We start from the raw sequence: 56,268 nt of genomic DNA, 5'->3' as shown, positions 1-56,268 counted from the left end.
TGATGGCCGAATTGCTTACCTGCAAAAACTGCGCGATAACCTAGCGGGATGTATAGGCTGTGGTTGCCTGAGCATGACTAGTTGCCCGCTCTATAACCCTGACGACAAGCTGGCAGAATCAGGTAGCGGCCCCGTACTCCTGGATCAGGCAGAGAAGAAAGCCAGAACCCGACAAGAACCAAACGTGTAATGAACCGGAGGCCTCTCGCTACCCTCGAACTGCCGAGCATGCACGTCAAAGCCATTAAGATTATAATCACTGGCTAGGCCAGACCCACCCTATTATCGAACTCTAAGCCTCGGGCGTATTACTGTGAGCATCCCCCATCGAAGTAAAAAAAGCCAAGCTAGGCCTGTTCGCAAAGGCCTGCACCCGAGGAATCGACACAACCAAGGCTATGACTTCCCGGCTCTCGTAACAAGCCACCCAGCGCTAGCCTCCCATGTAAAACCGAATGCGCATGGCGACCTTTCCATCGATTTCGCAGACCCATTGGCAGTAAAAACGCTCAACGCTGCGTTATTAAACCGGCACTACAATATTGTCGACTGGGATATTCCAGAGGGCGCGCTTTGCCCGCCAATCCCAGGCAGAGCTGACTATATCCATTACATGGCTGACTTGCTGGAGATTGGGTCTGGGCTAGAACAGCGCAGTATCAAGCTGCTCGATATCGGCACGGGAGCAAATGGAATCTACCCAATACTGGCCTGCCAAATTTATGGCTGGCAGTGTGTTGGTAGCGACATTAACCCGCAGTCGCTTGAGAACGTAGCCACGATTATCGCCAACAACCCCACACTCAAAGAACGCTTCACGCTGCGCACGCAGCACGATAAAAACCACATTTTTGAAGGGATCATTCAAGCTGGGGAGTTCTTTGATGTCAGCGTATGCAACCCACCTTTCCATGCCTCGCTTGATGAAGCACTTAAAGGTAGCCGGCTTAAACTCAATAACCTCGCTCGTAGTCGCGGTGAACAAAAGGCAAAAAATCAATCTCCCACTTTGAATTTTGGCGGGTTAGGAGCTGAGCTTTGGTGTAAGGGGGGCGAACAGCTGTTTCTTAAAAAGCTAATAAAAGAAAGCAAGGTGTATTCAACTCAATGCCGCTGGTTTACTAGCCTGGTTTCAAAAACTGACAATGTTAAGCCTGCCAAGAGGTTGATTAGTAAGCTCGGTGCAGTTGATATACGGGAAATAGAGATGAAGCAGGGAAACAAGATTACGAGAGTATTGGCCTGGACATTTATCTGAGCCGCGCAGGCGATTTATGCTTGCAGGCAGCCTGCGGTAGTCGGCACTAAACACCAAACCAATACGAATTTGATGGTTTGGTGTCGTATGGGCGATTCAAGTTAGGATGCGTTAGCGACACCTGGAAACAATGTGGCTTAGCGCCTCGAACTCATCCTGGCAAATCTCCTTGAAGGTGCACGACAATAAAGTAACCATCGCCGTGCCTCTTCAGGCTTATGCTACTAATCAACGACAAACAATTTAGCTCCTTGCTTTGTCGAAGAGCGATGAAGTTCGGCATTATCGGCAACTTGATAGCTCGAACCAGGCGTGAGAACGAAGCAGCGTCCATCGTCTAGCTCAGTATGAAGTTCACCTTCAAGGCAGAGCAATATGTGGCCTTTAGCACACCAATGATCCGCCAAATAGCCAGGACTATATTCAACCATACGCACCCGGATATCCCCAAAATTTCGGGTCTTCCAATAAGCAACGCCACTTTCTCCAGAATGCTCAGTCTGCTTAACTTCAGACCAATCTGTCACCCCAAAAGGTAAATCTGTAATGTTCAAACTACGTCTCCACAAGTATATAACACCAGGCACTCCAGTGCGGGCTTTGTTTGGTATCGAACAAAAGCAAAGCACTTCTCTGCGATTAACTCAAGGTCTCCGCTCTATTAGCCAGAGAATTCGTCGCAAATTTCTACTCTAGGTTGAACAACGCGTCATTTCGCTTCCCAAGTCAGACCTTATCGACCACTATCAATACAGTTTATAGTAAAAGTTACACACTTTTCTGGAGTATCTAGTTTTTTAACTCTATTGCCTATCTATACCCTCGATATTGATTGGCTCATAACACTGCAATAACCCGCAAATCCTAAATTAGCGAAGCGACTGGAGAATTTATTGGGCTCATTACTGCGTTAGAAAATATGACTCCAACTTCAGCCGCAACCACATGATCTGCCACAGCTACTAGCAATCATCGGCTTGTTATCGGGCCTAGCCAGAGAACAGGGCAAGGGCTCCCTACTGTTGCCTTTAACTAAGCTAACCCCTTCATAGCACGAATTCTCTCAAACGCTAATAAAGTTGCTTAAATTTTATCATGCTGTTCGATACTCAAAACTGAGGCGAATTGATGCACTTATGAACGATAAGAGTGAAGCAAAGGCACAAAACCCTAAACTGATAAGTGCCACTGAGAGTCGACGTCGCGGTTGATCCGAACAATTATCAGTAAAATAATAATTACGCCTCAGTATTATTAGATATGGGAATTAAAAAGTTACATTACGCAAAGAAAAAAAACACTAAAATCTAAGGTTATTGCTATGTTAAATAAAGTGAACCTTCAGGTGTCTATGCGTAGGGAGTAGATAAATGTCACAACAATTTGATGAGCTTGCCGCCTTATATGAAAAAATGGCCGAATGGCCATTTCGAAAGTACTGCGAGATACCCTCCACTATTGAAGCTCTAGGAGATATTAGCGGGCTCTCTATTCTTGATTTCGGCTGTGGTAGTGGCTTCTATACTCGGTTGTTAAAAAAGCATGGCGCCAAGGAAGTCGTCGGCTACGATATATCTTCGGGGATGATAAGTTACGCGCGTCGTCGCGAAGAGAAAGAGCAACATGGCATCTCATATCTTGATAATAAAGACAGTATCCCAGAGAATCATTTTGATATTGTTCTTTCTGTATATACTTTACCCTACGCGAAAAACCTAGCGGGCCTTATGGAATTGTGCGGTGATATGGTGCGCCCCATAATACCAGGCGGTCGTCTCGTAACACTTCCTCTTCACCCTGACTACGCGCTACAAACATCTTACTATCGCCCCTACGGTTTCGACCTCATCAGCAGCACTACTACTCCTAGAACTAACGAAACATCGCTGAAACTTCACTTGTGCCAGCCCCCCTATGATGACTTTGTAACGGCTTACTACTGGTCGAGTGAGGCATTAACTAACGCCTTGGAACACGCCGGGGTGAAAAATATTGAATGGCAAAACTTTCATGTAACCGATGAGGGCAACGAGGTTCACAAGAGTAGTTTCTGGGAGGCTTATCAAACATGCCCACACTCAATCATTCTCTCAGGACGCAAAGGAGTGTGAACGTGTTGACACCTCCCGTGTCCACCACCACCTCCCTGCCTCCCTTCGGAGCCGTCTGGGCTCGCTGGTTCAATTCGATCAGTTCTCTTGACCATCACGAGTGGGACTCACTGGTCGAAGACAGCAATTTTTTTAATAGCTACAGATGGTTACAGTCTCTTGAATACTTCAGTCGACCACGCTCTGTACTGGCAGCTTTCGGCCCTGGAGGGCTTTTGGCAGGCTGCCCAATATGGGAAGGACAGCCTGATGACCCTCTGTTTGCCCCCTCACACTGGTTTACAGAGTTGTCAGGGCCATGGAAGGAAAAATTTCTGTGGGTGGGAGCATACCGCTCTACGCATAATGAGCTGATTTGCGGGCATGGGGCTCGTCATCAAGAAGCGCTGGCACTGCTGCTTCATGAGCTCCAAAACAAAGCCAATCATGATGGGCTGGCTGGCGTTCTACTGCCCTATATGCCGTTGAAAAGAGCTTTGTATGTCGCCTCACACCACCCTGATGCACAAGTGCTGCTTCATGATGCCGAAGCTTCTCAGCACATCTCACCAGGAGGCTTAGACGACACTATCTCGTCCTGGAAGAAACACTATCGAACACGCACACGAGCCGAAATAAATGCCTTCCACAATCAAGGAAACCAAATAGAGTGGTCACCTATTACGCCAGTACTAGAGGAAATACTGGTCAACCTTGTTGCCATGAACCGATCCAAACACGGCGCGACCACTGGAGCATCATGGATGCGCAAGGTTTTCATGAGTCAGCACCAGTCCAACGTCATTGATCACTCAATCGTCGCCCTTTCCCGAAACAAGGGGAAGATAAATGCTGCCACCATCTTTTATCGTTTCGGAAATTCGCTTCACGCCCGATATTTCGGTTCCGACTACACAGCAGAGGAGAAGGACGACTTCCGTTACTTCGTGCTCAGCTACTACGCACCTTTAAGGTATGCACCCAAGCATGGCTTAAAGACATCCCACCTTTCAGTTTCAGCCTTGGATGCGAAAGCAAAACGTGGCGGATGCATCGAGCCACTCGCCACCGTCGCAATTTTTAGAAAAGAAAAATTAGCGGATGACCTTGTGAAGAAGCACAACTTCGCAGTCGTTAACAGTCACCAGAACAGGTTCCGCAAACATCTGGCCTCGGAATGGTTCAACGATGGAATCATCTGATAATAGGAGAGATTCATGCTTCATCTAGTCTATATTCTTCAGCCTACCGAGCATGCACGAACCCACACAAAAGAGTTCTGGGAGTGGATACGCTCACGCCAGTCATGGTTCTACGATGGCTTGGACATGGTTCATGAGCCCCGTTGGTTCAACTACGTTATCGGTAATAACGTGCACTACCTGGAGCACTCGGTAGCTTTCGAAGACGAAGCGGCCTGGGGCGCCTACCGTAAAGCAGTTTCACAGCGCTCCAAGGATCCAGAGTGGGAAGCAAGGCGGATCGAACAGGAAAAATGGTGGGAAATCATTGACTCCCGACTCATGAACGATATTCAACTGGAGAGTTAAGAATGACGGAGCATACAACAACAGCACTACACACACGTGCGAACCGCCTTCTGGATACCGCTTCTTTCATCACATTGGCCACCAGCAACGATACTGGAACGCCTTGGGCATCCACCGTCAATTATGTAGTGCTTCGCTCTCCACTGCGCCTTATCTGGTACTCCATGACCCAGGCTCAACATTCGATTAACATCGAGCGACACCCCATGCTATCGGGTTCAATCTTTCGCACCGATCTCGGTGAGTTATCACCTCCCGCAGGCTTAGATGGTTTGCAGCTCCTTGGAGATGGACGCGCCGTGCCCGATGAAGAAACAGAGGCTATCCATACCTTGTACTACCGCTTGAACTTTCCCGATCCAGAGTTAAGAAAATCCTGGCAACTGCCACTCACAGAATTTCTCGAAGGCGGACGAAGACGATTCTATGAAATGCGTCCACATAGTCTATGGTTGCTCGATCTGGAGCAGTGGCGAGAAGACAAGGTGGACCAACGAATTGCGGTCGATATTTCGCAGTTGGTTTGAAACGGCACGAGCTACTGTAATCTTCACAATACGCTTCGTGGCGGCTAAGAGCGTTGCTCAACAAGATAGCCAAGCCACTCAGCGTATCCATGAAGAACCGTATTTATGAAGAGCTAGCCAGCGGACGGCAAAAGCTTCTCAAACCTGTAGCCTACGGCAAACGCCCATATTAGCTGCCAGCACGAGCCAAATACGCTTTTGCGCATTCACCTACAAAGCGTCGACCGGGATTATCACCCGCTATCCAGTTCTCAACAGGAAAAAGATCAAACAGGCCAACCTTCACAAGCGTTGGAACGGCAAGTTCAAGCTCTTTTTCTACTTGGCCTCGCTCGCCAGCGTTATAAAGATTAATGTTATATAGCATCGTTGCAACCGTTCCCGTCTGAACCTTACTGCCATCTTTGAGATGAACGGAAGGAAGCACTTCCCCACCGCTAACGACTTTCTGATTTACAGCGGCCAACTGTTCCGTATTTTCGACACTGTTTTTCATTAGCACTCTCCTTCTTTCAAACAGATCTTCTTTTAAGCAGCTCTACTTTCAAACAGCTCTTCTCTCAAGTAGCTAAGGCCACGTTAAGATGTGAACAACCTACCATTTTAGCTAGATCATTGTGCCGTAACCACTTAAGCCAATTCAAAACTAAAACGCCAAGCATTGATAATGAACTTCTAAACGCCTTATTAGAGCAAGGAGATTAGGAATCTCTATAATCTGAATCGAGCATAGAATAGAAATATTCATCCCACCATACTCCCTCACCTTTCGGAATGCATTGCCTAAAATAACCTTCCCTAACCATGCCCAGTTTTTCCATCAAAAGATATGAAGCCGGATTTTCTGGCTGGGCAGTCGCCACCACACGGTGAAGGCCAAGTTTAGTGAAACCATGGTTTAGCACACAACAAGCCGCTTCATAAGCAATGCCTTGCTTTTGGTACTTGGGATTAACGATCCAGCCGACTTCATAGGTATGATCTCCAAACCAAGCATAAAACTCAATATGACCAACCAACCTTTTTTCCTGTTTATGGTATATCGCGAAGGCCTTTTCAGTTTCATTAACAAATGATTTAACCGCCTCTTTTGACATTACACCTTCAGCCAAATAATGAGTAGCTTCGGCGTCAGACATATATTCAAAAACATCTTCCACGTCACTAAACAAGAATGGCCGTATGATAAGGTTCTGAGTTTCAATATTCATACAATCCTCAAGTTATAAGTGCGCCCTAATGCCGCTTCAAGCAGTGAGCAACACGACCACCATTATACAGCTGACTGAAACCAAAAAACCGCCAAGCGTTGCGAATCTACCTCGAACACGCTGTTCTGAGGTTTTCTTACCCCATACGGAAACGCCCAAAGTTATTAGCCTCGGGCGTTTCTTCTAGCAAGCTTGGTTACCACAAATCGAGCCTTAAAGTGTCATATGCAGAATTGGAAAGGGTTTTCCCATATCATCAAGGGGTGAGCGTGAAACTACCTTGAACCCCATATGCTCGTAAAAACCAACAGCCTGTGGATTTTGTTCATTGACGTCCACGTTGGTTGCACCTAACTGATCAATTGCATATTTCAGTAGTGCCTTACCAATGCCTTTCCCTCGCGCTTCATTCAAGATGAATAGCATTTCAACCTTTGAATTTTGGGCACCCAAAAAACCTAGAATTGAACCACTTTCACCTTTAACGCACTTCAATGTAACAGCGGGAAAAGCCTGCTCAATGATAATTGGTTTAAAAAACTCAATATCTTCTTCTGATATGAAGTCATGCGTTGCTCGGACTGACTCTTCCCAAACATTAAGCATTTCTGCATAATTTTCAGGAAGCACACTTTCTACAATCATCGTATTTCTCTACTATTGACTTAAATTCATGTGCAGACGCATTTCTCTAGTGACTATTTTTATCCCTCTCTCCCCTCGAACACCCTCACCCGTCACTCGGTGAATTGCCTGGCTCCTCGTTCTCCCGGATGGCGCAGATATCTTCGATATCCACCGGCCGTGCGAGTGTAGATTTATACCGCACCAGATCGTCCTTAAGCATAAGAGGAAGCTCAAGACCCAATAAATGTACGGTCAGATAGCGAGAAAAATCTATGTTGAGCGGCACCCAGATTCCGTGACTTGCATCGAAAATTTGCGAGCCGTCAGCGTTACCTACCTCCACTTTAATACCTTCATACTTGAACTGAACGTAGGTTAGATCCCAGCCTTCCTCCTGGCGGTGAGCGGCAGCTTTGGATATAAACTGCTGACCGGCCTGAACCACTGACGCAAAGTGCTCGCCGGGGACAAATAGGTCGATGTCATTAAGGTCACGCTCAGAGCCATACCCCTTTGCTGCGAGCCCCCCCGCAGATCAGAAAAGGAATACTCCTTTCTCTCAGTAACCCCACAATCCATTGAGCTGCTAAATGATGCACGTCTCCTCCTTTTTCACATACCCTCCTTCAACCTTAACTGAATAGACCACACGATCAGATATTAATTGAATGCGCAGCGCTGCCATCGCGGGTGCCTTATGGCTCGCTTCTCGCCAAGCGTTACGCCGCGCACAAACGTGCCATCGTTTGATTTTGTAGTGCGTGGTAAGCGCAGCGCACCCGCAATTGTGGCTCGAAAATATGCGTGGCTTAAAGCGACTCCGCTGCTATGGTCGGCTGCTTAGTAAAAGCTAATCTACTTAATAAACACTAATAATAATTCAAACGCACCGTGTTCGGAATTTTAAAAGATCATAAAAAACAAAACATACTGCAAAAAATCACCTACTATTCATTCAGTTAATCTCTGCCCTTTGGTCATAAACTGCGCCATTCCGAACAATTACGCTAATTGTTCTATTCGAGTAATGAACGGCTGCTTTTACGCTATACTGCATCATCTTTTATTTTCGACACACCTGACGACCATCTGTCTGAGCACCTCATGCCATTTTCAAAACTAGGCTTATCCCGTCCTCTTGTTCAAGCGATTACCGAACTAGGTTACAAAACGCCAACGCCCATTCAGGAACAAGCGATTCCTACCATTCTTTCGGGCAAAGACTTAATCGCCACCGCACAAACAGGCACAGGCAAAACCGCGGCCTTTGTTCTGCCTCTGTTAGAGCGATTCAGCAAAGCGGAAGCATTACGCGGCAAACGCATACGTGCGCTGATTCTGGTGCCGACCCGTGAGTTAGCGGTTCAGGTCGAAGCCAATGTGGCTCAATACGCTAAACACACGCAATTAACCTCTATGGCGGTGTATGGCGGTGTGGATACCGCGCCTCAAAAAGAGCGGCTAATCGAAGGAGTGGATATTCTGGTCGCCACGCCGGGTAGATTGCTGGATCTGGCGCATCAGCGTGCGCTGCACTTTGATGAACTTCAAGTCATGGTGTTGGACGAAGCGGACAGAATGGTCGATATGGGTTTTGTCGATGATATCCACAAAATCTTAGTACGCCTGCCTGAAAACCGTCAGAACCTACTGTTTTCAGCCACCATGACCGGCGACGTTCGCGCCCTCGCCTACGGTTTTTCAGATAGTAAGATGACCGACCTAGCGGCGGACATCTCCATCTCTCCCAACATTCGCGCCGCCGCCAATATCAAACAGTGGCTAATCACGGTAGACAAGGACACCAAGTCCGCCCTGTTGAGCCACTTGATCAACGAGCAAGCGTGGGATCAGGCGCTTATTTTTGTCGAGAAAAAACACAGTGCAGCCAAACTGGTGGCTCAGCTGGAAAAGCGCGGCATTCAAGCAGACTCCATCCATGGCGGCAGAAGCCAGGCCATGCGCGAGAAGGTGTTAGATCAGTTCAAAACTGGCGAACTGAAGTACCTAGTTGCCACGGGTGTAGCCGCTCGGGGGTTGGATATCGGTGAACTGAGCCGTGTGGTGAATTACGATTTACCTTTTCAGCCAGAAGAGTACATCCACCGTATTGGCCGAACCGGCCGTGCAGGCGCCTCAGGTGAAGCCATCTCTCTTGTCGACATCAGTGACTTTAAAAATCTTTGTGCGATTGAAAAGCGTTTGAAAAATACGATTGAGCGCAAAGAAGTTGAGGGCTTCCCGGTTAAAAAAGCAGTACCCGATTCCAACTTGAACCATGTTAAAAAAAGCAGTCGTTAAGCTTTAACAAAGAAGCTCACCTCTTACAAAAGTGAGCTTCTTGATCACATGCATTCACCAGGCGGGTGAAAACGCATCTAACAGCTCGGCATTGGTTGGATATTTATCCAATAACTCAAGCAACTTCTGCGCGCCTTCTACTGGCTTAAGATGTGTCAACGCTCGACGCAATGCGCGTACTTTTTCAATATCTTTCGCATCAATCAATAGCTCTTCTCGGCGAGTGCTGCTTTTGGCAATATCTATCGCTGGGAAAATCCGTTGACTTGCCACTTCCCGTGACAGCACGATTTCCATATTGCCCGTGCCCTTGAACTCCTCGAAAATCACCTGATCCATACGGCTTCCGGTATCCACCAGCACAGTGGCCAGAATGGTGAGCGATCCGCCGTTTTCGATCTTCCTCGCAGCGCCAAACAGTTTGCGTGGTATTTCCATCGCACGGCTATCCAACCCACCCGACATGGTACGACCATTGCCGCGCTGCTCGGCATTATGCACGCGCGAGAGTCTGGTAAGAGAATCGATCACAATCATCACATCATGACCCTCGCCTGCTTGCTTACGCGCCGTCTCAAGGAGCTTATTGGCCAAATGCACATGGTGTGAGTAGCTTTCGTCTGAAGACGATGCATGCACGTCTGCCGACACACTGCGCTTAAAATCGGTCACTTCTTCAGGACGCTCATCAATCAGCAAGGCATACAGCTTTATGTCAGGATGAGCTGCTGCCACAGCCTGACAGATATGTTTTAACAGCGTCGTTTTGCCAGAGCCCGGCGGTGCAACAATCAACCCGCGTTGCCCCATCCCAATAGGCGTAATCAAATCCATCGCCCGCACACTACGCTGCGAAGAGCCAAGCTCTAAAACAATGCGTGGAGAAGGATGAATAGCGACGCCATTTAAAAAACGTTTTTCGGGATCATCAGAAAATTGATCTTCAACTTCGTCGGCGGGCTTGGCATCTGTCTGCCTTTTCGTTTTCAAACTGAGTGTTTTTCTCGCCATAATATTGATGGATCGCCTTGAATAGTCTGGATGAATAACATAGCCAGCCGAGCAGTCGCAGCGTTGCGGTACTTGGGATGGCAAAAGGATAAGTTTAACAAACGTACAGGGTTGGAGCTGATCTTGGTAGTTTATAGAGCTTGAAACGCGGCATGATAGTCGCTCATCGCCTGTTTTCTTGATCCTACCAAAACATAGGCGTCAGCGGAGTTTTTCTACAGGCTCAACGCCTGCATAACACGTTTGCAACTATACGACCTAGCTGAATTTTAACGCCTTAATTACTGAAACTAAAGGCAGACTGACAACGACGAATGTAGAAAATCGTGTTGATGAATTTGTTATATTTTTTTACCTGAGAACAACGCAACACATCCTATAACTTCAACCTTAACATCAGTAAAGTGCTTGTTTAACGATAACAGCAATGAGTCTAGATCATCGTTGCTATTACTAAATATCCCTTTTTTATTGTAAACACCCATCAATTTATTAGCGAAAAAATTTAGTTTTGCACCCTTACCCAAAATTGTACTGCCAAACAACACCCCACCATCGTTCAGATGGTCTTTTAGATGTTCAAACATAATTCCTTAATCAATCAAATTTCCAGGCAGGCAATGAAGCAAATAATTAACACTAATCGAGTCGAATCTATCGACATTTAATTCAAGAGGCTCAAGCACATCCCCGCAGTAAACTTCCGGTTGAAAATGATTGATTGCCTTTGAAGTTGCATCAAGACTATTTTGATTCAAATCTAGCAAAGCGATACGTTTTGTTGATTGAGATAGATAATACTTGAGGTAATAACCTGAGCCAATACCAACATCTAAATGGTTAGATGTAACCAACATTAAAAACTGCTCACTAATATTTCTAGTTGGACATTTCCAAAAAAAGTTATTTGAGACTCCTAAAACCCAGAAATCGTATATTGAGAGCACTTTCTTCGAGTAGACAGCTTGTCCAGCAACTGTGGGTCCTTTATTCACTTCTAATTCCGTATAGTATGAATTATCAGACTTCAATTTATACTAAAAATCAAAGATAGAAGACCTTACCAGAGATAAAAAATATAACGCCGCTAGCACGCGCGGCTTTGTAGTGAAGGCGAAGCCGTAACGGAAAAGCCGTCGCCGTGGCTAGCCTTGTTATAAAACTTATTGCCAATCAAGCTCGACGACCCCAGCATTATTTCCACCTGTGAGAAAACGAATAAACAATGAGTTCTGATAACCTAGCTGACCCCTGAATGCTGAGAGCTTTTCCAGATCTTTAAAGCTTTGCTCTTGGTTAGTCGATTTCTTAATTTCCACTGCTAGTAAATTCTCGGTTGTCATGCGTCTATGAATAATAATATCCGGAACCACGTTACGTTCAATGGATTCTCCGGTAGGCGAGACCGCATAAATCAGTTTTTTCACTACTTCCATTTTACGATTGTATTCGCAATCAACATCCCAATCAGGGAAATGCGGACAAAGCTTCATCGCTAACTGATGCGATATTGCTTGCTCGCTTGCATCATTTTCAAGTAGTTGTGCCTGCTCGCCCACAAATTCATCAAGCAAAGTCTGAATATTCACGTCGCCGATTAACACATGCTCTCCAGAGTTTTATAACGCCTAGCTCACCGGAAAAATGCGAGCTCAGCGAGTATTTTTCCGGTGCAGCTACTTGTTATAATTATTTGATCCAAATTGAAAGATCCATAGTTTCATCTGTTCTTCTTCTATAATTTGCGTGTGCTATTGCTATACCTACGCTAGTTAATTCAAACTGTTTAAAAGAAGACTTATTCCATGTATCAAAGATTTTATCCATCTCTGGAATGGCATCTATTAACATGGTTTTTATGTCATTTTGATTTTTTGTTGTTTTAGTAAAATACTGCTTGAGCTTAGTGACTAGTCCTTGGTCAAGCCCATTTTCGCGTGAAATGTGCTCAAGAACGCTTTCATCTAAGACGCCAATCTGCAGTTTACTAGAATCATGAAAGCATGGAATTATTAGCCCTGCTAGGTTATGACCTTCACCTATTTCAGCAATTAGCTCTTCATGGGTAAATCCACTTGAGAAAAAAGCTTTATACGTATCTCTCAGCCGTTGCTCCAACTGCCCGTAATTTCCAGCTCTTACATGACCACACCCCAAATACTCTAGGTGCGTATAGTCTGAGTGAGAATCGGATAAATTCTCTACAAATGGGACAATTCTTTTCTTGAAATGAGCAATGAGCTCGTCATAGTTTTTAACATCCATTCTTCGGGTGCTTACCAACAAAAAATTGAGTGTTAAAGTATCAAATTGTTCCGTTGTCAATTTTGGTGCAATACTAAGAGATTCATCAAGAACGATTTGAACCATGTTCCTCTTGGGTTCAGAAGCCCTATCCACCAAGATATCTACCAGGAGGTCGCCCAAGTCTTGATCACCACTGATTGCATATTGTTTTTGCACATTAAACAATGCATCTTGCATGGCCGGTTGTTCGAACTCACTTAAGGACTCCGGGTGTCTTTCATTAAGCTCTGAAATAACCTTCTCGGTCACCTCTTCAGCTCTTTCTTGGGCTATAATAGCCGCTTCTTGCTTTAGCTCAATAAAATTGGCTTTAAAAACATCATTAGCAATTTCCTTGGCGTCTGTATAGGAAATGCCTTGATTAACTATTACTTGTTGGCCTTGCAGGTTTGTGGAATTGTCACCCGCGTCTTGCTTTTGGCTAGATTTATTTGTCATTTTTCTGAGTAAATTCAACATTCCCACCTGCCTGAATATTCGTGGAGTTATTTCCTGAACGCTGTTTCTGACTAATTCCGTTAGCCCCCTTTCTTTTGAAAATAGCGATTACCCCACCAATGATAAATATCCCTACCCCACTGAACACCCAAGTGTGATTATTACTAAACCATTCGATAATAGTGTCCAAAATTTACTCCGATTGAATTCTAACGCCGCATTAAGGTGTGAGCAACGCTACCACGAAACCCAACCATACCACCGTAAACACAAAAAACAACGATGGAATGAAAAATGCCATGCGTTGGGCATCACTCTTAAATGCTTTGTTATACAACTAAGTCGACTGCCTCTAACTTACCGAAAATATTGTGTTTAGCTACTCGAAGCTTTAAGTGAGACAAATTTTCGTTTTTACCAACTAATTCAATTATTTTCAATTTATCTGCTTCACTCATGTTATAACCAAAAACAATGGATTCGAACGCGTCAAAAGGAATTTGTTTTAGGTTAATCTCTGCATAGGTAGGGAAAAGATTTGAAAGTTCATCAGGAAGCTGAACACCGAAGTCTGGCTGTATTTGTGGCCCAATTTTCTTATCGCTTAGAATCAAAGGGCACACAATTCTAACTTCGTCCTCTGGAGACCATTGTTCAGCTTTTGAGCATAGCAGTCGCTCTGAAAATTCAGCGACATCAATCCCGTTATTCAAAAGTGATTGCAGCACACCAAACGAGTTCTGGAAACTGCTAACCTGAAAGTTTCTTATTGGCGCACCATTTATTCGAATAGACCCTTTATAATATGTAAGCGAGGCTCGCTTATCCGCTGTATAGCTGACTTCTTTTGGTGGGAATTGGCCAAAAAATGGATGTTCCTCGTCAAAAGTAACAGCTAGCCCCTTACCTTCACTAGCATAGTGCGTCCACATGAGCTCATTTGTATCAGACTTCGCAAGAGACAGCACACCTAACTGACAACTTAATGCTTCCACTATGAATGAGTTGATTCTTTCAGCTGCTATAACCAGTTGTTCTTTGTCGTACTCTTCCATTGATTGAAAGCCTTCTTGGCGCAGCATATGAGGGATTTGTTCCCCGTACCTAATACCACATGGCTTTAAAAATAAATTCTCCAGTTCCTCATTAGAAGGAACATAAGATGGGACAGCTTGCAATTTATAATGCACTTTTCTCGCCCATGCATAATCCGCTGGTGAAAATTCGTTAAAATATGGCCATAACCTAGATTCACTACCTTTATCATTGAGATACTTTGGTTGCGTAATACGAAATAACCCATTTGATATAAAATCGGCTCTAGGCGACCAACTTTGGTCATCACTATCAAATACTAAACCATAATACTTTACGAGCATCATTATCACCCTTGTTGTATAACAGTGATTATATAGCCTGCTGCATAACACCCTTGAACATGCCAGCACGTTTATTGGTATTATCTAGCCACCCAAAAAAACCATAAGCCACTGTTTTTTTTTATAGCTTTATTTACCCAGCATGGCAACATATCCAAAATTCGCGTGCCGGCTCGTTTCTACGATCTAATCATACTTTATTGATAAATTTTGCTTAGGTCACGTGGCTTTGAAGAAAAATTGAGCTGGAGCAGGCTTTGGGCAGCCATCGCGGGTGCCTTTTGGCTCGTTCCTCGCCAAGCGTTACGCCGCGCTACGGGGTGGCTAGATTGCTTATGTGGCGTGATCATCGCGCGCTGAAGCGCCCTCCTACAACACTGCTAATACAGTGACGGTGTTGCATGGGCTTAGGCTTTGAGGACGTAACGCAGGGTTTCAACGACTTGGTCTGTCGTGGTACGCCAAGCTTGGGCTTGGGCATCGACTTCTTTCAGCGGGTGATGTCGGGGCTTGGCGAATGCAGAGGAGTATGAACCAATCTACTCAGCCCCGTCATTCCCGAGTGGGGTTATCGGGAATCCAATTTGACCTTTTCAGCCGAAGCTAGGGTCCTTAAATCGAAATGGATTCCCGCTAAAAGCATGCGGGAATGACAGCTGGAGAGAAGCAGTCATTCCCGTCGCCTTATTAGGCACCGTGCCTCACCAGGCAACATTGAAAGCCCAGTGTTAACAGCGGGCAGTTACAAACAGAGCACTCATCTCTACAGGTGTTCGGAAGTGTCATCCCTTGGACTCAGCGGCTCCAGAGACTTCAGTTGCTACCTGTGTAGAGCTCTGGTGAGGCGATGCAATGGTCGGCGAAAACCACTGCACAGTCACCATACCCACCAGCACCAGCGTGACACCTGCCAAACGCCCAATGCTGACCTCCCTGACGGGCAGATTCAACCAGCCATGATAATCCAACAACAGTGAACTAATCAGTTGCCCTGCGATGACACACACAATGAAGTTGGTCGCCCCGACGCGTGGTACTAGAACCAACGCTGACGAAATATAGATGACTCCTGCTACACCGCCCAGCCAGGCCCAAGCCGGTATGTGCCTGATGGCCCCCAGGGCAGGAGCAGGCACTTGCATGGCAATCACGATGGGTATTACGACAAGCATACTGACAACCAGAGAGACCAGTGTCGCCCAAAGGGGGTGGCCTAGCGCTCGGCCCAATTCAGCGTTGCTGCCAGCTTGAAAAGGCACCAAGGCACCCGCGATAACCGCCACAGCCGCAAGCGCCACTAATGTGAAAGATGAATTCATGACAAGACTCCTGAGACATTGCAAAAGGTCTTTTATCTTTTATGATTCACGCCATAAATTGAAATTCATTTTTTTATTTTACGGCATTCGTCTCATGAATAATTTAAGACGCATTGATCTCAACTTACTGGTTACCCTGCACGCGCTATTGGTGGAAAAGCACGTGTCGCGGGCGGCCCAGCGCTTACATAAAAGCCAACCGGCCGTCAGCCATGCTCTCGCCAATCTGCGGACCATCTTTGACGACCCGCTGCTGGTGAGAAGAGCAGGCAAGCTGGAGCTCACTTCCCGCGCCAATGAATTGCTACCGAAATTAACAGAAGCACTGCATCAGCTCGGCGCGCTGATTGAACAGCCCGCCTTTGACTCCGCCCATGAGAAACGAGTGTTTCGGCTTGCCATGTCAGACTATGGAGCTCGCGTAGTGCTTCCTGGTTTGGTTAGGCGATTGCGTTCAGAAGCTCCAGGGATTGATCTGCAAGTTTCTCAGGGCAGCCGCGTCGCGATGCTGGCAGGTGTCCATGATGGGGAGATCGATATGGCTTTTGGCGTGTTTCAGCCGCCTCTTTCGGATGAGTTACGTACTCATAAGCTATTCATTGAGCACTTCGTTTGTGCTGCGGATAAAAACACGCTGCCCAAAACGGGCGATCTTGATAAAACACAGTGGCTCTCGCGACCGCATGTCCTAGTCGCCATGCAAAGTAGTGAAGGCAATGAGATAGAAAACGCATTGCATAGAGAAGGCGTCAGCCGTCGGGTGGCGATGACCCTACCCCACTGGGGAGTGGCCAGCCATGTGGTGCCAAATACGGATTTGATCTTAACGGCCGCTCGGCGCAGCTTTGATCTATTTCTGAAAGACTCACCACTGCAGCTCTTCACACCGCCTTACCCCATTGATCCTTTTGAGTTCAGCATGGTATGGCACTCACGGCGGGAGAGCGATGCCGGGCACAACTGGCTGAAGCAGGCGATCATTGAGATGCTTCAAGAAGATGGGGCAAAAGAACCGGATGAGTCAGCAATTGCCGTGCCGGCCTTGACCATTCCCCCGACATTAACACCATAAAAGTGGCTAACATCTCAAACACTGGCGGCGCGTAGCGATGTTCGAGTGTTTTAACTTAATACTTATTGAGTCTTCCCCCCAGCTCAGCCCGTTTGGCTAAGCTGAAAAGGCGACCAAACCTAACAGGAGAAGGCTCGGTGAATTACCACGTTAAAGAGCCTCAATGGGTATTTGCTGTAAGCCATTCACCTGATTTTACGATTGGTGGCACCACGATACTCTCCTTGCATATAACGCCGCGTTAAGTAGTGAGCAACGCTAACCACCCAACCTAAACTATTGTGCTGTAAACACTTAAGCTGAATCAAACCGAAAATGCCACGCGTTGCGAATCTGCCTTAAACGCTTTGTTATGGCGATTTACTTTAGACTTGCTTGGATTATTAGTAACTCAATTTCATTGTCCGATGTATTAACCAAACTATGGGTGCCAAAACGTTTATTAACTATCATATCTCCTGAAGCCACCTTTCTGTCCTCACCTTCAATGGTCATAGTGCCTTCACCTTTCAAAATGATATACATTTCTTCATCGTCTCCGTGAGTATGCTCACCCATAGAGCTTCCCGGTGGCATAACGACACGGATGGCAAAGTCCCAAGCACCATCGAAATCTTTACGTCTGAATGCACGATAGATATCTATTGAACCTTCTCCATCATGGCTATTTTCGTCGACTTCTTTATCACAAGTGTAAAAATTACGTATCATCTTTTCCGAATTCCTTTCTGATTATTTTCCGCAGATCTACTGAGCGCCATAACAGTAATTATATGGCCTGCTGCATAACACCCTTGAACATGCCAGCACGTTTATTGGTGTTATCTAGCCGCCCCAAAAATCTTAAACCACTGTTTTATAATCTTATTTACCCAGCATGGCAACATATCCAAAATTCGCGTGCCGGCTCGTTTCTACGATCTAATCATACTTTATTGATAAATTTTGCTTAGGTCACGTGGCTTTGAAGAAAAATTGAGCTGGAGCAGGCTTTGGGCAGCAGTGCTGCCATCGCGCTGGGCCGCCGTGCGGGTGCCTTTTGGCTCGTTCCTCGCCAAGCGTTACGCCGCGCTACGGGGTGGCTAGATTGCTTATGTGGCGTGATCATCGCGCGCTGAAGCGCCCGCCCTCCTACAACACTGCTAATACAGTGACGGTGTTGCGGGAGACGCATGAGCTTAGGCTTTGAGGACGTAACGCAGGGTTTCAACGACTTGGTCTGTAGTAATGCACCAGGCTTGGGCTGTGCATCTTTAGAAAACGATCCACTTTGTTCATGGCTGCATCTAGCGAGAGAATCGTCTTGGCCCGTCGGATATCCCGATCCAGATTGGCTTCCGTCTCGGCCTCATCTCGCGCGGTGCGCCAGTAGGTGATGCCGAATCAGGCCTCTGAGTTTCTCACGCTTATCGTCCAATTCATTGAACGTGCCCGACCACTCCTCGCCTCTTTCCTCAATCCTACCAAAACTTAGCCGTCAGCGGATCACTTTTGCTGAAGCATTGGAACTGGCCAAGTCGCTGTAACCTGCTTCAGCCAAAACAAGAGGACGAGCCTGCCAGGGTCTCCCACTTTACATTCTGTGTTTTCACGAAATTAGCGAAGCCTGATAGCTGGTTCAGCCTTGAAGATCGCCCTCTTTGGGTTCCGACATCACAGCTATTACTTCTGCATCTTCATCACCCTCGGCCAGATAAATATGCCCGATGGAACTGTTGAAATAAGCCGTTTCTCGTTCACCCAGGCTGATGCTTTCACCATTTTCAAAGTGAATGCAGACGCGCCCCGATAGCACCATGGCAAACTCCTCTCCGGGGTGGCGGATGAAGTCTTCAAACTCACCCAGATCACGCGCCTGAATCCGAGCATAAACCGGCATCATGCTCCGACCGGGAAACTCACCCGCAATAGGATGATATTCATAGCTGCCAGTAGCATACCCAGTCGCCTCAGAAATTTTGCTGGTGACCACCGTTGGCTGATCTGACCTGTCTGCACCCGATTCAGGGTTGAACAGCTGGGATAGGCTAACATTCAGAACACGTGCGGCAGCAGCAAGCTTGTCATAGCTGACAGTTGCCTGCCCCAACTCCATTTTCGACAGCGTTGAAAGCGCAACACCACTCTTCTCAGACACCTGTTTCAAGGTGAATTTTTGCTGTTTACGGTGAGCCCTTAGGCGAGAGCCGACCAGTACTCGGTCGATCAGTGTATCGGACGGCTGGGATTGAGAGTCTGTTGGCATGAAAGCTTCGCGGTTCGACCTGACTATGAATACGAAGCCCTAGTGTATCCCGAAAACAACTTGACTTTAAGGTTCTCACATTTGATATTCCCTTTTACGAGAATTATCATTTAAGAGAAATTGTGATTCTATCGTGCCGCCCGTGCGGCTCGGCCACTCAATAGCCATCAACGAGATATAACCCCATGTCCAATTCAATCGAACGTATCCCCAGCGACTTGCCCTTCCCATTCTCCCGTGCCGTTCGCGTGGGAGGTTTCCTGATGCTTTCAGGCCAGATTCCCATGACTGCTGAAGGCGAAGTCGTCAAAGGCAGTATCGAAGAGCAAACCGAAGCGGTCATGACCCGTATCGGCGAGTCCCTTGAACACTGTGGCGCGAGTTTTGCGCAGGTCGTTAAAGCGACCGTCTGGCTGTCGGACATGAAGCACTTTGCGGGCTTCAACGAAGTCTACAAACGCTATTTCGAAGCAGGTCTGCCGGTTCGTTCCACCGTGACAGCAGGCCTAGCACTGGGCGTTGATGTCGAAGTGGAAGTGCAAGCCTGGGTCGGTGAAGCCTGATTCAGCCAGCTAACTGGCACAGAAAAATAAGAAACTGAGGGTTTGGCATCATGAAAGATGTATTGAAAATCGCAGGCGCTTTTGTCGGATTTCTGGTTGGAGCAGGCTTTGCTTCAGGCCAGGAGCTGCTTCAATTCTTTGTTAGCTTCGGCGCTTGGGGGCTGGCAGGTGTCGCGCTGAGTACTGCCGCTTTTATCTTCCTGGGCATGACGCTGGCGAATCTGGGTAGCGAGCTTCAAGCGACTTCTCACAAGGAAGTTGTACGGGCTATCTGTGGCCCCTGGCTTAGCAAGCCCATCGATTTGCTGATGACATTTTTCATGTTTGCCATAGCCGTAGTGATGCTGGCCGGTGCCGGTGCACTGCTGGAACAAAAACTGGGCCTGCCTGTAGCCTGGGGCAGCGCGCTGGTGACTCTGCTGGTAATTGCAGCCACCTGTCTCAAACTGAAAAAAGTGCTCACGCTGATCAGCAGCATCACTCCTCTGCTGATTTTGGTAGCACTGGGTATCGCGATCTACGCACTGGCAACCCGAGAAACCGACCTGACGACACTGAACCAGTTGGCACTCGACCAAAACGCAGCCACCAGCCATTGGGCACTGGGCGCCATGCTGTACGTTTCGTATAACATCTTCGGCTGCGTCGCGATTCTTGCCATCTCCAGCGGTGCTGCAAAAGACCGCCGCAAAGCAACCTGGGGCGGTATTCTTGGCGGCATTACCCTGGGTGCGCTGATGATGACGATCAGTCTGGCCATGCTGTCGCGCCTGGACAGTCTGGTTGATACGCCTATGCCGATGCTGGCTTTAGCACTAGAGGTTTCCCCTGCGCTTTCCTCGCTGGTATCGGTCGTCATTCTGCTGATGATTTTCAATACCGCAGTGGGCTGCCTTTACTCTTTTTCATCCCGATTTTTGCCGGCCGATACCACGTCTTTCCGCGTTGGATCCTTAATAGCAGGCATCATTGCCTATGCCTGCAGCATGTTTGGATTTGTCAGCCTAGTCGGCATGGTGTATCCCGTGTTCGGCTACATCGGGTTCATCCTTATTACCGCAATAACCGTTGCCTGGGTGCGCCAACGCATGAAGCACAGTCACAAGGCACAAACTGCACGAGCCCAATAAGAAATTAATGGATTTATGGAACGTGAGATTCTGGTTCTGGGTGCTGGCATGGTCGGAGTATCCGTTGCCTATCACCTGCAGCAGAGAAGCCATAAGGTCACATTGGGGGATCGTAAAGCATCTGGGTGCGCCTTGCTCCTAACGCTGAGCACAGCGGCGACCTTGGAATGGCAAAGGGCGTCCGGCGGCCATCGGCCGCGTACTGCTGCGACTTGTTATAAATTTTTGTCCCTTGCCTGCGATTTGGCATTCTCCACCACTCTTGGGTTCCTTGGCTTTCCTGCCTCATCTACAAGAACTTGGGTTACGCCACAACGACAATCTTCAGGGACATTTTCCAAACTGTATAGATCTTTAACTTCTTCAACGTCGAGCAGATCTCCATGCAATGATTTATGGTGTTCACACATCAAAGAAAGACACATGTATTTAACCGGAATGCCGAGCCGTTTGACGTCCTCGTTTTCCTTCAGGATTTTGTCCAGCCTCATGCTGTTTACCGTCATGACTTCACCATTTAAAACAGTGATTAGAGCATTTTTTCAAAATAGAGAAGGTTTTTGTCGTGATATGAACTTGTTCCAGTTTCGGTAAAACCCATTTTCCTATATATGTGCTGGCCACGAACATTCGATTCGAATACATCGAGCCATATGCGCTCACCTCGAAGCTCCTTCCTACAGTATTCTTCCATCATACTTATCGCAGCTTGACCAATTCCCTTTCCTTTTCTGTCTACTACAATTCGGCTAAATTCTATTTTTGTTTCATTCTCTATCGATAGTATAATGAAGCCAGAAAATGTATCATTCTCATAAATAGATAGGTATACAACGCTATCATTATTCATTTCCTCAAAATGCCTTTCCTTTGTATATGGAATAATAAACGACGACACATCGCTCGCCGATTCAAATTCTACAATCTTTTCAACTTCATCAGGATTTTATTTTCGTAATTCGAGCATATAGCTTCCCGTGCGCTCTAACGCCCGAGCACAGCGGCACGAACGTAGTGAGTGTCCGGAGCCGCAGGCGCGTACTGATGCGATTTGTTATATGATTTAAACACTCGCGCCATATTTCTGCCATACAAGACGGGTCCCAAAGAGAATCCCCACTATAAACGTAATACGTTGACTTGAAATAAGCAGCCAAAGAGGTAAAAAGTCAAGATAGAGATATCCGTAAATTCCTCTTGCATTTGCACCAAAAGCAACAATATTGTCAGTAATAACAGGATTGAGTTTTTGAATTACAGCTGGAATCGCTCCTACTAAAAGAACAGCAAGCACAACCGTTAAGAACAGGAAGCTTATGCAGAGCTTGGCTGACATAGCCTCTTTTCTATTATCTAAATTCTTGAACGCAAACCCGATGAGCCCTATGAAGACGGTTGATAAAGTAATTATCCACATACTCCATTCCTGAAGTAACTTCAGAGCTTCAAGCTGTAACTGAATTTCAGTCTCCATTGTCGACTCCTGTCAAATAATGCTGCCAACAGCGCAAGATCCAGCGCACATAGTGCGCGATGCTGCTTGGCCTTGTTAGGCGACTATATACGCCCCTTCTTTTTCCCTTTTCGATTTTCTGGGGACCCCGATACTAATAGTGAGTCTGCGTCAATCTCTTTTGCTTTCGCAATGTAATAGTCTATATCTTCTTTTGAAGTGCCTTCCGGGACCTCAATGGATACGCCGTTCTTACCAGTAATCGTAATATGACCTCCCTTACGATTCGCCAAATATGCGAATGCTCCAGTGATTGCTGCGGAGATTACACCGGCGCCAGCCGCTATTAGCGTTGTGGATGTCAGAAATACATCCGCAGGGCCAACGTCTTCGATTTGATAGGTATTTGAATCGTATTTAATCTCGAACTTCGTATCAGATAGCCCAAACTTGTCTGCATCAGGCCTCCTTTCGTACCCATCCTCGTAAAGCTTTACAGACACTTTCTCTGTTTTTTTCATAGCCAATTCTCCTCGAATGAATTGTTCACTCAGCAAAATCGAGTTGGTCTAAAATCGACATCGTGACATCGTAACGCCTAACGCTTCAATCATGGGCGCCGCCGCGAAGCGGCGACGTCCCATGCATTGATTGGTTATGCCTGATCTGCTCCATCATCACTATCTCTACACCCGGCCAACTTTAGTAATTTAAATTAACTTGATCACTTGATTAGCCATCAACGCCATTTAGATGAGGAAGAGCAAAGTTAATATATTCTTGCTGGGGAGTTCGACGTACCTCCCAACGGCCACCATGATTTTTCGGTCTTTCTCTTTCAATAGCATGAGTTAGCACTAGGCGTCGTTTAGCTCGCGATACACCAACAAAGAAAGCACACCGATTAGCATCTTGATCGCCAAAGAATATTTCGTTTTCAACGGCCATAATTATCGTTGATTCAAACTCCAATCCTTTACTCTTATGGATAGTCAGAATACGCACAGCCTGATCATCAGAGAAACGAGTCAAGGCTTGGGGTAAATCAGGCTCAAGTTTCAGCAATTCTTCAATGCGCGCTTTTGTATCTCTCACAACTTCACCTAACCTGGCATGTGACTCATAGTCAGGCGAGAGAGCAACAAGAGTCTCCATTTCTATTTTTTTCAGAAAGCCACACACAGAATCCCACCATCCCGAAAACGGCTCATCCAATAGCTCGGTCATGGTGATGATTTTTCGCTGCTCCTTGAAGAAGCGTTGGAAGTTTTGTCTAGAGCTAGACTGCACCTCATCATCAGCAAAGGGAATCAATTGATTCATCAGCCGAACCCAAGCTTTGGGCTCTCGCTGGCCATAGAGGCAGGACAAATAGTCAACAACGAGTCTTGCAGCAGGTTCGACAGTAATATCCTGCATCTCCTGCTCGTTCCGGTACGGTATTCCCCTAACTTCCAATGCCGCCATCAGGTGGTTGGCGTAAAGATCTAGTTGTTTGGACACTAATACGGCGATTTCAGATAACGGAACCTGTTCATTTCTTATCCACCCGGCAATCAAATCGGCCAAATACTCAGCTTCCCCTTGGGCATTCTCGAATTGCCACGCGAAGACCTCTCCCTCCTCACCAGCAAGTTGGTGATCTGGCATGACAGAAGCTGGATCAAGCACACGAATTATCTCGTTCTGCATCCGAAGCAGGCGTGGTTTTGAACGAAAGTTTCGGTACATGTTTAGTGGGACGGCTTCAAAATCCCCCGCGAACGTTTGGAAAATTCCGTCCAAAGCACCTGCCCATCCCATGATTTTCTGCTTGGTGTCACCGACAGCGGTAAGACGAATGCTCGTACTTTGGAAGGCTACCTTCACGAGTTCATACTGCTGATCCGTGCAGTCCTGGAATTCATCCAAGAAAACATCGCTGTAAGTTTGGCGTATGGCATTTCTTGCGACAGCAGAGGCCTTGAGAATTTGAATTGCTAGCGGCACAAGATCATGAAATGTAATTTGCCTTCTTGTGACTTTTCTTTCGCCAATCGAATAATCCAGATCAAGAGCATCATTACCAGTAAGCACTACTCGGAAACGATCAATAATACGCTTTGCAAACGCATGAAATGTGTAGCTATCAAAACGGGAAGCCAATTCTTGTCCACAGCGTCGCTGGATTCGCTCCTTCAAGTTTTTGCTGGCGTCAACCTTGAAAGAGATAGCGAGTATTCTCTTCGGATAACGGCAGGTTCCGGTTCGCAGGAGGAAGTCAGCTCGCTGTGCAAGCATTTCCGTCTTGCCGGCTCCCGGCCCCGCAGTCAGTGCAAGACAGCGCGCTTGTTCCTTCGCAGCCAGCAGTGCATTGGGTTCAAGCGTTAGCCCATCCGAAGGCAGCCATGCATCTACAGCAATCACTCGGGCAGCTCCGCAAGCTTGGCTATCACGGCATCTGCAAGTCGTCCAAATGATTCTGGCATGTTCGCCAGCAATTCCTCGTTGCTCAGTTGAGCAAGAGCATCTATATGCGCAGCGGGCTTACTACCCAGTTTAAAAAGCTTGTGATACGTAGAGAAAAGATTTAACTCGTCTCCGCTGTATTGGTATGAGCCATGATGGCTCTTGCCCAAAACTGCTTTAATCGTTGACTCATCTGAAACCTCCTGCTGAACACCGTAAGCATCAGGGAAAGCAAGGAGCATTGAAAAATCTAAATCCATTGGAAATGAGAAAAAAACACCACGCGTTTCCAGCTCTGCAAATACACTCTTAGTGCCATTTTCAAAGAAATGATGTGTACGAACAGGTACTTTGTCATCATTCCAATCTGATAAAGAAAAAGTAGTTGGCAGTACCTTTTCAGGTTGATACAAACCAAGTTGGTTATTTACATACTTTATTCTTCCCCAGCCCGCTTGATATCTGCCCACATCTAAATCTAGAAGAGTCAAAAATGGGATTTGAAGTGCTGATAACAGGCGCCAAAAATGGTTGACATGCCTACCTCCAAGCGGAGCAATCGTAACCGCTGATTCATCAACTGGCGCACCCTTTGCCTGCAAAAGGCGTGGCAGTACTATTTCTTCACTATCCCCTTCACCCAATACAACCAAACGCGAGAAGTAGATCTCAGGGAATGCTTGTACGGCCTCACGTACAAACTTGTGTGCTTCATCTGTTTTGGCGGGTAATTGGATTTTCGTAATTCTTGATTGCCGGATTTCGGTAAGTCGAAGATATCGAATATTTTTCGGATCGACACGTCGTAACATTGACGGAGCATGAGTAGCGATTAGAGCCTGAGCATCCTCGTTGCTCGTCATTGAGTTAAGAGCGCTGACAATCCTCCCCAAATAGTGAGGCGAGAGGCTGTTCTCTGGTTCCTCAAGGGCAATTAGAGTAAAAACTGGCGGACGCAACTTTTCTGGGTCAAAAGAGTCGTCCTCACCAGCAAGGACAGCACGCCCAATAGCTTGAGATGATAAAACCAACGATAGATAGAGCATCGACTTCTGACCGTCACTGAGTCGGGAAAAATCGACAATATTTTCATCATGCCCAGGCGAGAATGATACGGACAAATGTCGAAGCAACGCCTCGATCTCAGATGCCACAAAAGTAATCTTGGGATCTGTAAAGTAGCTGCCTTTATGAAGGGTGCTCCATGTCTTTCTCAGGTGGGTACTAAAAGCATTGACCGATGGATTAGCAGCCAGACTCTCACTAATCTGGTCGGTGAACCCTTTGACCTCTTCTCGTTCATTTTCCCAATTCACTGCCCGTAGCAAGCGGCCCAGAAGCGCGCTGGTTCCGTATGCTATGTGGTCAGTCGGATCTCTTCTTGCGGGCAGATAGTGGACTTGTATGTGATTTCGATCGGATCTGGGAACGGTTTCAGGGTTTAGAGGTGAGCCATCCGGGCCAACTTCAAGCACATATACGAAAGCTTCATCAATATCTCCGTCCAGTCCCATAGTGGCACTTAGGCGATACCGTACCCTAGGAATTCCGTCAGGGTCATCGAGGCGCATGTGACTGAAATGAGGAGCAATGGTTGAGTTATCTTCTTCACCCTCCAACTCAGGGAACTCGAAGTCCGCCTCAATCCATAACTGCCTTTCTTCAGGCGTTTCCTGTTCAATGTGCGGAACATGGAAGTCTGAGCGCTGAATACGACGTAATGATGGATCAAATGCAAACAGTCGACACAAAGCTTGGAGTGCAGCAGTCTTTCCTGAACCATTGGGGCCAATCAGATAAGTAATTTCTTCCAGTGTAAGTTCTGTTGGTTCAGCACCGAAGCTTTGAAAATTTGAAAGCCGAATCGACTGTAATTTCATCCCTAATTCCACCTCTTTTCAACTTCCGCTTTGGGTTTTTAGCGGACTTAGTAATACCAGCGCATACCAGCGCATACCAGCGCATACCAGCGCATACCAGCGCATACCAGCGCATACCAGCGCATACCAGCGCATACCAGCGCATACCAGCGCATAACGCTGAGGTAACCGGCGCCGGAGCGACAGCGTAGGGAACCAAAAGCGCCACGCTTTTGGCGTCCGGTTGACCGACTTGTTAACTTTTGAGGTATGCAATGAGTCCCTCTCTAATAACCTCTAGTTCGCTGCCAGCACTATCGAAACCGACAAATTGCCAGCCAAGGTCTGTGGCACGATAGCCAATGGAGTAGCCGGCCATATCATCGCCAACCAACAATACCTCCCTCAGTGCCACAGGGTGTTGCTCGCCGAATATGTCATCAGGATGTGCACGGGGCCTGAGTACAACATGACTCCGCTTTCCTGCTCTCCCCATCCGCGTTCAGAAAGCCAATCCAGGTATTCTTCAGGGAGAGATCCATGCTCCGCTTTGATGGCTTCAATTTGACAAGAAGACAGCCTTTCCATTTTCGACTTGGCCATAAAGTTAACAGTGATTATATAGCCTGCTGTATAACACTCTTGAACATGTCAGCACGTTTTATTGGTGTTATATAGCCATCTAAAAAATCATAAATCACTGTTTTTTATAGATTTATTTACCCAGCATGGCAACATATCCAAAATTCGCGTGCCGGCTCGTTTTTACGATTTAATCATACTTTATTGATAAATTTTGCTTAGGTCACGTGACTTTGAAGAAAAATTGAGCTGGAGCTGGCTTTGGGCAGCTAACGCTGCCTTCGCGCCGGGCCGCCGCTGCGGGTGCCTTTTGGCTCGTTCCTCGCCAAGCGTTACGCCGCGCTACGGAGTGGCTAGATTGTTTATGGGGCGTGATCATCGCGCGCTGAAGCGCCCTCCCACAACATCACTAATGCAGTGGCGGGATTGTGGGAGGCGCTGTGTGCTTAGGCTTTGAGGACGTAGCGCAGGGTTTCGACGACTTGGTCGGTGGTGGTGCACCAGGCTTGGGCTTGGGCGTCGACTTCTTTCAGCGGGTGAACGATGTCTTCGCTGTGCAGGGTGATGTAGGGCTTGGCGAGTGCGGCGCAGTAGCCTGCATCAAACGCGGCGTTCCACTGTTTGTACTTGTCGCCGAAGCGCACAACCACCAGATCCGCTTGCTCGATCATGGTACGAGTGCGGATGGCGTTGACCTTGGAGGATTGGTGATCGCGCCAGAAGCCATTTTCTGGCTTGCCCAGGTGATCGCCTGCGGCGTCACTGGCGTCGTGATCGGTGACCGGGGCGGTGAAGACGATATCCAGGCCCGCTGCATCAGCGCCGCGCTGAATCTCTTCGCGCCAATCGGTGTGGATTTCGCCAGAAAGATAGACGTAAAAGCTCATAGTCGCTCCTGATAACTTGGTTATTTAATAGGCAGGATTATTTTATGGAAAAATATTCCATATTGATACCTGGGTTTATTTTTCCGGCTTTTTGGCGAGCAGGTAAATATCCATAATCCAGCCGTGGGTGTCGCGTAGTTCTGCGCGGCGTTGGATGATTTGGTCGCTGACCTCGCTTATCCAGCCTTTGATTAAGCACTGTTTATCCATGCCTAGGTAGGCGCCCCACCAGATGTAGGTGTCCTCAAATGGCAGCGTGGTAAATGCCCCCCCGCTATCCAGCATCACCGCTACCGTGGCGGCATCGTTCGGCCAGCCGCGCTCGCGTAGGCGGCGGCCGGTGGTGATTTGTACTGACTCGGCGAGTGCGTTGAGGGGAATTTTATGTTCAGCGGTAAGCACCTGCAGGCTGGTAATGCCTGGCACTACCTCTACATCAACCTGCTTGCCCGCAGCGCTTAAGCGCTGGGTAATGCGCAGGCTGCTGTCGTAAAGCGAGGGGTCGCCCCACACCAGCATGCCGACCCGCCCGCCATTGGGAAGATGTTCATCCATCAACTGCGCCCAAACGCTGGCAATCGCAGCGTGCCAGTCGTCTACCGCGCCCAAGTAGTTATAACTTAATTGATCATTACGGCTATCGCGGCTGGGAAGATCGAACTCGACGATCTTGGTGGTCACCGGTTCTTCTAACAGGCGCTCGCAGAGTAAGCGGCGTAGGTCGATCAAATCCGACTTGGCCTCGCCTTTGCGGGGCAGCAGGATCAGGTCGGCGCTATTGAGGGCGCGCACGGCGGCCAGGGTGACGTGATCAAGGTTGCCGGTACCAATGCCTATTAGCGATAGCGTGATCATGAGTCGCTCTCTTGGTCCTGGCTTGCCGTGGCAAAAGGCGAATCCGCTGATTGGGGGCGAAAGCGGCGGTCGTAGCCTACTGCGTAGAGGCTGCTCTCTTGGAAGTCATCGCTTTCAAGCACTGGCCCCACCAGAATTAGCGCGGTACGCTGCATGGAATCATCGATCAGCTCTTCTATAGTCGCCAGCCGCCCCCGCACCACTCGCTCATCGGGCCAGCTTGCCCGCCACACAATCGCCACTGGGCACTGCGCGCCGTAGTAAGGCGTCAGGCTTTCGACTACCTGGGAAAGGTTATGGATGGAGAGATGAATGGCCAGCGTTGCCCCGCTGCGGGCGAAATTGGCCAGCGTCTCGTTACTGGGCATGGCGCTGGCACGACCCGGCGTGCGGGTGAGTACCACCGACTGAGCCACGCCGGGTAGCGTTAACTCCTGACCTAGGGTTGCCGCCGCTGCTGCAAACGAGGGCACGCCTGGGGTAATGCTGTAGGGGATATTCAGCTCGCGCAGGCGACGCAGTTGCTCGCCCATGGCCGACCAAACCGAGAGATCCCCCGAATGCAGCCTGGCCACATCCAAGCCTTCGGCGTGGGCGCGGCTGATTTCCTGCATAATCTCATCCAGCGAGAGCGGCGCGGTATTAATCACTCTGGCCCCCGCCGGGCAGTGTTCCAGAATCTGCTCCGGCACTAAAGAACCTGCATACAGGCACACCGGGCAGGCGGCGATTAAGTCGCGCCCGCGTAGGGTAAGCAGATCCGGCGCGCCGGGGCCTGCGCCAATGAAGTGTACGGTCATTAACTAATTCCTAGGCTTTGTACGAAAAGTCGGCGAGCGAAGACTAGACAAGGCAAAAATCAACGAAAAAACGGAGTTTACGTGGTGTAAATGAGTATTTTGAGGCGATTTTTAACGCCGTATTGTCGAGCGCAGGCAGTTTTCGTGCAAAGCCTAACGCCAGTGCGGCGGTAGCCTGTCTATCCGTTGAGATGATTCTGGGCCCCACTAACCTAGCATTCGGGCCTGCGGCTAGCAGCGCTACGGCCTCAGCCACGCTGCCTGTGCCGCGCGCCTGCAAACTGTGTGTTGAATGGGTAAGCGTTGCCACTGTTGATAACTCTGCATCTGCTACGGCGATGACTTCAATATTGCGCAGTCGGCCTAGCTCTTCTACCAACGGCAACATAGAACGCGCCGCCGCAAGCCGGTTGATAAGGCCGTACTTGTAGACAGAACCGTACTGGTCAATAAGTTGATCTAACGCTTGAATAAGCGATTCAAGCGTGGCTTCACTGCGAAAACCAAACCCCGCTACTCTCAACACCGATTGTTTCATCGAACGCCCCGCCACTGAACAATCGGGTAGTTGGCTTTCCAGCCCCGCCGTGTGCCGATGGGGGCAGCGTTGGCAAGCTCTAAACGCAGCAGTTCGCCGCCTACCTGCTGGTGCCAGTGCGCCAGCAGCGCTTCGGATTCCAGAGTGACGGCATTGGCAACGATACGCACGCCCTCAGGCAGGCGCTGCCATAAATCGTCTAACAGCGCTTGGGATAACCCACCGCCGATAAATACCGCATCGGGTAGCAGCGTATCGTTGAGTACCTCAGGCGCGCGGCCCTGTTTTACTTCTAGCCAGTCAACGCCCAGGTTGTTTGCATTGCTGCGCGCTCGTGCCGCCCGTTCAGCGTTTTGCTCGAAGCCCACCGCTTGATTATCCGAATGGGCGAGCAGCCACTCAATGGCGATGGAGCCTGAGCCGGTACCGATATCCCACAGCCGCTCGCCGGGCATGGGGGCCAGTGCCGCTAGGGTGATGGCGCGAATGGTCTGTTTGGTAATCTGGCCGTCGTGGTCAAAAAAATGATCCGGCAGGCCGGGCGTCAGCGGCAAGGCGGGGCCATTACCGGCGACTTCCAGCCCTACCGCAACCGGGTGGGCAATGTCGTCGGGCAAGGCGGCGTCGACACGACAATGGCGAATGCGCTCGCTATCACCACCCAAAGATTCCAGCAGCGTTAGCTGGGTACCTTCAAAGCCAAAGCTAGTTACCAGCGCCGCCAGCTCGGTCACCGCCGCGCCGTCTCTTACCAACACCAGCAAACGTCTACCGGCATACAGGTAGGGCCGAACGCGCGTTAGCGGTTTGGCGTGCAAACCCAGGCAAGTGCAACGCTCCAACGGCCAGCCCAAACGTGCAGCCGCCAGGCTAAAAGAGGAAGGGGCTGGCAGTGCCTGCCACTCGTTTGCGCTGAGATGCTGCGCTAATGAGGTACCCGCCCCGAACCAAAACGGGTCGTTTGAGACCAGCATCACCACCCGGCGGCCGCGCTGATTTAGCAGCTTAGCAATGCCATCGGCAAAGGGCACTGGCCACTCAATTACCTCGGCGTTTAGCGGCGGCAAAAGGCGCAAGTGGCGGCGTGCACCGAACACTACCTCGGCACTTTCCAATGCCTGTCGGCTTGCCGCTGTCAGCCCCTGTGTGCCACCCTCTCCCCAGCCTAAAAGGGTAAGCCAGGGAGCGTTGTTAACCTCAGCCATGATCAAAATCCTAATTCTCGGGGGAACCAGCGAGGCCAGCGCCCTGGCCAGCGCTGTTGCCAAGCGTGGCATTCCCGCCATTTTTAGCTATGCAGGGCGCGTTAACACGCCTAAACCCCAGCCACTGCCGACCCGCATTGGCGGCTTTGGCGGCGTTAATGGGCTGGTCACCTTTTTAGCCCAGCAGCGCATTACCCATATTGTTGATGCCACCCACCCGTTTGCCGCACAAATGAGCAGCAACGTATTAGCCGCGGCGGCACAGTGCGGTGTAAAGGCCACCGCTTTTACCCGGCCTGCCTGGCAGCCTGTTACCGGCGACCAATGGCAAAGCGTGGCAAGTATTGATGAGGCAGTTAACGCCTTGGCTGGCCCGCCCCAACGGGTGCTGCTTGCAATTGGGCGAATGCACCTTAGCGCCTTTGCCGACCAGTCTCAGCACCATTACGTGCTGCGTTTAGTTGATCCGCCGACCAGCCCGTTGCCACTGCCGGATGTCAGCACTGTGATTGATAGAGGCCCGTTTACGCTGGAAGGCGATCTCGCCCTGCTGGAAAATCAGCGCATCCAACGCATCGTGTGTAAAAACGCTGGCGGCGAAGGTGCGTCGTCGAAACTCAGCGCGGCAAGAAGGCTCGGCCTACCCATCGTGATGATCGAGCGGCCAGCACTGCCGCCACGCCATGAAGTTCATCGTATCGATGACGTATTTAGCTGGCTTAGTGACCACTATTAATCATCACAATGCTTAATCAGCCGAGCGCGGCGTGTAAACCAGCGGCACGCCACTGCGTTCAATCAATCGGGTTCGCTGGGAACCAACGATGACCAGCGTGCGCATATCCGCCATATCCGGCGTCGCTTGCTCTAATGTGGTAACGCGAATTGCTTCTTCGGGGGTCGAAACCGCGCGGGCGAAGATTATCAATCGGTCCGGCCCGCAGGCTTCCCGCAGTACCTCTAGCGTTCGTTCAAACCCCGCTGGCCGTGCTTTGGAGCGCGGGTTGTAAAACGCCATGGCGAAGTCGGCCTCGGCGGCCAAACGCAGGCGCTTCTCAATCAGCGCCCAGGGTTTGAGGTTGTCGGATAGATTGATGCAGCAGAAGTCGTGCCCCAGTGGTGCGCCGACGCTTGCGCTGGCGGCCAGCATGGCAGAAATGCCCGGCAGTACCTGAATATCCAGCGTGCGCCACTGGGCATCGCCCGCCTCCAAGGCTTCGAATACCGCAGCAGCCATGGCGAATACGCCAGGGTCGCCAGAGGAGACAACCACTACCCGATGACCCTCAAGCGCCAGCTGTAGTGCCTGCTCCGCCCGGCGAATCTCTTCGCGGTTATCAGAGCCATGGCGGACTAATCCAGCCCTGGGAGCCACGCGATTAACGTAGGGCACATAGCCCACTACATCGGTGGCTTCGAGCAGCGCAGCCGAGACCTCCGGAGTAATCATGGCCTCTGCACCCGGCCCTAGGCCGACGATTTTCAGCCAACCGCTCATGGCCGCCTCCCGTTGCCATGAATAAGCACAATCGAGAAGTACGGCACGCTTTCGCCAACCTCGCTCAGTGGCAGCACACGCTGCTGGGTCATGGCGGCGTACTCGATCAGCCACGCCTCGCCTTCACGGCCAGCATGCGCCAGCGCTCGGCGAAGTTTGGCCAGGTTGCGGCCAATTTTCATCACCACCAGTGCATCGGTTTGGGCGATGCGCTCGGCCAGCGTCTCTTCCGGCAGCGTGGCCATCAGCACCGTCATGATGTCATCGCCCCAGGTAATTGGCCGCGCGGTAGCCGTCCAGGCCGCCGACATGCCGGTAATCCCCGGCACTACCGAGACCGGCACGCGATTCAGCAGCCGCGTGTAGAGGTGCATAAAGGAGCCATAGAAAAATGGGTCGCCTTCACACAGCACCACGACATCACACCCCGCTTCCGCCATCTCGATCAGTTGGGTCACGCTGCGTTCGTAAAAGGCCGACAGCAGTTCATTGTAGCGAGGGTCATCAAACGGAATTTCCGTGGTAACCGGATACTCCATGGGCAGCTCGGTTGCGCCGGGGGCAATCAGTCCTTCCACAATGGTACGCGCATGCCCGCTGCGGCCCTGCTTGCGAAAATAGGCCACATGGCTGGCACCACGGATCAACCGGTCAGCACGCACGCTCATTAGGTCTTGGCTGCCGGGTCCTAACCCCACTCCGTAAATGGTTCCTTGGGTCATTCGATACGATCCGCCATGGCGTTGATGGCCGCTACCGTGACGGCGCTACCACCCAGGCGGCCACGCACGATACAGCTGGGCAGCGCGGGGTTAGCCAACAGCGCTTCTTTGGATTCCGCCGCGCCAACAAAGCCGACCGGGCAGCCGATAATGGCCGCCGGGCGCGGGCAGTTTGGGTCTTCGAGCATATTAAGCAGATGAAACAGCGCGGTGGGCGCGTTGCCAATGGCGACGACTGCGCCTTCCAGGTGCGGCCGCCACAGCTCCAGCGCTGCCGCTGAACGGGTATTGGCCATTTCCTGGGCAAGGCCAGGGGTGCGCTCATCGTTAAGAGTACAGATAATCTGGTTATTAGCGGGCAGCCGTTTGCGGGTAATGCCTTCGGAGACCATCCGAGCATCGCAAAGAATCGGTGCACCCTGCTCTAACGCTGAACGCGCTCGATTGACCACGTCATTCTGAAAATGAATATGCGCCGCCAGCTCCACCAGCCCAGCGGCGTGAATCATGCGTACCGCAACCGTTTCTTCTTCCGCTGAAAAGCGATCAAGCTCAGCTTCATTGCGAATAATCGCAAACGACTGCCGGTAAATCGCCGGTCCGTGTGTTTCATAAACGTGAGGCACCCAAACTCTCCAAATAGTGTAAAACGTCAGATTCACAAAGGCCGGTGGCCTTCGGTGCGCTATCGGCGCGACCGTTAATAATCACGTCAAAGCGCCCATCGCGGCCGGTTAGGCACAGCGCTGCTGGCCGTTGGCGGGCGCAGCCTTTGGCGCACCCAGATATATGTAAGGTTGCTTCCACCCAGCCACTTAGCCGTTCGGCAAGCGGCTGGGTGGCAACACTCGCCTGTTCGCAGTATGGCGCGCCGGGGCAGGCGTCCATCGCTAACCGCGGGTCGCTATTATGACGGATTAAGCCATCAACCGCGGGTAGTGTATCGCAATCCTTCAACAATAAGCGCCGCCAGGGCGTGACCTGCACAGCGCTGATATTTGTTAGAGAACCATTTGCCGGAGAGACAGCCTCACGCAGCGTATTAGCCGCTACCCGGCCAAAAGGCAGCCCCACCACCATACCGTTGCTATGTTCGCCCAGCGCCAGCTTCTCACCGGGAGATGCAGGGGCCGTATCAGCGGTCGCCCAATCGGGCAGCGGTGCTGTGTGCCGCCGCATGCGCCCAGAGTCCCAGCCACCGCTGTCCACGAACCAGTGGGTCAGGCGTATTAACTGCTCAACGGCGGCTTCGGGCTCGTTCACCGCCGTGCCACACTCATAGCCATCGGCGCGTACTATCAAACCGCCTTCCACCGAGCGCTCAATACGAAAATCAGCGGCGCTATCGCACAGCACCGGCGCTTTTCCCGCATCAATCGCAATACCGATCTTGCCGGGCATGGGCGCTAATTCGCTGCCCCGCGTTTGCAATAGGCGGGCAATAGTATGAGTGTCATCGCCCTCTTGCCAAGCGGGTGCCAGCATCAGCTGCGGCTGGCGTTCTGCTTGCGGATCGTCGTTCACCAACTGATGCTCAACCAGAAACGCCATCAGCGGCGGCCAGCCGGCCTCGCTCACTCCCCGCAGCTGAATATTAGCCCGGCTGGTTAGCTCGATTAAACCACTACCAAAGATCTCGGCGGCTTCGCACAGTGCCATTACCTGTTGCCGTGAAAGCTGGCCCAGCGGTGGGCGTACACGCACCAATAGGCCATCGCCAGTAGCCATAGGCCGCCACGCGCCGGGGCACCAGCCTTTAATGCGCGGGCTGGTGGTCATAATGCCCCGTCTCTTTGGCTTCATCCATTTCCAGCAGCAGATCTTGTAGCGCCTGGCCGTGTTCGCCGGGGGCTTGCCACATGCCTCGCTGGGCGGCTTCGAGTAAGCGTTCCGCCATCTCTTCTAAGGCTGCGGGGTTGTGCTCACGCAGGAACTGCTGATTAGCAGCGTCGAGCACTAGGGCATCACTCACCTGGGCGTACTGGTAGTCGGCGACTAAATCGGTGGTGGCATCGTAAGCAAACAGGTAGTCCACCGTAGCCGCCATTTCAAAGGCGCCTTTATAGCCGTGCTCGCGCATGGCATTGATCCACTTGGGGTTCAACACGCGCGAGCGAATCACCCTCGCCAGCTCCTCTTTCAAGGTACGAATCTTGGGCACCGCGGGATTGGCGTGGTCGGCGTGATAAATGGTCGGTGCTTTTCCGCTTAGCGAGCGCGAGGCGTTGGCCATACCGCCCTGAAAAGCGTAATAGCTGTTGGAATCAAGAATATCGTGCTCGCGGTTATCCTGGTTTTGCATCACCGCATCCAGCCCCTGGAGCTGCTGTTCAAACGCCGCCCGCGCAGCAGTGCCGGAGGCCTTGAACTGGCCGTAGGCGTAGGCACCTGTATCCAGGTAGGCCTCGGCTAAATCGTCGGCGCTGTCCCAAGAACGATTTTCAATTAGCCGGTTCAAGCCCGCACCATACTCACCGGGCTTGCTGCCGAAGATACGGTAGCTTGCCTCTTGGGCGGCCATCTCTGGGCTTAGCCCTTGGTCTTCCAGTACTTGCTGGCGAGCAAGCACCGCCGCGCGGATGGTGTTGCTGTTACCCGGCTCTTTATAACTGGCCACCGCTTGCACGGCGGCATCAAACAGGCGGATCACATTGGGGAAAGCATCGCGGAAGAACCCGGAGACCCGCAGCGTGACATCAACCCTTGGCCGATTGAGCAGCATCGAGGGGATCACTTCAAAATCACTCACCCGCTGGGAGCCCAGCGACCATTTAGGGCGCACGCCCATCAGCGCGAAGGCCTGGGCGATGTCATCGCCGCCGGTACGCATGGTGGCGGTGCCCCAAATCGAAAGCCCCAACCGACGTGGATAGTCGCCGTTATCCTGCAGGTAGCGCTCAACAAACGCCTGGGCGGATTTTTCACCCAGCGTCCAGGCGGCAGGCGATGGAATTGAACGGTTATCGACGCTGAAAAAGTTACGCCCGGTGGGCAGCGTATCCAGCCGCCCTCGGCTGGGCGCGCCGCTAGGCCCAGCGGGCACAAAAATACCTTCTAGGCCGTCGAGCAGCGACTGAATCTCCATTTTCACGCCACGCTGCATAGCGACCCATAGCTGCTCGCGGGCATAGCGCAGCTGCTCCGCCGTGTTGGGGTAATCTTGGGCCAGTTCCTCCAGGCAACCAGGGGCTAATACGTATTCGGCCACCCAGCGCTCGGCCAGCAGTTCAAGGCGCTCGCGGGTATCCGCGCCGGTGCGCCAAGGGGTATCCAGCAGCTCCCTTAGAACAACGGGTTTAAGCTCCTGCCAAGGTTCGTTGCCAGCGGCCAACGGATCAAAATCCAACCCTAAATCACTCGCTAGATTGTGCAGCAGTCCGCGGCTGGCCACAGCTTCACCACGGGGTAGCCGTAGCAGCGCCACCAGCGTTCCCGCCCGCTTCTCTTCCGGCGGCAGCGTGCCGAGTATGTGCAAGCCATGACGAATCTGCGACTCTTTGATATCGCACAGAAAGGTATCCAGCTCGTTGAGAATGTCGGCATCATCAGTACTGTTTTCACAACCGTCGACGGCGTGCGCCAGCTCCTGATCGATGCCGGTATCACGCAGGTGAGCGAGAATCTGGCTGCGTATCAGCGCTTCACGGCGCGGGTCCATATCCAGTGCTTGATAATACTCATCACATAGCGCTTCAAGCTCGGCCATAGCGCCGTAGAGTTCGGCCCGCGCTAGCGGCGGCATCAGGTGGTCGATAATCACCGTCTGACTGCGGCGTTTGGCCTGGGCACCCTCGCCTGGGTCATTAACAATAAACGGATAAAAGTGCGGTAGCGGCCCCAGGGCAATATCCGGCCAGCAGTCCGCGCTCAAGGCGATGCTTTTACCCGGCAGCCACTCTAAGTTGCCATGCTTGCCCACGTGAATAACCGCGTCGACTTGATAGTGCTCGCGCAGCCAGTAGTAAAACGCCAGATAGCTGTGGGGCGGCACCAGCTCCATATCGTGATAGGACTGGGTGAGATCGTCGATAAAGTCGCGTTCCGGCTGGATCCCCACAAAGGTTTCACCTAAGCGGATACCGGCGATCATCAAACGCCCCTGGCGGCATTTTGGGTCTTCGTGGGGCGCCCCCCAGCGCGTCCACACAGTTTCCTGCAGCTCGCTGGGCAAGGTTTTAAACCAAGCAAGGTAGTCGTCAACGCTGATACTCTGCCAGCAGGCGCGCTGGTCGAGGCTGCCGTGATCGTTGGTCACCGCGCCCTGAAGCTGGCGGATCAACGCATCGCCATTTTCCGGCAGCTCACTTAACGGATAACCCGCCTCTCTCAGGGCGCTGAGGATCTGCAGCGTCGACGCGGGGGTATCCAGCCCGACCCCGTTACCGATCCGGCCATCGCGATTGGGGTAGTTAGCCATAATCAGCGCAATACGCTTCTGCCCATTGGGGGTTAAGCGCAGCGAACAAATGCGTCGCGCCAGCTCGGCGACAAAGGCGGCCCGTTCTGGATGAATTACGTGGTGGGTCACTGCCAGCTGGCAGCGCTGGTTATAGTGGGCTTCGGCTTTAAACCCCACCGCACGAGTGATAATGCGACCATCCATCTCGGGAAGCACCACCTGCATGGCTACATCGCGGCTATGCAGCCCGGCAGCCATGCCCTGCCAGTCTTCACTGGTGCTGCTGGCAAGAATCGCCTGGAGCACCACGGGTCGCCCGATAAACAGGCTGTCGGGTAGCTTTTCACCCAGAGCATCCAGGCCGTCCGCGTTGCGATTGACCGCAAAGCTGGTGGTATTAATTACCAGCATGGCGCCGGTTTGCTCAATCAGGTGGTTGATAAAATCAATGCATGGCCCCTCTTTCAAGGAGGCCACGGCAACCGCTAGCGGCTCTAGCCCTTTTTCTCTGAGCGCTGCCAATAATCCGTCTGGGACAGCGGTATTCGCCCCCTGCAAGTGGCTGCGATAAAACAGCAGCAGGCACACCGGCCGCCCGGGCACCTGGCGGTCGCGCCACTCGCTAAGGCTTAGCGCCTGCTGGTCTTGCGACGCATAAATCACCGCGGCCGGAATAACTTTCGGCTCCTGCCATGCCAGAGAAAGCGATAAACATTCGCTGGCGATAAAGCGCAGCAGCTGCTCGGCGTTATCCACACCGCCTTCTCTTAAATAGCGCCACACCCGGTAAGCGCCATCAAAGGCGATGGTGGAATCTTCTAACAGGGCATCATCCGGTGCGTCGCAACCCGGCACCAAAATCAATTGGCGCCCGGGCCTAGCCGCCGCCCAGGCCAGCAAGCGCTCATGGCCATACTGCCAGTAGGCTTTACCGCCCAGCAGTGAAACGATGACCAATCGGGCGTTTTCCAGCACCCGATCTTCATAGAGATCATAGGCTGCCGGTTTTACCAAATTCATCCAGTTGGCTAGCCGTACCGAGGGGTAAGCTTCACCCAGGCGGTCAACCGCCTGGGCCAGCGCCGATAGATTGCTATCAGCGGCGGACAGTATCACGACCTCGGCGGGGCTCTGCTGCAGGTCGATAATGCCTTCATCATCGACAAAGCCCCCGGGCTTGGCGGCAAATAAGTGCATTAGCTGGCCGTTTGAACCTCTGCCTCAGTTAGCGCTTCACGTAGCACGGCGCTATCCAGCGATTTGCCAATAATTACCAGCTGGGTCTGGCGCGTCTCGTCCTGGCTCCAGAGCCGATCGAAGTAACCTTCCAAACGCTCGCCAACCGCCTGAATAACCCGGCGCATGGGTTTGCCGGGAATCGCGGCAAAGCCTTTGGCGCGGTAAATCTCGTGGCTTTTCAACAGCTGCTGCAGCTTGCTGGCCAGGGCGTCGCCATCCACTTCACCCAGGGTAATCACGCAGGAATCAAAGTTATCGTGGGCGTGGTCGTGATGCGCGCCTTCAGCGTGGTGCTTATCGTGGTGATTGGTGATGCTGTCAATATGCTCTTCGCTGGCCGCGCCAATGCCCATCAGCGCTTCCAACTGGGCGGTGTCGGTGGTCTGGGTCTGATCGATAAACAGCGTTTTTACCGATTCGCTCACCCGTGACTGAATTATCGCTTCAACCTGTGTGCGCTCTTCCGGGCTAAGCAGATCCGCCTTGCTGACCAGCACCAGATCTGCCGCGCTTAGCTGGTCATCCAGTAGCTCGCGCAGGCTGGGGTCGTGATCCAGGCTTTCATCAGCGCGACGCTGGGCTTCGACCTTATCCACATCGCTAGCATAACGGCCAGCGGCTACCGCGGGGCCATCAATCACGGTAATAATCGCATCGACGGTGCAGTGCTGGCGCACGTCAGGCCAGTTAAACGCTTGTACCAGCGGCTTAGGCAATGCCAGACCGCTGGTTTCGATCAGAATGTGGTCGATATCATTGCGGCGGGCAACCAGCTTCTTCATCACCGGCAGAAACTCTTCTTCCACCGTGCAGCAGATACAGCCATTGGCTAGCTCATAGATGCTGCCATCTTCCCCGTCTAGCTGCCCGCCTTCGCTACCCTCTTCACACCCCAGCGCACAGCTGCGCAGCAGGCTAGAGTCGATATCCTGCTCGCCGAACTCATTAACGATCACGGCGATCCGCTTGCCGGTGACTTGGCGCAGAATATTGGCCAACAGCGTGGTTTTGCCGCTGCCGAGAAAACCGGTGACGACCGTGGCGGGAATCTTGTTTAATTTCACATTACTGGGTTGCATGGGTAAATGCCTCGCTGTATCGCTGTTCAGCGTGCGCCGGGCTGGCGGAAAAAAGCCTCGCCACAGCGTCAGGATTGTTGGGGAAAAACAGATGTAAATAGGTCGCCGTTAAGCGATTCTGACGGTAAATCGCTTCCCCCGGTGCGGGGTGGCGCTGGCGACGGCCATGAGCAATCGGCTCGGGAGTGCCTTCTGCCATAGAGCGGTGGTGCGCATGGCCACGAACCGGGCCTTCCGGCAGTTCGGCAGTTTGCATACCCTGGCAGCCGCGCCGACCGCGCATCGCCCCCTGCCCAGGCAGCAAGCCGAGCATGGGATAGATGATATCGTCGTAGTCAGTCAGGGTTTCCAGGCAGTACAGCAGGCCGCCACACTCAGCCAAGATGGGCTTGTCGGCGCGATAGAAAGCCTCAATGGCCGAACGCATGGCGCTGTTACCTGCCAGTTGCTGGGCGTGAAGCTCCGGGTAGCCTCCCGGCAGCCACAGCGCATCGCATTCGGGCAGGCGGTTATCCGTCAGCGGTGAGAAAAAGCGCAGCGTTGCCCCCATCTGCTCCAGCAGATCGAGATTGGCCTGATAGATAAAGCTGAAGGCGGCGTCACGAGCTACGCCAATAGTGCGGCCTTTAAGTACAGGCTTAACGGCCGCAAGCTGCTCTTGCGGAGCGGCAAAGGTCACCGGTGGCAGTGCTGCAAGCGCTTCCAGCAACCCAGCCGCTTCCAGCGCTCGGGCACCCGCTTCAAAGCGTGCCTCTAAATCCTCGCGAATCTCCGCAGCTTGCACCAGCCCAAGATGGCGTTCGGGGAGCGCTAAATCAGGGTCTCGTGGCACAGCGGCCAGCAGGGGAATCGTCGCTGGCAGCGCTGATTCGATCAGCTCACGATGGCGCTGCGAGCCGCAGGCATTGGCGATTAGCCCGGCGATATGGATGTCGTCGCGAAAGCTGGCAAGCCCAGAGACCAGCGCGGCAGCGGTCTGGGCCATGCCTTTTACATCCATGACAATTGCCATGGGAATAGCAAACAAGGCCGCCAGATCAGCGCTAGAAGGCTCGCCGTCAAACAGCCCCATGGCACCTTCGACCAAAATCAAATCCGCTTCACAGGCGGCGTCATAAAAACGCTGGCAGCAGTAAGCTTCGCCTGCCATCCATAAATCTAACTGATCTACCGGTTGACCTGACGCCTGAGCCAATATCTGCGGGTCTAGATAATCAGGGCCGGTTTTAAACACCCGCACCATCTTGCCCTGATTACGCAGCAGCCGCGCCAAGCCCGCCGTGACGGTAGTTTTACCCTGGCCAGAAGCCGGGGCAGCGATAAACAGCGCGGGGCAGCGAGCGGTTGGCGTGCTCATTAGTATTCGATCCCCGCCTGGGCTTTAACGCCGCCGCGAAAAGCGTGGCGCTCATCCTGAACAACGCTGATGGTATCGGCGATTTCCTGCAGCGGCGTGGCCATGGTGCGCCCGGTAATGATCACGTTCTGGTGCGCCGGGCGGCGCTGCAAGGCTTCTACCACCGGTTCGGGGTCGAGATAGCCGTATTTGAACATATAGCTCATCTCATCCAGCACGATCATATGATAAGCAGGGTTCTCCAGCAGTCCTTTAGCGACGGCCCAGGCGGCTTGGGCGGCTTCGATATCCCGCTCGCGGTTCTGGGTTTCCCAGGTAAAGCCATGGCCCATGATGTGCCAGTCAAGCTTGGGATGATCGCGAAAGAACAGGTATTCGCCGGTTTCGCGGCGGCCTTTAATAAACTGAATGACCGCGCACTGCTGACCGTGCCCTAGTGAACGCGCCATGGTGCCAAAGGCCGAGCTGCTTTTACCCTTGCCGTTGCCTTTAAGCAGAATCAGCACGCCGCGCTCTTCGGTGGCGCGGCTAATGCGCTCATCGACCACGTCTTTTTTGCGCTGCATGCGGTTTAGATGGCTAGCGTCACTCATGGGCTTTCCCCAGGTTGATGTGCAAAAACAGAATGTGCGAAAACAGGATGTGCTAAAGATGGTTTACCAAACGAGGCAGGCCAATAACGGGCGCCTAATTGCTGAGCGATGCGTGCGCCCTGCCCGCGTTTAACTCTCGATTGCTCGGTATCGATCAGCAGGCAGTCACCTAGCGGGGCGAGGTCGTCAACAGGTTCCCGTGTGCGGCCATCGGTAATCAAATAAGTACGTACCTGTAAGCCAGGCTCGCGGCGTTGCCACTGTTGAATTAGCCGTTTGGCTTCAATAATCGCTTCCCGCAGCGGGGTGCCACCGCCGCCCTTGGCACTGTCAAGCGTGCCCCGCGCGTTTTTGGGAGCACGACGACGTGACAGTAGCGACACCACGCCACCATTACCAAACCCCAGCACCGCGACCTGCTCACGCGCAGCATAAGCTTGGGCGACCAGTGACTCCACCAGCCCTTTGGCTTGGCCTAACAGGCGCTGCCCCAAGGTGGAACCAGAGGTATCCAGTAGCACCAGGTGCGCTATCGCCTGCCCTGCGCGAGATTTGCGCATTTTTAACTGCCGCCAAGGCCACTGGCCACGATTGGCGATTAGCGTCGCGAACCCGTCTAGCCGCGAGGTTTCCGCCTGAGAGCGCCCTCTACCGGAGACACCTCCCTTGCCTGTGCTAGCCGCTGTATCGGCGCGTTGCGCACGTGGGGAAAAGCTATCGCTCTCGGGCAGGTTAACCGCTGGCTGGTGAATAGACGCCTGCGCCATGGGCGGCATAGAGCCCCACTGGCCCTGCTCACCATTGTGATGGGATGGCCCGCCGGTGGGCGCGTTATTAGCTGACGACGAACCGCCCACCCCATTTGAAGGCGTTTGATTAGGCGGGGAGGACGGCGGAAGTTGCTCTGGCGGCTGGGTTCGACGATGTGCCAGCACCCAGGGCGCCACCGTATCGATATCTACTTGGCTGACGCTTTCCGCCCCCCGCCAGGCGGCATGAGCCTGGGCGGCTCGGTGCCAGGTAACGTCTGCCCGCAGCCCTTCAACGCCGGCGGCTTCGCAGCGTGCCGCAATGGTCTCATACACCCAGTCTTCGCTAGTCACTGACGCTAGTGCCTGTTGGGCATGGTCAAGCTGCTGAGTCAGCGCTACCTGCTCTACTGCAAACTGTTGTATGTAAGCCTCTGGGTCGCGGTCGAAAGCTTCGCGCTGCTGAACAATAGCAATGCGCTGTTTAACGCTGACACGGTCAGCCTGTTCAATACAGAGGCCAAAACGGTCGAGCAGCTGCGGGCGCAGCTCACCCTCATCAGGGTTCATGGTGCCAATCAAACTAAAACGCGCCGAGTGTGAGTGGCTGATGCCATCACGCTCAACGATATTGACCCCACTAGCGGCCACGTCTAGCAGCAGGTCAACCAGCACATCCGGCAACAGATTAACTTCATCGACATACATCACCCCGCCGTGGGCTTTGGCGAGGAGCCCTTCATGAAAAGTGGCTTGCTGCTCGGCTAGCACCTTTTGCAAATCTAGACTGCCCACTAGCCGGTCTTCGCTGGCACCGAGGGGTAAGGTGACAAAGGGTGGCTTTTTGCCATTGGTGTCGTTCGGCAAAACCGCCGCCAGTGCCCGCGCCAGGGTGGATTTCGCACTGCCCCGAGGGCCGCTGATCAGCACACCGCCAATGCGCGGATTAATCGCATTAAGCAGCAAGGCGGTTTTCAGCGCTTCCTGGCCGACAACACCTACAAAGGGAAAGTCACTCAAGCGAACCTCCCATGCAGAGCATGCCCGAAGCTTGAACTTGATTCATGATGAGTTGGTAAGTAATGATAAAACCATTCATAAGGAAGCGATGAAATAAAACGTTGCAGTATAGAGGAAGGCGCGGCTGCGAAGCCAGCTTAGTGCCAAGCATACCCTAGAAGACAGTCCCTATTAGTACACGGTAAGACAGGCCTAATTTCGATACTAGGCCAAATTGATATGACATTTAAGAATACCAAGCCACAGAAGATTTGGTTTGTCTTATCGTAATGAAAAAAATGGATTTAATGTCAAATTTAGCCGAAAGATCGGGCTTTTTGTTGTTCTACCTTTACCCGCCACCTAGAATAGCTGCCGTCGGTGTTCCTCACGGAACTTAATAGAGAATCCGCTGCGGCTTAGCCGCGAAACGGAACTGCCCCCGCAACTGTAGGCGGTTAGCGATGCTCAATGAGCCACTGGACGTATTGTCTGGGAAGGCGAGCTAGCCATGACCCGTCAGTCAGGAGACCTGCCGACCATGTTAATTAATCGAGCGAGACAGTTCGGCCAGATATTTTTTCTGGCTGTACGCATCGCTCATCATGCACGGGAGTGTACATGATGTTGAGATTGACCACGGCGGTGGCTGCCAGTGTTGTAAGCCTTGGGCAGACGGCTCACGCCGCTACCGATTACCCCCTCACACTTACCAACTGCGGCGTAGAGATAAGTGTAGCGTCGGCCCCCGAGCAAACGGTAACGGTGGGTCAATCGGCCACAGAGATTCTTTACTCACTAGGGCTTGCTGATAGCGTAGTTGGCACCTCAGTCTGGTTTAATCCGGTCTTGCCGCAATTTACTGAGGTCAATGAACAGATCGAGCGGATCGCCAACGATGACCCCAGCTTCGAAGCCGTGGTCAACAAACGCCCGGACTTAGTTGCGGTGCAGTACGAGTGGCACGTGGGGCCTACCGGAAGCGTGGCCAGTCGAGACCAGTTTCATGAACTAGGTATCGCTACCTACATCATGCCCGCCGATTGCGATACCAAGGATAACTCTACCGGTGGCGATGGTACCCGCACCGCCGCTTTCTCGACGGAATCGATCTATAAAGGGATCACCGAGCTAGCCGAAATTTACGATGTTCAAGACGCTGGTGAAGCCCTGGTGACAGACCTGAACGCCCGTGAAGAACACGCTATCAACCTAGCAAGCAGCCTTGATTTGCCGGAAGACCTGTCGGCAGTATTTTGGTTTTCATCAACGGATCTGGGGGTTAGCCCTTTCGTTGCCGGCCAACTGGGCGCACCGGGCTATATGATGGACAAACTGGGCATTCGCAATGTCATTGAGTCTGATGAAGAGTGGCCCACCATTGGCTGGGAAAGCATCGCCAAGGCTGACCCCGATGTGATTGTTATCGCCGCCATGGATCGTCGCCGTTTTCCTGCTGACGACATCGAAGCAAAGCGTGAGTTTCTGCACAATGACCCGGTTACCAGCGAAATGACGGCGGTTAGAAATAACCGCATCGTAGAGATGGACGCCCATGCCATGAGTGCCACTATGCGCAGCATTTACGGCCTTGAGTCACTCGCCGAGGCGCTATCGACGATGTCTTTCAACTGATGATATGGCTTTTTACGAATGAGCATAGCGCTAACACGGCCGACAACTAAGCGCTTCGGGTTGCGCTGGCTTTGGGTGACGCCTCTGGTGCTGGTGGCCGCACTCATCGCGGGCACCGCCATCGGCGAAACATCAGTTCCCGTTGATACGATACTCAAAGTGCTCGCCAATCAACTACTTGGCGCGGATTACCCGGTTGATCGAATCGACGAGGGTATTATCTGGAACTACCGCCTCAGTCGCGCCGTCGTTGCCGCTTGCTGCGGCACCAGCTTGGCGCTGGCGGGAGTGGTATTGCAGGCCCTGCTGCGTAATCCCCTAGCCGACCCCTATTTAATGGGCATTTCTGCTGGTGCCTCTACGGGTGCCGTTGCGGTGGCAGTTGCTGGGTTAGGCGCTGGCATGCTGTCGTTATCGTTGGGTGCCTTCGCTGGTGCCCTCCTCGCCTTTGGCATCGTAGTGATGCTCGCCCATGCGGCCAACAGCGGTGTTGGTGGTGGGCGTGGTGTTCAGGCAGCAGGAGCAATTATTCTGGCGGGGATTGCAGGTTCGCAGCTGTTTAATGCACTGACGGCTTTTATCATTACCAAGTCAGCAAGTGCTGAACAGGCGCGGGGCATTATGTTTTGGCTGATGGGCAATCTCTCTGGGGTGCGCTGGGCTGATGCTACCTTAGCGGTGCCTGCCGCGCTGTTCGGGCTAGTGGTTTGCCTATGGCACCGCCGTTCCCTGGATGCGTTTACCTTCGGGGCCGACAGCGCCGCGTCTATGGGCATTGCTGTGCGCCCGGTGCGCGGCATGCTGATTATCGCGATGGCGCTGGTCACTGCGGTAATGGTATCCATCGTAGGAGCGATTGGCTTTGTTGGCTTAGTGATTCCCCATGCGATGCGCTTTATTGTCGGCAGCCAACACACGCGCTTGATACCCGCCACCGCGCTTGCTGGCGCGGTATTTTTAATCGGTTCAGATATTCTTTCGCGCACTCTAGTGTCTGGTCAGGTGCTTCCCATCGGGGTGATTACATCACTGATCGGCGCGCCCGCTTTTGCGCTTATTCTTGTCCGTGGCAAGAGGCATTAATGCAATTATCCGCAGAACAACTCACCTGGGCGATACATGGCACGCCACTGGTCATTGACGTCAATCTCACCGTCGAGCCCGGTCAAACCTTTGGTTTGGTGGGCCCCAACGGCTCGGGAAAAACGTCCCTGCTGCGTCTGCTGGCCGGTTTAAACAACCCAAAGACAGGCCTGGTGCGGATTGATAACCAGCCTTTGCACGCCCTCAAACAACGCACTATCGCTCAATCTATTGCCTTGGTTGAGCAACAGGCTGACACCACCGATAGAATTACCGTGCGCCAAGTGGTCGCGCTAGGTCGCACACCTTTTCTTTCCGCCTTACGCGCCTGGTCAATTGAAGATGATGCCATCGTGGTTAAAGCGCTGATAGATGTTGATATGGCGCATATGGCAGATCGGCTTTGGCATACACTTTCTGGCGGTGAGCGCCAGCGCGTGCATATTGCTCGGGCATTGGCCCAACAGCCTAAGATCCTGCTGCTGGATGAACCCACCAACCATCTGGATATTCGCCACCAGCTGTCGATTCTTGAGCTGGTCAGGCAACTGCCGATTACGGTGATTATTTCCCTGCACGACCTTAACCAAGCCATGGAGTGCGACCGAATCGGCGTTATGGATAGCGGCCGCCTGATCGATAGTGGCCCACCCCACGACGTGCTCACCGCCAGTAGGCTACAACAGACCTTTGGTGTGCATGCCCATGTGATCGATGACCCTGTCGATGGCAAGCAGGTCATGCGTTTTCGCAATGCTGTTTAGAAACGTTGGCAAGGGGTAAATGACTTGGGGTAAATGACAAGAGGTAAAAGCCAAGTAAAAGGTGGCGAGACCTCAGGGTATAGTGAGGCGTTTTCTTGGTTAAGATATTGGGGCCCAAATGAGTACTGACCATCCACCAAATGCGCATCTTGCTAAATGGGAAAATGCTAAAAACCCTGTGGTGTCGATGTTTAAAGAGTACCCTGCGGGCCATCACATCCCTCCCCATCAACACCAGCGCGGGCAGTTAATCTATGCCAGCACAGGTACGATGAGACTATGCACCCGCGATGAATACTGGTTATTACCTCCGTTTCGTGGCGTATGGATGCCTCCTTACGTAGAACATGAAATGAGCGCCAGCACACCAGTTTCTTTGCGGACTTTATATGTCAATGTCGAATCGTTCACCTTAAACCTGCCTAGTCATCCAGTAGGAATAGGCGTCACTGCCCTTTTACGCGAGTTGCTGATCCGGGCCTCCTCTTTTTCAATCACCTATCACCCTGACAGCTTCGAAGAGCGCTTATTGCGGCTAACATTAGAAGAAATGAGGCAGGCCTTCGAGTGTGGATTAAAACTGCCCATGGGCAGAGATAAGCGTTTGAAAAAGATCTCCGATACGTTGCTGGAAAATCCGGGTGATGTGCGCTCACTGGCAGATTGGGCGAATGAGGTCGGAGCAACGACGCGGACACTATCCCGACTATTTCGCACTGAGACAGGTATTTCTTTTATTCAATGGCGAGAGCAGGTACGCATTGTAAGTGCCATGTCGGGGTTAAGCACCGGGCAACGCATTAGCCAAGTTGCAGAGCATCTAGGATATGCTTCACAAGGGGCGTTTACCGTTATGTTCAAACGTGTCACGGGTAAATCTCCCCGAGAGTATTTAAACGATCTGTCCTGTTCTCAAACAAAGTTGTCTCACATGGAAGAATAGAATCCGAGTGAGATTGATATTGTTTCTCTACTTCTTGAAATAATCGGTAGAGGAATATGAAACGTTCACTAACGTCACTCACTGACCACTATTACGTTCTGATAATCGCATCTACATTCCTGCAAGGGTCTTCTTTTGTCAGCACTAAACTCGTCATGGAACAGATGTCGCCGTTATGGGCAGCGTCTGCTCGTTTCCTGGTCGCAGCAGTATCCTTGTCGCCTTTTGTTTTTATCCAAATGCGCAGGCATAAAATATCTCTTAAAGAGCTTCCTTGGGTAAAACTGCTAATAATTGGTAGTTTTCAAACAGTCGGCGTCATGTCGCTACTCAACATCGGACTAACGGCGACTAGCTCTTCAATAGCTGCCATTCTTATGGCCAGTAATCCTCTACTGGTGGTTGTCTTAGCATGGTTTATTTTAGGCGAGCGCTCCTCGACGCTTGCCTTATTCGGCTTAGCTTCTGCTTTTATTGGAGTGGTTATTTGTATTGGGATCGACGTTGACGGCTACCACGGAGTCGGGCGGGGAGAAGTACTTGTGATGCTGGCATCTACCTGCTGGGCCTGTTCTACCGTGTTAAGCAAGAAATTTGCCATAACGCTCTCACCCTGGATAGTCACTTTCTGGCAGATGTTGATTGGCTCCCTGCTGCTCATGGTGATAGCTGCCTGCAGCAAACAACCTTTTTCCCTGCCGACGGATGCTTACCATTGGGGAATGTTTATGTGGCTGGCAATTCCCGCATCGACTGGAGCTATCGGGCTTTGGTTTGCGGCGTTAAAGATTGGCGGCTCCGTACATACAAGCGGCTTCTTGTTTCTGTGCCCACTGTTTGCCGCCCTGGTTGCATTTATATTGATCGGACAACACCCGGCATGGCATGAAGTGATTGGCGGTGTTTTGGTGGGCGCAGGCCTGTTTCTGATGGCCCGCCAGCGTCAACCAAACCAGCGACAGCAAAAACCAAATCCCCTGTTAGATGCCCGCTAACGTAGCAGCGAGCGCTAACTGTTGAGCTAGCTAAGCTTGTCATCACTCCTTTATGGGTACAAATACCGGTGCCCCTTCAACCTCGACCACCGCCAGCCGCTGCTGATAAAGACGTTCTAATGCACTGGGCACCAGCATGCTGTCTCGCGTGCCCCAGCAGGCATCGCCATTTGGGTAGAGTAGTAAAAGATGGTCACACCAGCGGGCGGCTAGATTTAAATCGTGCAGGCACATCATCACAGCACTGCCCTGGGCTGCCTGCTGGGCCATCAGTGCCATCACTGCGCTTTGGTGGTGTAGGTCAAGGTGATTGGTTGGTTCGTCAGCTAGCCAGATGCTGGGGGCCTGAGTCAGTACCGTGGCCATCGCCACTCGCTGGCGCTCGCCGCCAGAAAGTGTACTCACCAAACGGTCGCGCAAGTGCGCAACGTCTAACCGTTCAAGCGCTTCCTCGGCCTGGGCGTAGTCGGCGGCGCCTTCCATTTGCCATGGCGATAGGTAGGGGTGGCGACCAATCAGCGCGGTTTCCAGCACGGTCGCGGGAAAGCCATCCAAGCGTTCTTGGAAGACAACTCCCAACATTTGCGCAACTTGCCGCCTGCTCAGCGTCTCAAGCGACTGCCCTCCCAATAGCACTTGCCCGGAGCGCGGCGAGTTCAGCCCTGCCAAGGTGTGTAGCAGCGTCGTTTTACCTGCACCGTTGGGGCCGAGCACGCCCCATACCTGCCCGGGTTCAATGGCAATATTCAGCGCCGTGCCATCACCTCTTCCCGGCACGTTGATGATGAGGTCTTGGGTAACCAAACGGCTCATCAGCGGCTCCGGTAAAGCAGAAAGAGGAACGTCGGCACACCTAATAGCGCAGTAATCACTCCTACCGGCAGCTGTTCCGGCGCAATCATCGTACGCGCCAGTGTATCGGCCAGCATGAGTAGGGTCCCCCCAGCCAGTGCACAGGCCGGTAAGATTAACCGCTGATCGTTACCCAACAATAGGCGCAGCATATGCGGCACTACCAAGCCGACAAAGCCGATGCTGCCCGCCGTAGTAACAGCCGCGGCGGTTAACAAACTGGCGACAATATAGATGCACCACTCAAGTGGCCGGACGGCAACGCCCAGCGCAGCAGCTTGCTGCGGGCCACGGGCCAGCACATTTAAGCTGCGTCCAAGGGGCATCAGTACCACACAAGTAGCCAGTAACAGCAGCAGCGGCGGCCAGGGAGCACGCGCGTAAGAAAGATCGCCCATTAGCCAATACAGCATGCCCGGCAACCGCTCCGCAGGGCTCAGTGCCAGCATCAAAGTGATCACCGCGCCCCAGCCTGCCGCAACCACTACGCCGGTAAGCAGTAGCCGCGAAGGGGTCCAACTACCGCTGCCGTGGGCCAAGCCGAAGACTAATAACGTCGAAACTAGCGCACCGCCAAACGCCGAGCCTGAAATCGCCAATCCGCCCAGCCCCCCCAGCATGGCAGCAAGCGCACCAATCGAGGCACCACCGGAAAGCCCGAGTACATAAGGGTCTGCAAGAGGATTACGCAGCAGCACTTGCATCAGAGCACCCGCTACCGCCAACAAACCACCGACAGCAAAAGCCGAAAGCGCCCTTGGCAAGCGCAGCTCCAGCACCATGGTACGCGCAAGCGCATTGCCCTCGTCCTGGCCTATATAACCAAGATTACCGAGAACCACTTGCCAAATTTGCGCTGGGGAAAGCTGCGCACTGCCGACGCCAAGGGCGATCACTAGCGAAGTCAGTGCCGCCAGCAGCAACAGGCCAAGCGGGAAGCCCAATCGTGCTAACATTTAATGGCGCTCGCGTTTTTGTCGGGCGATATCAAGCTTCTCGCAGAGAATCTTGCTACCTTCCATCAAGCGCGGGGTGGGCCGCTGAATCAGAGAAGGCGGGACAAAAAAGAGATTATCATCGGCAACCGCCGTTACGTTTGAGTACTGCTCCCAGTGGGTCAACCAATGGCGATTCTCTTCCCCCATCCCTCCGGCAACAATCGCTTCAGGGTTTGCCGCCAGGACAGCCTCATCATCAATGCGAGGCACTAGGCGCGCCTGCTCACCAAACACATTTTCACCGCCGCAGATCTCGATCACCTGGCCGATAAGGTGTGCGTCATTGACACTCATTAACGGCTCATCCCACACTTGATAGAAGGTGCGCACTGGCTCCCGATCACGGTAGCGAACGGCCAGCTCAGCCATCCTCGATCTGAAATTATCAGCAACCGCCTGACCGGCTGTTTCAGTGCCAGCCAGTCTCGCCAAACGCTCAATTGCACTGGCCACTCCCTCAAAATTCCTAGGCTCAATATAGAACACCGGCATACCCAGCGCTTCCAGGGTTTCCAACTGTTCAGCGGGGTTCCCGGTTACCCAGCCGATCACTAAATCAGGCGCCAGCCCTACCAGGGCTTCTAAATCAATGCGCGTGTGACTACCAACAGACGCAACGTCTTTGGCCTCCGGTGGATAATCACTGTAGCTAACCACAGCCACCACTTGGTCCCCAGCGCCCGCTGCATAGGTCAGCTCCGTCGCCCCTGGCGAAAGCGTGGCAATACGTTGTGCTGACGTGTAGAGACACACTTCACGCTCACGATCATCCACCGCGCAGCGGCTGTGATCATCTGCCAATACGGCGTTTGCAACCACACCACTGAGCATTGATAAGCTTAGTATCAATCGACTTAATAACAGTGCGGGGCCAGTGGCCCCGCGATGTTTAAACAATCTCTGATTCGCTTTTTTATTGGCCAAAGTGAACACTTAAAAACCCTGCTCGGCCTGCGTTAATGTAGTCGGCACCATCAAACGAGCGCGTTGTAATGTAATCTTGATCCAACGCGTTTTCCAACGTTACTCGCGCACTCCACAGTGGGGCAAACTGCCAACCTGCACGCAGGTTAACCAGCCCGTAACCGCTTAAGCGGTCTTGATTCTGCGCATCACGATAACGGTGGTTTTGAGCAATCCAGGAGCCGCCCACCGACCAGTCGCCAAGTTCACGGTCTACGTCTAAGCGAAGACTTTGTGAGGCGCGGTTTTGCAGGCGCTTACCGGTTAGGCGGTTTTCAGGATCGGTGTAGGTCAGCGCGGCAGCTAGCGTCCAATCGTCGAGCTCAACGCCAGCGGCCAGCTCAGCCCCACGAATACGGGTTTCGGGTACGTTAAACAGCAACCCCTGACCAGCAATCAAGTTGTCGATATCGGTTTGATAGAGTGCCGCATCCCAGAACCAATGGCCGTACTGACCGCGCACGCCCACCTCAATGCTTTGCGAAGTTTCAGACTCTAAGTCGGGATTACCAAAGCCTGGGAAGTAGAGCTGGTTGTAAGTGGGTGCGTTAAAGGCTGTACCGTAGTTGGCACGCAAGGTGTGGTGGCCGTCTAGGTCATAGCCTACGCCTACGCTGCCAGTGACTTCTTCACCGTAAGCTTCATTGTCATCAAAGCGCAAGCTGGCTTGCACAGTAAACGGCGCAAAATCGAGCAAGGCTTGGGTAAATACCGCCGCGTTGCTACGGCTAGTTTCATCGTACGCCGTAGTGCTATTAACGCGATCTTCGCTGTATTCAGCGCCTGCAATCAGCTCGTGGGCACCCGCCGTTAAGGTGTTTTCCCAGCGCGCGGTACTCACCTTGGTGTTAAACACGGAGTCACCAAAGTTATCGATGTTATCGCTTTCATCACGAGATTCGCTGAGTGTTAAGCGGCTGCGCCAGTTATCGGTTATCGGCAGCTCACCGTAGACACCCGCCACCTGCTGAACGAAATCGTTTTCACCGCCATCGTATTCGTTATGACCACGGGCACGAAGCGCCAACACGCCCGCTTCTGCACCACTTTCAAAGGTGTGAGATACCCGCGCTAACGCCGTGGTGTTGTCATAGCCCTTATCGTCGCCATCGCGTCGAATCGGTTGACCATCCGTGGTGAAGTGGCTAGTGGAAAAGCTATAGCGGGTGCCGCCCTCTTTGCCGCTAATGCCGGCACTCAGGCGCTGGGTATTAAACGAACCACCACCGACAGAAATACGCGGTTGCGGACCCTCTTCTTCGCCTTGGGGGGTAAACAACTGAATAACGCCGCCAATTGCGTCAGCACCGTATAGGCTGCCACGCGGACCACGCACAATTTCAGCACGATCAAACATGCGCGGTTCCAGATGCTGCCAGGCAGCCCCACCACTGGTGGCAGAACGAAGACGAATCCCGTCAATCAACAGGACATTTTGGCCGCTACCGCTGCCGCGAATAAAAACGCTGCTGTTTTTACCAAAGCTGCCATTTGTAGAAACATCCACCCCAGGCTGGCCGCGCAACAGGTCGGTAATACTTACCGGATCTTGGCGGCGTAACGTTGCCTCATCCAGTACAGTCACCGAGGACAGGCTTTCATTGGCAGTACGCGGCGCAAGTGCGGCGGTAACAACAACGGGGTTTAATGTATTCGCAGCTGGCTGTGCGCTCGATTGGGCTTGAACGGCCATGGGCAATGCAGCCATCGCAAACGCCGCCAGCGTGGCGGTGGAATGAAAACGGTAAGACATGAGGAGATCCCTTGCTCACTGTGCTCACCCGCACAGCGTATTTTTTTGACCGGGCAGAGGGATGATAGGGAGATCGGCAGCCTAAGCTAGCGATATCACCCTGAGCACGCCCTCCGCGTCTCGGCATGTTGTGGTCCTATAGCACCATGCCTCTTAGGCCGGTCTCCGGGCTGACGAGCGAAAAGCGGATAACAGCATCATGCCTTTCCGAACGACCACCTTCCCATGCGTTAGCACAGTGGCGTCTTTAGCCGTTCTTATCTCGATCACCGTTGCGGGGGCAGCGTTGGATTCACGTAAGTGTTCACCAACTTCCCGTTTAACTGATGGCGACAATGGCCATCAGCACCTGAGAGTGCGCGTAAACTAGCAACTTGTTAGGGGCTGGTCAATTTAACCGACTAGGCTTTAAGCGCCTGCACGAGCCCATGTCGTACATGCCAGACCTGCTCGGATTGGGCGGCAGCGTCTTGGCTAAACCAGCCGCTTAAATCACGCAGGCGACGCTGGTCTCGGGCCATGGGGACGATTCCTCGCCCTAACTCATTCATGATGACCACCAGCGTCACGCCATGGGTTTGTGCGGCGGTGGCCAAGCTTTCCAGATCTCCCCGCCACAGAGCGCGCGACGCATCGCTGCTCATATCAGAGTGCAGCACTGCCGCTAACCACTCAAACACACCGTGCAGAACGAGCGGCACATTGGGCTGCATGATGTGGGTCACTTCGTGTAAACGCTGCCCTGGAGAAAGCCGCCACCAAACAGCGCTGGGAAAGCGTGCTTTTACAACATCGCGCTTACCTGCGCAGGCACCGCCGATGAACAGCTGCATTGCCACTCTCCTTTGCCATCTTCACGTTTTAGATACGTCAGTTGCCAACGCCGTCCTTGTGCTTGATGAACGATGCCTTCCCAAAAACCAATGGTTTCGAAGCGACGCCGCAACTCGCGTATTACCCCGCCGTGGGTAACAACCAGCACTTTCTGATAATGATGTTCGCGGGCGTGCGCCGCCACCTCTTCAAGCCAAGCATTTAAACGCTCACGTAGCTGGCCGGAAGATTCACCGCCGGGAATTTGCAGCTCACCCACGCTGTCAATCCAGGCGCGATAATGGGGTAAGTCTTTTAGTTCATCGTAAACTTTGCCTTCATAGTCACCAAAATCCAGCTCCCGTAATCGTGGTTCTAGATACAGCGGCATACCCGGCTTTGCCGCCTGCGACCACTCAAGGGTTTGCTGACAGCGGTTTAAATCGCTTGAATAAACAGCGTCAAAGCACTCTTCTGCCAATGCGTCACGCAGTGCCAGCAGCCCCGCTTCTGCATCAGGAAATAGCAGCGGAATATCGCGCTGCCCCTGGTAGCGGCGCTCTAAATTCCAAGCGGTGATACCGTGGCGAACTGCCACCAACTCCACATTAAGACCAGTAGCCAAAGCTCTCCTCCTTCAATGGTGGCACCTACCATATCGCCATTGATGCCGTTAAATAGCCGCAGCATTGCCTTTCTGGCGATTGCCACCCACACGATGATAATCACTCCCCAGGCAAACCATGCAGGGGACACCGCGCCAAGCAGCACCAACGGCAGCAAGGCATAGCCAACATCATGGGCACTTAGCGACTGCTGCCAGCTCCATGCGAGCCCTTTGCTGTGAGCGCAGGGAGTAAAAATCAGCAGTGCGACACCAGCCAATCGACCCAATGCAGGCACGGCCACCAGCCACCACAGCGGTGCCTGATAAGCCAACAGTGCCCAAAGCAATACGCCCTTCCAGGCCAGCAAAAACAGTAATGCCAGGATGCCGAAACTGCCTATCTGAGCGTCCTTCATGATTTCCCAACGCCGCTCAAGGGGTTGGTTACTGCCTAACGCATCGGCAAGGTCCATTACGCCATCAAGATGTAAACCGCCCGAAAGCGCTACCCATAGGCTTAGCAGTAGCAACGCAGTGATTGGCGCAGGTGACGCTATGAAACTTAATAGCAG

58 protein-coding genes, 2 pseudogenes and 2 riboswitches (2 of these 62 only partly in view) are annotated in these 56,268 nt (G+C 52.1%); of the genes and pseudogenes, 17 read left to right on the top strand and 43 right to left on the bottom strand.

Annotated elements, in window-relative coordinates; genetic code table 11:
• On the top strand, window positions 1-190 hold the 3' portion of the coding sequence (gene soxR, locus ACN06F_RS07185; protein WP_433924938.1) for a redox-sensitive transcriptional activator SoxR. 287 nt of this gene lie to the left of the window's left edge; 190 of the gene's 477 nt are visible here — the last part of the coding sequence; its start codon lies off the left edge, out of view; it ends in the stop codon at window positions 188-190.
• 123 nt (window positions 191-313) lie between these two features.
• Complete coding sequence (gene rlmF, locus ACN06F_RS07180) at window positions 314-1,258, top strand: 23S rRNA (adenine(1618)-N(6))-methyltransferase RlmF (RefSeq protein WP_433924937.1); 945 nt, start codon at window positions 314-316, stop codon at window positions 1,256-1,258.
• Window positions 1,259-1,482: 224 nt separating this feature from the next.
• Here rlmF and ACN06F_RS07175 read toward each other — a convergent pair whose 3' ends face one another.
• On the bottom strand, window positions 1,483-1,812 hold the full coding sequence (locus ACN06F_RS07175) for a DHCW motif cupin fold protein (protein WP_038483488.1): 330 nt from the start codon (window positions 1,810-1,812) through the stop codon (window positions 1,483-1,485).
• 816 nt (window positions 1,813-2,628) lie between these two features.
• On the opposite strand from ACN06F_RS07175, the gene ACN06F_RS07170 reads away from it, so the two are divergent.
• Genes ACN06F_RS07170 through ACN06F_RS07155 form a run of 4 tightly spaced genes read left to right on the top strand, consistent with a single transcriptional unit; the run spans window position 2,629 to window position 5,425 of the window.
• Window positions 2,629-3,369, top strand: a complete 741-nt coding sequence (locus tag ACN06F_RS07170) for a class I SAM-dependent methyltransferase (RefSeq protein ID WP_433924936.1) — start codon at window positions 2,629-2,631, stop codon at window positions 3,367-3,369.
• A 2-nt stretch (window positions 3,370-3,371) separates the two neighbouring features.
• Window positions 3,372-4,550 (top strand): peptidogalycan biosysnthesis protein, encoded by a 1,179-nt coding sequence (locus tag ACN06F_RS07165; RefSeq protein ID WP_433924935.1) that lies wholly within the window; start codon window positions 3,372-3,374, stop codon window positions 4,548-4,550.
• A 15-nt stretch (window positions 4,551-4,565) separates the two neighbouring features.
• Entirely contained in the window at window positions 4,566-4,898 is a 333-nt protein-coding gene (locus tag ACN06F_RS07160) for a hypothetical protein (protein WP_433924934.1), read from the top strand.
• A gap of 2 nt (window positions 4,899-4,900) precedes the next feature.
• Window positions 4,901-5,425, top strand: coding sequence for a pyridoxamine 5'-phosphate oxidase family protein (locus ACN06F_RS07155; RefSeq protein ID WP_433924933.1), 525 nt, complete (start codon window positions 4,901-4,903; stop codon window positions 5,423-5,425).
• Between the two features lie 169 nt (window positions 5,426-5,594).
• Here ACN06F_RS07155 and ACN06F_RS07150 read toward each other — a convergent pair whose 3' ends face one another.
• From ACN06F_RS07150 to ACN06F_RS07135, 4 genes are all read right to left on the bottom strand, one after another.
• Window positions 5,595-5,921: a DUF7709 family protein gene (locus ACN06F_RS07150; protein ID WP_253487706.1), complete on the bottom strand. Its 327-nt coding sequence runs from the start codon at window positions 5,919-5,921 to the stop codon at window positions 5,595-5,597.
• Between the two features lie 205 nt (window positions 5,922-6,126).
• Entirely contained in the window at window positions 6,127-6,636 is a 510-nt protein-coding gene (locus tag ACN06F_RS07145) for a GNAT family N-acetyltransferase (protein WP_433924932.1), read from the bottom strand.
• Between the two features lie 213 nt (window positions 6,637-6,849).
• Window positions 6,850-7,281: a GNAT family N-acetyltransferase gene (locus ACN06F_RS07140; RefSeq protein ID WP_253487702.1), complete on the bottom strand. Its 432-nt coding sequence runs from the start codon at window positions 7,279-7,281 to the stop codon at window positions 6,850-6,852.
• Between the two features lie 85 nt (window positions 7,282-7,366).
• Window positions 7,367-7,708 carry a hypothetical protein gene (locus ACN06F_RS07135; RefSeq protein WP_433924931.1) on the bottom strand — a complete coding sequence of 114 codons (342 nt, stop codon included), beginning with the start codon at window positions 7,706-7,708 and terminating at the stop codon, window positions 7,367-7,369.
• A 659-nt stretch (window positions 7,709-8,367) separates the two neighbouring features.
• Between ACN06F_RS07135 and ACN06F_RS07130 the strand changes: the two genes are divergently transcribed.
• A complete protein-coding gene (locus ACN06F_RS07130; protein WP_253487698.1) occupies window positions 8,368-9,564 on the top strand; it encodes a DEAD/DEAH box helicase in 1,197 nt (398 codons plus the stop codon).
• Window positions 9,565-9,618: 54 nt separating this feature from the next.
• Here ACN06F_RS07130 and rho read toward each other — a convergent pair whose 3' ends face one another.
• From rho to ACN06F_RS07090, 8 genes and pseudogenes are all read right to left on the bottom strand, one after another.
• Entirely contained in the window at window positions 9,619-10,575 is a 957-nt protein-coding gene (rho, locus tag ACN06F_RS07125; RefSeq protein ID WP_433924930.1) for a transcription termination factor Rho, read from the bottom strand.
• Between the two features lie 341 nt (window positions 10,576-10,916).
• Window positions 10,917-11,162, bottom strand: coding sequence for a hypothetical protein (locus ACN06F_RS07120; protein ID WP_217987353.1), 246 nt, complete (start codon window positions 11,160-11,162; stop codon window positions 10,917-10,919).
• Window positions 11,163-11,168: 6 nt separating this feature from the next.
• Window positions 11,169-11,570, bottom strand: a complete 402-nt coding sequence (locus ACN06F_RS07115) for a class I SAM-dependent methyltransferase (protein ID WP_433924929.1) — start codon at window positions 11,568-11,570, stop codon at window positions 11,169-11,171.
• A gap of 168 nt (window positions 11,571-11,738) precedes the next feature.
• A complete protein-coding gene (locus ACN06F_RS07110) occupies window positions 11,739-12,179 on the bottom strand; it encodes a hypothetical protein (RefSeq protein WP_095604232.1) in 441 nt (146 codons plus the stop codon).
• Between the two features lie 85 nt (window positions 12,180-12,264).
• Complete coding sequence (locus tag ACN06F_RS07105) at window positions 12,265-13,341, bottom strand: LPO_1073/Vpar_1526 family protein (RefSeq protein WP_217987355.1); 1,077 nt, start codon at window positions 13,339-13,341, stop codon at window positions 12,265-12,267.
• A 308-nt stretch (window positions 13,342-13,649) separates the two neighbouring features.
• Window positions 13,650-14,702, bottom strand: coding sequence for a DUF2971 domain-containing protein (locus ACN06F_RS07100; RefSeq protein WP_217987357.1), 1,053 nt, complete (start codon window positions 14,700-14,702; stop codon window positions 13,650-13,652).
• Window positions 14,703-15,106: 404 nt separating this feature from the next.
• Window positions 15,107-15,199 (bottom strand): annotated as a pseudogene (locus tag ACN06F_RS07095) (YtoQ family protein); the annotation flags it as partial.
• 282 nt (window positions 15,200-15,481) lie between these two features.
• Entirely contained in the window at window positions 15,482-16,018 is a 537-nt protein-coding gene (locus ACN06F_RS07090; RefSeq protein WP_433924928.1) for a DMT family transporter, read from the bottom strand.
• 94 nt (window positions 16,019-16,112) lie between these two features.
• On the opposite strand from ACN06F_RS07090, the gene ACN06F_RS07085 reads away from it, so the two are divergent.
• Window positions 16,113-17,090, top strand: a complete 978-nt coding sequence (locus ACN06F_RS07085; RefSeq protein ID WP_433924927.1) for a LysR family transcriptional regulator — start codon at window positions 16,113-16,115, stop codon at window positions 17,088-17,090.
• A gap of 360 nt (window positions 17,091-17,450) precedes the next feature.
• Here the strand turns inward: ACN06F_RS07085 and ACN06F_RS07080 are convergent, their stop codons facing one another.
• A complete protein-coding gene (locus ACN06F_RS07080; RefSeq protein WP_253920346.1) occupies window positions 17,451-17,801 on the bottom strand; it encodes a cupin domain-containing protein in 351 nt (116 codons plus the stop codon).
• 907 nt (window positions 17,802-18,708) lie between these two features.
• Window positions 18,709-19,335, bottom strand: a complete 627-nt coding sequence (locus ACN06F_RS07075; RefSeq protein ID WP_051626445.1) for a helix-turn-helix domain-containing protein — start codon at window positions 19,333-19,335, stop codon at window positions 18,709-18,711.
• A 185-nt stretch (window positions 19,336-19,520) separates the two neighbouring features.
• On the opposite strand from ACN06F_RS07075, the gene ACN06F_RS07070 reads away from it, so the two are divergent.
• The 3 genes and pseudogenes from ACN06F_RS07070 to ACN06F_RS07060 all read left to right on the top strand — a co-directional run.
• Entirely contained in the window at window positions 19,521-19,898 is a 378-nt protein-coding gene (locus ACN06F_RS07070) for a RidA family protein (protein WP_038483437.1), read from the top strand.
• 50 nt (window positions 19,899-19,948) lie between these two features.
• On the top strand, window positions 19,949-21,028 hold the full coding sequence (locus ACN06F_RS07065) for a YkvI family membrane protein (RefSeq protein ID WP_433924926.1): 1,080 nt from the start codon (window positions 19,949-19,951) through the stop codon (window positions 21,026-21,028).
• Window positions 21,029-21,043: 15 nt separating this feature from the next.
• Window positions 21,044-21,133, top strand: a pseudogene (locus ACN06F_RS07060) (FAD-dependent oxidoreductase); the annotation flags it as partial.
• Between the two features lie 110 nt (window positions 21,134-21,243).
• Here the strand turns inward: ACN06F_RS07060 and ACN06F_RS07055 are convergent.
• From ACN06F_RS07055 to cbiE, 12 genes are all read right to left on the bottom strand, one after another.
• Window positions 21,244-21,534 (bottom strand): hypothetical protein, encoded by a 291-nt coding sequence (locus ACN06F_RS07055; RefSeq protein ID WP_433925136.1) that lies wholly within the window; start codon window positions 21,532-21,534, stop codon window positions 21,244-21,246.
• 23 nt (window positions 21,535-21,557) lie between these two features.
• The gene (locus ACN06F_RS07050; protein ID WP_433924925.1) at window positions 21,558-21,926 is read right to left on the bottom strand and encodes a GNAT family N-acetyltransferase; all 369 of its coding nucleotides are present in this window, start codon (window positions 21,924-21,926) and stop codon (window positions 21,558-21,560) included.
• A 165-nt stretch (window positions 21,927-22,091) separates the two neighbouring features.
• Window positions 22,092-22,502 (bottom strand): hypothetical protein, encoded by a 411-nt coding sequence (locus ACN06F_RS07045; RefSeq protein ID WP_433924924.1) that lies wholly within the window; start codon window positions 22,500-22,502, stop codon window positions 22,092-22,094.
• 83 nt (window positions 22,503-22,585) lie between these two features.
• On the bottom strand, window positions 22,586-23,002 hold the full coding sequence (locus ACN06F_RS07040) for a hypothetical protein (protein WP_433924923.1): 417 nt from the start codon (window positions 23,000-23,002) through the stop codon (window positions 22,586-22,588).
• A 211-nt stretch (window positions 23,003-23,213) separates the two neighbouring features.
• Entirely contained in the window at window positions 23,214-24,887 is a 1,674-nt protein-coding gene (locus ACN06F_RS07035; RefSeq protein ID WP_433924922.1) for a UvrD-helicase domain-containing protein, read from the bottom strand.
• Window positions 24,884-26,809 carry an ATP-dependent nuclease gene (locus ACN06F_RS07030; RefSeq protein ID WP_433924921.1) on the bottom strand — a complete coding sequence of 642 codons (1,926 nt, stop codon included), beginning with the start codon at window positions 26,807-26,809 and terminating at the stop codon, window positions 24,884-24,886. The genes ACN06F_RS07035 and ACN06F_RS07030 overlap by 4 nt, the downstream gene beginning before the upstream one ends.
• A gap of 18 nt (window positions 26,810-26,827) precedes the next feature.
• Window positions 26,828-27,064: a hypothetical protein gene (locus tag ACN06F_RS07025; protein ID WP_433924920.1), complete on the bottom strand. Its 237-nt coding sequence runs from the start codon at window positions 27,062-27,064 to the stop codon at window positions 26,828-26,830.
• 752 nt (window positions 27,065-27,816) lie between these two features.
• On the bottom strand, window positions 27,817-28,257 hold the full coding sequence (locus ACN06F_RS07020; RefSeq protein ID WP_009723617.1) for a YtoQ family protein: 441 nt from the start codon (window positions 28,255-28,257) through the stop codon (window positions 27,817-27,819).
• Between the two features lie 75 nt (window positions 28,258-28,332).
• The gene (cobF, locus tag ACN06F_RS07015) at window positions 28,333-29,112 is read right to left on the bottom strand and encodes a precorrin-6A synthase (deacetylating) (RefSeq protein WP_433924919.1); all 780 of its coding nucleotides are present in this window, start codon (window positions 29,110-29,112) and stop codon (window positions 28,333-28,335) included.
• Entirely contained in the window at window positions 29,109-29,912 is an 804-nt protein-coding gene (gene cobM, locus ACN06F_RS07010; protein ID WP_433924918.1) for a precorrin-4 C(11)-methyltransferase, read from the bottom strand. The genes cobF and cobM overlap by 4 nt, the downstream gene beginning before the upstream one ends.
• Before the next feature lie 43 nt (window positions 29,913-29,955).
• A complete protein-coding gene (locus ACN06F_RS07005) occupies window positions 29,956-30,450 on the bottom strand; it encodes a cobalamin biosynthesis protein (protein ID WP_433924917.1) in 495 nt (164 codons plus the stop codon).
• Window positions 30,447-31,655 carry a precorrin-6y C5,15-methyltransferase (decarboxylating) subunit CbiE gene (gene cbiE / locus ACN06F_RS07000; RefSeq protein ID WP_433924916.1) on the bottom strand — a complete coding sequence of 403 codons (1,209 nt, stop codon included), beginning with the start codon at window positions 31,653-31,655 and terminating at the stop codon, window positions 30,447-30,449. Before cbiE ends, ACN06F_RS07005 begins: the two co-directional genes overlap by 4 nt.
• On the opposite strand from cbiE, the gene ACN06F_RS06995 reads away from it, so the two are divergent.
• Entirely contained in the window at window positions 31,654-32,391 is a 738-nt protein-coding gene (locus tag ACN06F_RS06995) for a cobalt-precorrin-6A reductase (RefSeq protein ID WP_433924915.1), read from the top strand. The genes cbiE and ACN06F_RS06995 overlap by 2 nt on opposite strands.
• A 12-nt stretch (window positions 32,392-32,403) precedes the next feature.
• Here ACN06F_RS06995 and cobJ read toward each other — a convergent pair whose 3' ends face one another.
• From cobJ to ACN06F_RS06950, 9 genes are read right to left on the bottom strand one after another with little or no spacing between them, the layout of a single operon-like run.
• Window positions 32,404-33,153 carry a precorrin-3B C(17)-methyltransferase gene (cobJ, locus tag ACN06F_RS06990; RefSeq protein ID WP_433924914.1) on the bottom strand — a complete coding sequence of 250 codons (750 nt, stop codon included), beginning with the start codon at window positions 33,151-33,153 and terminating at the stop codon, window positions 32,404-32,406.
• A complete protein-coding gene (cobI, locus tag ACN06F_RS06985; protein ID WP_433924913.1) occupies window positions 33,150-33,875 on the bottom strand; it encodes a precorrin-2 C(20)-methyltransferase in 726 nt (241 codons plus the stop codon). Before cobI ends, cobJ begins: the two co-directional genes overlap by 4 nt.
• Complete coding sequence (locus ACN06F_RS06980) at window positions 33,872-34,501, bottom strand: precorrin-8X methylmutase (RefSeq protein WP_095604251.1); 630 nt, start codon at window positions 34,499-34,501, stop codon at window positions 33,872-33,874. The genes cobI and ACN06F_RS06980 overlap by 4 nt, the downstream gene beginning before the upstream one ends.
• Window positions 34,485-35,654 carry a cobalamin biosynthesis protein CobG gene (locus ACN06F_RS06975; protein ID WP_433924912.1) on the bottom strand — a complete coding sequence of 390 codons (1,170 nt, stop codon included), beginning with the start codon at window positions 35,652-35,654 and terminating at the stop codon, window positions 34,485-34,487. The genes ACN06F_RS06980 and ACN06F_RS06975 overlap by 17 nt, the downstream gene beginning before the upstream one ends.
• The gene (gene cobN / locus ACN06F_RS06970; protein WP_433924911.1) at window positions 35,632-39,471 is read right to left on the bottom strand and encodes a cobaltochelatase subunit CobN; all 3,840 of its coding nucleotides are present in this window, start codon (window positions 39,469-39,471) and stop codon (window positions 35,632-35,634) included. The genes ACN06F_RS06975 and cobN overlap by 23 nt, the downstream gene beginning before the upstream one ends.
• Window positions 39,471-40,577, bottom strand: coding sequence for a cobalamin biosynthesis protein CobW (gene cobW, locus ACN06F_RS06965; protein ID WP_433925108.1), 1,107 nt, complete (start codon window positions 40,575-40,577; stop codon window positions 39,471-39,473). Before cobW ends, cobN begins: the two co-directional genes overlap by 1 nt.
• Before the next feature lies 1 nt (window position 40,578).
• Entirely contained in the window at window positions 40,579-41,949 is a 1,371-nt protein-coding gene (locus tag ACN06F_RS06960; RefSeq protein ID WP_433924910.1) for a cobyrinate a,c-diamide synthase, read from the bottom strand.
• A complete protein-coding gene (gene cobO / locus ACN06F_RS06955) occupies window positions 41,949-42,542 on the bottom strand; it encodes a cob(I)yrinic acid a,c-diamide adenosyltransferase (RefSeq protein ID WP_038483381.1) in 594 nt (197 codons plus the stop codon). The genes ACN06F_RS06960 and cobO overlap by 1 nt, the downstream gene beginning before the upstream one ends.
• Entirely contained in the window at window positions 42,539-44,311 is a 1,773-nt protein-coding gene (locus ACN06F_RS06950) for an AAA family ATPase (RefSeq protein WP_433924909.1), read from the bottom strand. The genes cobO and ACN06F_RS06950 overlap by 4 nt, the downstream gene beginning before the upstream one ends.
• A gap of 341 nt (window positions 44,312-44,652) precedes the next feature.
• Window positions 44,653-44,844, top strand: a riboswitch (cobalamin riboswitch).
• Between the two features lie 67 nt (window positions 44,845-44,911).
• On the opposite strand from ACN06F_RS06950, the gene ACN06F_RS06945 reads away from it, so the two are divergent.
• The 5 genes from ACN06F_RS06945 (at window position 44,912) to ACN06F_RS06925 (ending at window position 49,710) form a co-directional block, all read left to right on the top strand.
• Window positions 44,912-45,925: an ABC transporter substrate-binding protein gene (locus tag ACN06F_RS06945; RefSeq protein ID WP_433924908.1), complete on the top strand. Its 1,014-nt coding sequence runs from the start codon at window positions 44,912-44,914 to the stop codon at window positions 45,923-45,925.
• Between the two features lie 18 nt (window positions 45,926-45,943).
• Window positions 45,944-47,008, top strand: coding sequence for a FecCD family ABC transporter permease (locus ACN06F_RS06940; protein ID WP_433924907.1), 1,065 nt, complete (start codon window positions 45,944-45,946; stop codon window positions 47,006-47,008).
• The gene (locus ACN06F_RS06935; RefSeq protein ID WP_433924906.1) at window positions 47,008-47,772 is read left to right on the top strand and encodes an ABC transporter ATP-binding protein; all 765 of its coding nucleotides are present in this window, start codon (window positions 47,008-47,010) and stop codon (window positions 47,770-47,772) included. Before ACN06F_RS06940 ends, ACN06F_RS06935 begins: the two co-directional genes overlap by 1 nt.
• Window positions 47,773-47,890: 118 nt before the next feature.
• Entirely contained in the window at window positions 47,891-48,715 is an 825-nt protein-coding gene (locus tag ACN06F_RS06930; RefSeq protein WP_433924905.1) for an AraC family transcriptional regulator, read from the top strand.
• A gap of 56 nt (window positions 48,716-48,771) precedes the next feature.
• Window positions 48,772-49,710, top strand: a complete 939-nt coding sequence (locus ACN06F_RS06925) for a DMT family transporter (RefSeq protein ID WP_433924904.1) — start codon at window positions 48,772-48,774, stop codon at window positions 49,708-49,710.
• Between the two features lie 42 nt (window positions 49,711-49,752).
• Here ACN06F_RS06925 and ACN06F_RS06920 read toward each other — a convergent pair whose 3' ends face one another.
• From ACN06F_RS06920 to cobS, 7 genes are all read right to left on the bottom strand, one after another.
• Window positions 49,753-50,523 (bottom strand): ABC transporter ATP-binding protein, encoded by a 771-nt coding sequence (locus ACN06F_RS06920; protein WP_433924903.1) that lies wholly within the window; start codon window positions 50,521-50,523, stop codon window positions 49,753-49,755.
• Window positions 50,523-51,518: a FecCD family ABC transporter permease gene (locus ACN06F_RS06915; protein ID WP_120387127.1), complete on the bottom strand. Its 996-nt coding sequence runs from the start codon at window positions 51,516-51,518 to the stop codon at window positions 50,523-50,525. Before ACN06F_RS06915 ends, ACN06F_RS06920 begins: the two co-directional genes overlap by 1 nt.
• Window positions 51,519-52,391, bottom strand: coding sequence for a cobalamin-binding protein (locus ACN06F_RS06910; RefSeq protein WP_433925107.1), 873 nt, complete (start codon window positions 52,389-52,391; stop codon window positions 51,519-51,521).
• 82 nt (window positions 52,392-52,473) lie between these two features.
• A complete protein-coding gene (locus ACN06F_RS06905) occupies window positions 52,474-54,276 on the bottom strand; it encodes a TonB-dependent receptor domain-containing protein (protein ID WP_433924902.1) in 1,803 nt (600 codons plus the stop codon).
• A 139-nt stretch (window positions 54,277-54,415) separates the two neighbouring features.
• Window positions 54,416-54,644, bottom strand: a riboswitch (cobalamin riboswitch).
• Between the two features lie 33 nt (window positions 54,645-54,677).
• The gene (locus tag ACN06F_RS06900; protein ID WP_038483350.1) at window positions 54,678-55,109 is read right to left on the bottom strand and encodes a bifunctional adenosylcobinamide kinase/adenosylcobinamide-phosphate guanylyltransferase; all 432 of its coding nucleotides are present in this window, start codon (window positions 55,107-55,109) and stop codon (window positions 54,678-54,680) included.
• A complete protein-coding gene (locus ACN06F_RS06895; protein WP_095604267.1) occupies window positions 55,061-55,714 on the bottom strand; it encodes a histidine phosphatase family protein in 654 nt (217 codons plus the stop codon). The genes ACN06F_RS06900 and ACN06F_RS06895 overlap by 49 nt, the downstream gene beginning before the upstream one ends.
• Window positions 55,651-56,268, bottom strand: the 3' portion of a protein-coding gene (gene cobS, locus ACN06F_RS06890) for an adenosylcobinamide-GDP ribazoletransferase (protein ID WP_095604268.1). Its footprint extends 159 nt past the window's final position; the window shows 618 of its 777 coding nt (coding positions 160-777); the start codon falls outside the window, past its right edge — the gene reads right to left on this strand; it ends in the stop codon at window positions 55,651-55,653. Before cobS ends, ACN06F_RS06895 begins: the two co-directional genes overlap by 64 nt.

The sequence above is a fragment of the Vreelandella sp. 21 genome, assembly GCF_050995515.1.
GTDB lineage: Bacteria > Pseudomonadota > Gammaproteobacteria > Pseudomonadales > Halomonadaceae > Vreelandella > Vreelandella alkaliphila.
The sequence above is the reverse complement of the archived record's forward strand: the minus strand, read 5'-3'. Positions and strand labels throughout refer to the sequence as shown.

What these genes read in the sequence shown, in the direction of transcription:
- ACN06F_RS07170 (WP_433924936.1), top strand. Translation starts at nt 2,629, where the DNA reads ATGTCACAACAATTTGATGAGCTTGCCGCCTTATATGAAAAAATGGCC.
- ACN06F_RS07160 (WP_433924934.1), top strand. Translation starts at nt 4,566, where the DNA reads ATGCTTCATCTAGTCTATATTCTTCAGCCTACCGAGCATGCACGAACC.
- ACN06F_RS07155 (WP_433924933.1), top strand. Translation starts at nt 4,901, where the DNA reads ATGACGGAGCATACAACAACAGCACTACACACACGTGCGAACCGCCTT.
- ACN06F_RS07150 (WP_253487706.1), bottom strand. Translation starts at nt 5,921, where the DNA reads ATGAAAAACAGTGTCGAAAATACGGAACAGTTGGCCGCTGTAAATCAG.
- ACN06F_RS07145 (WP_433924932.1), bottom strand. Translation starts at nt 6,636, where the DNA reads ATGAATATTGAAACTCAGAACCTTATCATACGGCCATTCTTGTTTAGT.
- ACN06F_RS07140 (WP_253487702.1), bottom strand. Translation starts at nt 7,281, where the DNA reads ATGATTGTAGAAAGTGTGCTTCCTGAAAATTATGCAGAAATGCTTAAT.
- ACN06F_RS07130 (WP_253487698.1), top strand. Translation starts at nt 8,368, where the DNA reads ATGCCATTTTCAAAACTAGGCTTATCCCGTCCTCTTGTTCAAGCGATT.
- rho (WP_433924930.1), bottom strand. Translation starts at nt 10,575, where the DNA reads ATGGCGAGAAAAACACTCAGTTTGAAAACGAAAAGGCAGACAGATGCC.
- ACN06F_RS07120 (WP_217987353.1), bottom strand. Translation starts at nt 11,162, where the DNA reads ATGTTTGAACATCTAAAAGACCATCTGAACGATGGTGGGGTGTTGTTT.
- ACN06F_RS07105 (WP_217987355.1), bottom strand. Translation starts at nt 13,341, where the DNA reads ATGTTGAATTTACTCAGAAAAATGACAAATAAATCTAGCCAAAAGCAA.
- ACN06F_RS07100 (WP_217987357.1), bottom strand. Translation starts at nt 14,702, where the DNA reads ATGATGCTCGTAAAGTATTATGGTTTAGTATTTGATAGTGATGACCAA.
- ACN06F_RS07090 (WP_433924928.1), bottom strand. Translation starts at nt 16,018, where the DNA reads ATGAATTCATCTTTCACATTAGTGGCGCTTGCGGCTGTGGCGGTTATC.
- ACN06F_RS07085 (WP_433924927.1), top strand. Translation starts at nt 16,113, where the DNA reads ATGAATAATTTAAGACGCATTGATCTCAACTTACTGGTTACCCTGCAC.
- ACN06F_RS07080 (WP_253920346.1), bottom strand. Translation starts at nt 17,801, where the DNA reads ATGATACGTAATTTTTACACTTGTGATAAAGAAGTCGACGAAAATAGC.
- ACN06F_RS07075 (WP_051626445.1), bottom strand. Translation starts at nt 19,335, where the DNA reads ATGCCAACAGACTCTCAATCCCAGCCGTCCGATACACTGATCGACCGA.
- ACN06F_RS07070 (WP_038483437.1), top strand. Translation starts at nt 19,521, where the DNA reads ATGTCCAATTCAATCGAACGTATCCCCAGCGACTTGCCCTTCCCATTC.
- ACN06F_RS07065 (WP_433924926.1), top strand. Translation starts at nt 19,949, where the DNA reads ATGAAAGATGTATTGAAAATCGCAGGCGCTTTTGTCGGATTTCTGGTT.
- ACN06F_RS07055 (WP_433925136.1), bottom strand. Translation starts at nt 21,534, where the DNA reads ATGACGGTAAACAGCATGAGGCTGGACAAAATCCTGAAGGAAAACGAG.
- ACN06F_RS07045 (WP_433924924.1), bottom strand. Translation starts at nt 22,502, where the DNA reads ATGGAGACTGAAATTCAGTTACAGCTTGAAGCTCTGAAGTTACTTCAG.
- ACN06F_RS07040 (WP_433924923.1), bottom strand. Translation starts at nt 23,002, where the DNA reads ATGAAAAAAACAGAGAAAGTGTCTGTAAAGCTTTACGAGGATGGGTAC.
- ACN06F_RS07030 (WP_433924921.1), bottom strand. Translation starts at nt 26,809, where the DNA reads ATGAAATTACAGTCGATTCGGCTTTCAAATTTTCAAAGCTTCGGTGCT.
- ACN06F_RS07020 (WP_009723617.1), bottom strand. Translation starts at nt 28,257, where the DNA reads ATGAGCTTTTACGTCTATCTTTCTGGCGAAATCCACACCGATTGGCGC.
- cobF (WP_433924919.1), bottom strand. Translation starts at nt 29,112, where the DNA reads ATGATCACGCTATCGCTAATAGGCATTGGTACCGGCAACCTTGATCAC.
- cobM (WP_433924918.1), bottom strand. Translation starts at nt 29,912, where the DNA reads ATGACCGTACACTTCATTGGCGCAGGCCCCGGCGCGCCGGATCTGCTT.
- ACN06F_RS07005 (WP_433924917.1), bottom strand. Translation starts at nt 30,450, where the DNA reads ATGAAACAATCGGTGTTGAGAGTAGCGGGGTTTGGTTTTCGCAGTGAA.
- ACN06F_RS06995 (WP_433924915.1), top strand. Translation starts at nt 31,654, where the DNA reads ATGATCAAAATCCTAATTCTCGGGGGAACCAGCGAGGCCAGCGCCCTG.
- cbiE (WP_433924916.1), bottom strand. Translation starts at nt 31,655, where the DNA reads ATGGCTGAGGTTAACAACGCTCCCTGGCTTACCCTTTTAGGCTGGGGA.
- cobJ (WP_433924914.1), bottom strand. Translation starts at nt 33,153, where the DNA reads ATGAGCGGTTGGCTGAAAATCGTCGGCCTAGGGCCGGGTGCAGAGGCC.
- cobI (WP_433924913.1), bottom strand. Translation starts at nt 33,875, where the DNA reads ATGACCCAAGGAACCATTTACGGAGTGGGGTTAGGACCCGGCAGCCAA.
- ACN06F_RS06975 (WP_433924912.1), bottom strand. Translation starts at nt 35,654, where the DNA reads ATGACCACCAGCCCGCGCATTAAAGGCTGGTGCCCCGGCGCGTGGCGG.
- cobN (WP_433924911.1), bottom strand. Translation starts at nt 39,471, where the DNA reads ATGCACTTATTTGCCGCCAAGCCCGGGGGCTTTGTCGATGATGAAGGC.
- ACN06F_RS06960 (WP_433924910.1), bottom strand. Translation starts at nt 41,949, where the DNA reads ATGAGCACGCCAACCGCTCGCTGCCCCGCGCTGTTTATCGCTGCCCCG.
- cobO (WP_038483381.1), bottom strand. Translation starts at nt 42,542, where the DNA reads ATGAGTGACGCTAGCCATCTAAACCGCATGCAGCGCAAAAAAGACGTG.
- ACN06F_RS06945 (WP_433924908.1), top strand. Translation starts at nt 44,912, where the DNA reads ATGATGTTGAGATTGACCACGGCGGTGGCTGCCAGTGTTGTAAGCCTT.
- ACN06F_RS06940 (WP_433924907.1), top strand. Translation starts at nt 45,944, where the DNA reads ATGAGCATAGCGCTAACACGGCCGACAACTAAGCGCTTCGGGTTGCGC.
- ACN06F_RS06935 (WP_433924906.1), top strand. Translation starts at nt 47,008, where the DNA reads ATGCAATTATCCGCAGAACAACTCACCTGGGCGATACATGGCACGCCA.
- ACN06F_RS06930 (WP_433924905.1), top strand. Translation starts at nt 47,891, where the DNA reads ATGAGTACTGACCATCCACCAAATGCGCATCTTGCTAAATGGGAAAAT.
- ACN06F_RS06925 (WP_433924904.1), top strand. Translation starts at nt 48,772, where the DNA reads ATGAAACGTTCACTAACGTCACTCACTGACCACTATTACGTTCTGATA.
- ACN06F_RS06920 (WP_433924903.1), bottom strand. Translation starts at nt 50,523, where the DNA reads ATGAGCCGTTTGGTTACCCAAGACCTCATCATCAACGTGCCGGGAAGA.
- ACN06F_RS06915 (WP_120387127.1), bottom strand. Translation starts at nt 51,518, where the DNA reads ATGTTAGCACGATTGGGCTTCCCGCTTGGCCTGTTGCTGCTGGCGGCA.
- ACN06F_RS06910 (WP_433925107.1), bottom strand. Translation starts at nt 52,391, where the DNA reads ATGCTCAGTGGTGTGGTTGCAAACGCCGTATTGGCAGATGATCACAGC.
- ACN06F_RS06905 (WP_433924902.1), bottom strand. Translation starts at nt 54,276, where the DNA reads ATGTCTTACCGTTTTCATTCCACCGCCACGCTGGCGGCGTTTGCGATG.
- ACN06F_RS06900 (WP_038483350.1), bottom strand. Translation starts at nt 55,109, where the DNA reads ATGCAGCTGTTCATCGGCGGTGCCTGCGCAGGTAAGCGCGATGTTGTA.